This window comes from Curtobacterium sp. PhB172, from assembly GCF_003752545.1.
In the GTDB taxonomy this organism is placed as follows: domain Bacteria; phylum Actinomycetota; class Actinomycetes; order Actinomycetales; family Microbacteriaceae; genus Curtobacterium.
In genome coordinates this window covers 228351-286021 of record NZ_RKIF01000010.1, presented here as the reverse complement: position 1 = coordinate 286021, position 57671 = coordinate 228351, and the positions used below count along the sequence as shown (strand labels likewise).

General features: G+C 71.5%; 46 protein-coding genes and 2 tRNA genes (2 of these 48 cut by a window edge). 18 read left to right on the top strand and 30 right to left on the bottom strand.

Translation table 11 applies throughout. The features are described from left to right. The 8 genes from EDF42_RS15470 to mnmA form a co-directional block, all read right to left on the bottom strand. On the bottom strand, positions 1–84 hold the 5' end (the start) of the coding sequence (locus EDF42_RS15470) for a type III polyketide synthase (protein WP_123673162.1). 996 nt of this gene lie to the left of the window's left edge; the window shows 84 of its 1080 coding nt (coding positions 1–84); it begins with the start codon at positions 82–84; its stop codon lies beyond the left edge, outside the window. 123 nt (positions 85–207) lie between these two features. Further along, positions 208–1713 carry an Asp-tRNA(Asn)/Glu-tRNA(Gln) amidotransferase subunit GatB gene (gatB, locus tag EDF42_RS15465; RefSeq protein ID WP_123340738.1) on the bottom strand — a complete coding sequence of 502 codons (1506 nt, stop codon included), beginning with the start codon at positions 1711–1713 and terminating at the stop codon, positions 208–210. Then, positions 1713–3257 (bottom strand): Asp-tRNA(Asn)/Glu-tRNA(Gln) amidotransferase subunit GatA, encoded by a 1545-nt coding sequence (gene gatA, locus EDF42_RS15460; RefSeq protein ID WP_111085022.1) that lies wholly within the window; start codon positions 3255–3257, stop codon positions 1713–1715. The genes gatB and gatA overlap by 1 nt, the downstream gene beginning before the upstream one ends. Beyond that, on the bottom strand, positions 3254–3553 hold the full coding sequence (gene gatC, locus EDF42_RS15455) for an Asp-tRNA(Asn)/Glu-tRNA(Gln) amidotransferase subunit GatC (protein ID WP_111085021.1): 300 nt from the start codon (positions 3551–3553) through the stop codon (positions 3254–3256). Before gatC ends, gatA begins: the two co-directional genes overlap by 4 nt. 145 nt (positions 3554–3698) lie before the next feature. Next, positions 3699–6023, bottom strand: a complete 2325-nt coding sequence (locus tag EDF42_RS15450; RefSeq protein WP_123673160.1) for a transglycosylase domain-containing protein — start codon at positions 6021–6023, stop codon at positions 3699–3701. 201 nt (positions 6024–6224) lie between these two features. Continuing rightward, positions 6225–7592 (bottom strand): alpha/beta hydrolase, encoded by a 1368-nt coding sequence (locus tag EDF42_RS15445; protein WP_123673158.1) that lies wholly within the window; start codon positions 7590–7592, stop codon positions 6225–6227. Between the two features lie 182 nt (positions 7593–7774). Beyond that, a complete protein-coding gene (gene ligA / locus EDF42_RS15440; protein ID WP_123673274.1) occupies positions 7775–10051 on the bottom strand; it encodes an NAD-dependent DNA ligase LigA in 2277 nt (758 codons plus the stop codon). A gap of 213 nt (positions 10052–10264) precedes the next feature. Continuing rightward, complete coding sequence (gene mnmA / locus EDF42_RS15435; protein ID WP_123673156.1) at positions 10265–11371, bottom strand: tRNA 2-thiouridine(34) synthase MnmA; 1107 nt, start codon at positions 11369–11371, stop codon at positions 10265–10267. Positions 11372–11427: 56 nt separating this feature from the next. On the opposite strand from mnmA, the gene EDF42_RS15430 reads away from it, so the two are divergent. From EDF42_RS15430 to EDF42_RS15420, 3 genes are all read left to right on the top strand, one after another. Continuing rightward, positions 11428–12720, top strand: a complete 1293-nt coding sequence (locus EDF42_RS15430; protein WP_123673154.1) for an MFS transporter — start codon at positions 11428–11430, stop codon at positions 12718–12720. Positions 12721–13353: 633 nt separating this feature from the next. Next, a tRNA-Leu gene (locus tag EDF42_RS15425) sits at positions 13354–13434 on the top strand. Between the two features lie 118 nt (positions 13435–13552). Continuing rightward, positions 13553–14254, top strand: a complete 702-nt coding sequence (locus EDF42_RS15420) for a DedA family protein (protein WP_123294071.1) — start codon at positions 13553–13555, stop codon at positions 14252–14254. Positions 14255–14325: 71 nt separating this feature from the next. Here the strand turns inward: EDF42_RS15420 and rdgB are convergent, their stop codons facing one another. The 3 genes from rdgB to murI all read right to left on the bottom strand — a co-directional run bounded on the left by rdgB (position 14326) and on the right by murI (position 16558). Further along, the gene (rdgB, locus tag EDF42_RS15415) at positions 14326–14916 is read right to left on the bottom strand and encodes an RdgB/HAM1 family non-canonical purine NTP pyrophosphatase (RefSeq protein ID WP_123340733.1); all 591 of its coding nucleotides are present in this window, start codon (positions 14914–14916) and stop codon (positions 14326–14328) included. Next, positions 14913–15644 (bottom strand): ribonuclease PH, encoded by a 732-nt coding sequence (gene rph, locus EDF42_RS15410; protein ID WP_111085013.1) that lies wholly within the window; start codon positions 15642–15644, stop codon positions 14913–14915. Before rph ends, rdgB begins: the two co-directional genes overlap by 4 nt. Positions 15645–15718: 74 nt before the next feature. Next, a complete protein-coding gene (murI, locus tag EDF42_RS15405) occupies positions 15719–16558 on the bottom strand; it encodes a glutamate racemase (RefSeq protein WP_123340801.1) in 840 nt (279 codons plus the stop codon). Here murI and EDF42_RS15400 point away from each other — a divergent pair. Next, a complete protein-coding gene (locus EDF42_RS15400; RefSeq protein WP_123673273.1) occupies positions 16550–17887 on the top strand; it encodes a nicotinate phosphoribosyltransferase in 1338 nt (445 codons plus the stop codon). The genes murI and EDF42_RS15400 overlap by 9 nt on opposite strands. A gap of 88 nt (positions 17888–17975) precedes the next feature. Here the strand turns inward: EDF42_RS15400 and EDF42_RS15395 are convergent, their stop codons facing one another. The 3 genes from EDF42_RS15395 to EDF42_RS15385 all read right to left on the bottom strand — a co-directional run bounded on the left by EDF42_RS15395 (position 17976) and on the right by EDF42_RS15385 (position 21214). After that, complete coding sequence (locus tag EDF42_RS15395; protein ID WP_111033217.1) at positions 17976–18236, bottom strand: DUF3039 domain-containing protein; 261 nt, start codon at positions 18234–18236, stop codon at positions 17976–17978. Positions 18237–18311: 75 nt separating this feature from the next. After that, positions 18312–19883, bottom strand: a complete 1572-nt coding sequence (locus tag EDF42_RS15390) for an ABC transporter permease (RefSeq protein ID WP_123673152.1) — start codon at positions 19881–19883, stop codon at positions 18312–18314. Further along, positions 19859–21214 (bottom strand): ABC transporter ATP-binding protein, encoded by a 1356-nt coding sequence (locus EDF42_RS15385; protein ID WP_260235528.1) that lies wholly within the window; start codon positions 21212–21214, stop codon positions 19859–19861. The genes EDF42_RS15390 and EDF42_RS15385 overlap by 25 nt, the downstream gene beginning before the upstream one ends. A 298-nt stretch (positions 21215–21512) precedes the next feature. On the opposite strand from EDF42_RS15385, the gene EDF42_RS15380 reads away from it, so the two are divergent. From EDF42_RS15380 to EDF42_RS15365, 4 genes are all read left to right on the top strand, one after another. Continuing rightward, a complete protein-coding gene (locus tag EDF42_RS15380) occupies positions 21513–22208 on the top strand; it encodes an NTP transferase domain-containing protein (protein WP_111085011.1) in 696 nt (231 codons plus the stop codon). A 44-nt stretch (positions 22209–22252) separates the two neighbouring features. Then, complete coding sequence (locus EDF42_RS15375) at positions 22253–23077, top strand: ABC transporter permease (protein ID WP_395865686.1); 825 nt, start codon at positions 22253–22255, stop codon at positions 23075–23077. Next, the gene (locus EDF42_RS15370) at positions 23077–23847 is read left to right on the top strand and encodes an ABC transporter ATP-binding protein (RefSeq protein ID WP_123673150.1); all 771 of its coding nucleotides are present in this window, start codon (positions 23077–23079) and stop codon (positions 23845–23847) included. The genes EDF42_RS15375 and EDF42_RS15370 overlap by 1 nt, the downstream gene beginning before the upstream one ends. Positions 23848–23963: 116 nt before the next feature. Next, on the top strand, positions 23964–24266 hold the full coding sequence (locus EDF42_RS15365) for a hypothetical protein (RefSeq protein WP_111085009.1): 303 nt from the start codon (positions 23964–23966) through the stop codon (positions 24264–24266). 17 nt (positions 24267–24283) lie between these two features. Here the strand turns inward: EDF42_RS15365 and EDF42_RS15360 are convergent, their stop codons facing one another. The 5 genes from EDF42_RS15360 to EDF42_RS19055 form a co-directional block, all read right to left on the bottom strand. Further along, a complete protein-coding gene (locus EDF42_RS15360) occupies positions 24284–25516 on the bottom strand; it encodes a CDP-glycerol glycerophosphotransferase family protein (protein WP_123673148.1) in 1233 nt (410 codons plus the stop codon). A 42-nt stretch (positions 25517–25558) separates the two neighbouring features. After that, positions 25559–26467: a glycosyltransferase family 2 protein gene (locus EDF42_RS15355; RefSeq protein ID WP_123673268.1), complete on the bottom strand. Its 909-nt coding sequence runs from the start codon at positions 26465–26467 to the stop codon at positions 25559–25561. Positions 26468–26523: 56 nt separating this feature from the next. Further along, the gene (locus EDF42_RS15350; RefSeq protein WP_123673146.1) at positions 26524–27345 is read right to left on the bottom strand and encodes a CDP-alcohol phosphatidyltransferase family protein; all 822 of its coding nucleotides are present in this window, start codon (positions 27343–27345) and stop codon (positions 26524–26526) included. A 4-nt stretch (positions 27346–27349) separates the two neighbouring features. After that, positions 27350–28393 carry a glycosyltransferase family 2 protein gene (locus EDF42_RS15345; RefSeq protein WP_123673144.1) on the bottom strand — a complete coding sequence of 348 codons (1044 nt, stop codon included), beginning with the start codon at positions 28391–28393 and terminating at the stop codon, positions 27350–27352. Positions 28394–28576: 183 nt separating this feature from the next. Beyond that, a complete protein-coding gene (locus tag EDF42_RS19055) occupies positions 28577–30673 on the bottom strand; it encodes a S1C family serine protease (protein ID WP_260235527.1) in 2097 nt (698 codons plus the stop codon). 191 nt (positions 30674–30864) lie between these two features. Here EDF42_RS19055 and EDF42_RS15335 point away from each other — a divergent pair, with 191 nt between their 5' ends. After that, positions 30865–32067 (top strand): aminotransferase class I/II-fold pyridoxal phosphate-dependent enzyme, encoded by a 1203-nt coding sequence (locus EDF42_RS15335; protein WP_123340726.1) that lies wholly within the window; start codon positions 30865–30867, stop codon positions 32065–32067. A gap of 54 nt (positions 32068–32121) precedes the next feature. Here EDF42_RS15335 and EDF42_RS15330 read toward each other — a convergent pair whose 3' ends face one another. The 4 genes from EDF42_RS15330 to EDF42_RS15315 form a co-directional block, all read right to left on the bottom strand. Continuing rightward, positions 32122–32991, bottom strand: a complete 870-nt coding sequence (locus EDF42_RS15330; RefSeq protein ID WP_123673142.1) for a carbon-nitrogen hydrolase family protein — start codon at positions 32989–32991, stop codon at positions 32122–32124. A 123-nt stretch (positions 32992–33114) separates the two neighbouring features. Next, positions 33115–33191, bottom strand: a tRNA-Met gene (locus tag EDF42_RS15325). 63 nt (positions 33192–33254) lie between these two features. Next, complete coding sequence (locus tag EDF42_RS15320) at positions 33255–36221, bottom strand: UPF0182 family protein (RefSeq protein WP_185040984.1); 2967 nt, start codon at positions 36219–36221, stop codon at positions 33255–33257. Between the two features lie 165 nt (positions 36222–36386). Further along, positions 36387–37496, bottom strand: a complete 1110-nt coding sequence (locus tag EDF42_RS15315) for a PDZ domain-containing protein (RefSeq protein ID WP_260213508.1) — start codon at positions 37494–37496, stop codon at positions 36387–36389. Between the two features lie 152 nt (positions 37497–37648). Between EDF42_RS15315 and EDF42_RS15310 the strand changes: the two genes are divergently transcribed. Both EDF42_RS15310 and EDF42_RS18690 read left to right on the top strand, forming a co-directional pair. Beyond that, positions 37649–39130 carry a zinc-dependent metalloprotease gene (locus EDF42_RS15310; RefSeq protein WP_260235526.1) on the top strand — a complete coding sequence of 494 codons (1482 nt, stop codon included), beginning with the start codon at positions 37649–37651 and terminating at the stop codon, positions 39128–39130. 75 nt (positions 39131–39205) lie between these two features. Beyond that, positions 39206–40063, top strand: a complete 858-nt coding sequence (locus EDF42_RS18690; protein WP_148067805.1) for a hypothetical protein — start codon at positions 39206–39208, stop codon at positions 40061–40063. Here EDF42_RS18690 and EDF42_RS15300 read toward each other — a convergent pair. Together EDF42_RS15300 and nudC are read right to left on the bottom strand one after the other, a co-directional pair. Next, positions 39954–41786: an ATP-dependent helicase gene (locus EDF42_RS15300; RefSeq protein ID WP_260235525.1), complete on the bottom strand. Its 1833-nt coding sequence runs from the start codon at positions 41784–41786 to the stop codon at positions 39954–39956. The genes EDF42_RS18690 and EDF42_RS15300 overlap by 110 nt on opposite strands. Next, positions 41783–42718 (bottom strand): NAD(+) diphosphatase, encoded by a 936-nt coding sequence (gene nudC / locus EDF42_RS15295; RefSeq protein WP_123673138.1) that lies wholly within the window; start codon positions 42716–42718, stop codon positions 41783–41785. Before nudC ends, EDF42_RS15300 begins: the two co-directional genes overlap by 4 nt. Before the next feature lie 128 nt (positions 42719–42846). Here nudC and EDF42_RS15290 point away from each other — a divergent pair, with 128 nt between their 5' ends. After that, positions 42847–43845: a phosphotransferase gene (locus EDF42_RS15290; RefSeq protein WP_123294087.1), complete on the top strand. Its 999-nt coding sequence runs from the start codon at positions 42847–42849 to the stop codon at positions 43843–43845. Positions 43846–44062: 217 nt separating this feature from the next. Here EDF42_RS15290 and EDF42_RS15285 read toward each other — a convergent pair whose 3' ends face one another. Continuing rightward, positions 44063–47329 carry an ATP-dependent DNA helicase gene (locus EDF42_RS15285; protein ID WP_123673136.1) on the bottom strand — a complete coding sequence of 1089 codons (3267 nt, stop codon included), beginning with the start codon at positions 47327–47329 and terminating at the stop codon, positions 44063–44065. Then, complete coding sequence (locus tag EDF42_RS15280) at positions 47326–50481, bottom strand: UrvD/REP family ATP-dependent DNA helicase (protein WP_185040981.1); 3156 nt, start codon at positions 50479–50481, stop codon at positions 47326–47328. The genes EDF42_RS15285 and EDF42_RS15280 overlap by 4 nt, the downstream gene beginning before the upstream one ends. Positions 50482–50608: 127 nt before the next feature. On the opposite strand from EDF42_RS15280, the gene EDF42_RS15275 reads away from it, so the two are divergent. Both EDF42_RS15275 and EDF42_RS15270 read left to right on the top strand, forming a co-directional pair. After that, positions 50609–50833, top strand: coding sequence for a DUF3107 domain-containing protein (locus tag EDF42_RS15275; protein WP_111084998.1), 225 nt, complete (start codon positions 50609–50611; stop codon positions 50831–50833). Between the two features lie 4 nt (positions 50834–50837). Continuing rightward, positions 50838–51134: a hypothetical protein gene (locus EDF42_RS15270; protein WP_123294090.1), complete on the top strand. Its 297-nt coding sequence runs from the start codon at positions 50838–50840 to the stop codon at positions 51132–51134. Between the two features lie 22 nt (positions 51135–51156). On the opposite strand, the gene EDF42_RS15265 is transcribed toward EDF42_RS15270, so the two are convergent. Continuing rightward, positions 51157–51873, bottom strand: a complete 717-nt coding sequence (locus EDF42_RS15265) for a ferritin-like domain-containing protein (protein ID WP_260213504.1) — start codon at positions 51871–51873, stop codon at positions 51157–51159. Between the two features lie 90 nt (positions 51874–51963). On the opposite strand from EDF42_RS15265, the gene EDF42_RS15260 reads away from it, so the two are divergent. Then, positions 51964–53466, top strand: a complete 1503-nt coding sequence (locus tag EDF42_RS15260) for a DEAD/DEAH box helicase (protein ID WP_123340719.1) — start codon at positions 51964–51966, stop codon at positions 53464–53466. 177 nt (positions 53467–53643) lie between these two features. Here the strand turns inward: EDF42_RS15260 and EDF42_RS15255 are convergent, their stop codons facing one another. Beyond that, positions 53644–54516: a PHP domain-containing protein gene (locus EDF42_RS15255; RefSeq protein ID WP_123673133.1), complete on the bottom strand. Its 873-nt coding sequence runs from the start codon at positions 54514–54516 to the stop codon at positions 53644–53646. Positions 54517–54585: 69 nt separating this feature from the next. Between EDF42_RS15255 and EDF42_RS15250 the strand changes: the two genes are divergently transcribed. Together EDF42_RS15250 and EDF42_RS15245 are read left to right on the top strand one after the other, a co-directional pair. Next, positions 54586–56070 (top strand): aminopeptidase P family protein, encoded by a 1485-nt coding sequence (locus EDF42_RS15250; RefSeq protein ID WP_123673131.1) that lies wholly within the window; start codon positions 54586–54588, stop codon positions 56068–56070. Positions 56071–56079: 9 nt separating this feature from the next. Then, positions 56080–56568, top strand: coding sequence for a GNAT family N-acetyltransferase (locus EDF42_RS15245; protein ID WP_123340716.1), 489 nt, complete (start codon positions 56080–56082; stop codon positions 56566–56568). A gap of 31 nt (positions 56569–56599) precedes the next feature. Here EDF42_RS15245 and EDF42_RS15240 read toward each other — a convergent pair whose 3' ends face one another. Then, positions 56600–57535, bottom strand: a complete 936-nt coding sequence (locus tag EDF42_RS15240; protein ID WP_123673129.1) for a general stress protein — start codon at positions 57533–57535, stop codon at positions 56600–56602. An 83-nt stretch (positions 57536–57618) separates the two neighbouring features. Here EDF42_RS15240 and EDF42_RS15235 point away from each other — a divergent pair, with 83 nt between their 5' ends. Continuing rightward, a protein-coding gene (locus EDF42_RS15235; RefSeq protein WP_111084991.1) for a magnesium transporter MgtE N-terminal domain-containing protein crosses the window boundary here: on the top strand, positions 57619–57671 show its start. It continues 1267 nt past the right edge of the window; 53 of the gene's 1320 nt are visible here — the first part of the coding sequence; the start codon lies at positions 57619–57621; its stop codon lies off the right edge, out of view.

Here is a 57671-nt window from a genome sequence, read left to right as displayed (position 1 = left end):
CGCAGCGAAGAGGTCTCGCACGGCAGCCTGCTCGAGCGTCGTCTCCGGGACGGCGGTTCCGATGGCGCGGATCGTTGCGGACACGACTCATCCTGTCACCGGGTCGCTGACGCGTCCCCAGATTCGACGATCTCGAACGCGACCACGGACGGACGGGAGGCGCGGTGCCAGCTGGCACCGCGCCTCCCGTCCGTCGCCGGAACTCGTCTACGCCTGCTGCGCGCGCTCCAGCACCAGCTCGCGGACGCGGGCGGCGTCCGCCTGGCCCTTCATGGCCTTCATGACGGCACCGATGATGGCGCCGGCGGCCTGGACCTTGCCGTCCTTGATCTTCGCGAGCACGTCCGGTTGGCCGGCGAGAGCCTCGTCGACCGCGGCGGTGAGCGCCGAGTCGTCGGACACGACCTTGAGCCCACGGGCCTCGACGACCTGGGCCGGCGAGCCCTCGCCGGCGATGACGCCCTCGAGCACCTGGCGGGCCAGGCGGTCGGTCAGGTCACCGGACTCGACGAGGGCGATGACCTCGGCGACGTGCTGCGGCGACACGAGGTCGCCGGGCTCGGCGTCCTGCGCGTTCGCGACACGGCTGATCTCGCCGGTCCACCACTTGCGGGCTGCCTGCGGCGCGGCTCCGGCGGCGACGGTGCCCTCGACCTGGTCGAGCAGCCCACCGTTCACGACGTCCTGGAACTCCAGGTCGGCGAAGCCCCAGTCGCCCTTGAGGCGACGGCGGCGAGCCACCGGGGCCTCGGGCAGGGACGCACGGAGCTCCTCGACGACCGCGGGGTCCGGCACGACCGGCAGCAGGTCGGGCTCGGGGAAGTAGCGGTAGTCGTCGGCATCCGACTTCGGACGGCCAGCCGAGGTGCGGCCGGTGTCCTCGTGCCAGTGGCGGGTCTCCTGCGTGATCGAGCCGCCGTCGGCCAGGATCGCGGCCTGGCGCTGGATCTCGTAGCGGATCGCACGCTCGACGGCACGGAACGAGTTGACGTTCTTCGTCTCGGTGCGGGTGCCGAGCTTCTCCTGGCCGCGGGGGCGCAGCGAGATGTTGGCGTCGCAGCGCAGGTTGCCGCGCTCCATGCGGGCCTCGGAGACACCGAGTGCGCGCACGAGGTCGCGGATGACCTGCACGTACGCGGCACCGAGCTCGGGGGCACGGTGCTCGGCACCGAAGATCGGCTTCGTGACGATCTCGACGAGCGGCACACCGGCGCGGTTGTAGTCGACGAGCGAGTACTCGGCACCCTGGATGCGGCCGGTGGCACCACCGACGTGCGTCAGCTTGCCGGCGTCCTCTTCCATGTGGGCGCGCTCGATCGGGATGTTGAAGATCGTGCCGTCGGCGAGTTCGACCTCGACCTCGCCCTCGAACGCGATGGGCTCGTCGAACTGCGAGACCTGGTAGTTCTTGGGGTTGTCCGGGTAGAAGTAGTTCTTCCGGGCGAACCGCGACGACTCGGCGATCGAGCAGCCGAGCGCGAGCCCGAGCTGGATCGAGTACCGGACGGCCTGCGCGTTGACGACGGGCAGCGACCCGGGCAGCCCGAGGTCGACCGGCGTCACGTTCGTGTTCGGCTCGCCACCGAAGAAGTTCGGCGCGTCCGAGAACATCTTGGTCTTCGTCGCGAGTTCGACGTGCACCTCGAAGCCGAGCACCGGCTCGTAGCGCTCCAGTGCCTCGTCGAAGTCCATGAGCGCGTCCTTCTGCGCCATCAGATCACACCTTCCTGCGCAGCCGACTGCTGACTCTGGTCGAGGTCCGGGATCCGGTCGATGAGCGGGGCTCCCCACTGCTGTTCGAGCAGACGCTCGAGGGCCGCACCGTAGCGGTACAGGCGGGCGTCCTCGCGCTGCGGGGCCATCAGCTGGACGCCGACGGGCAAGCCGTCCTCGGGTGCGAGGCCGTTCGGGATGCTCATGCCGGGCACGCCCGCCAGGTTCGCCGGGATCGTGGTGAGGTCGTTGAGGTACATCGCGAGCGGGTCGTCGATGCGCTCACCGATCGGGAACGCGGTCGTCGGGGCCGACGGGCTGATGAGCAGGTCGACCTGGTCGAACGCGGCCTGGAAGTCGCGCTGCACGAGCGTGCGGACCTTCTGCGCCGAGCCGTAGTACGCGTCGTAGTACCCGGCGCTCAGGGCGTAGGTGCCGAGGATGATGCGACGCTTCACCTCGGGACCGAACCCGGCTTCGCGCGTGGCGGCCATGACGTCCTCGACCGTCGCACCGTTCTCCGGCGTGACGCGCAGGCCGAAGCGCACCGAGTCGAACTTCGCCAGGTTCGACGAGGCCTCGGCCGGCAGGATCAGGTAGTAGGCGCTGATCGCGTAGGCGAACGACGGGGCGTCGATCTCGACGACGACCGCACCGGCCGACTCGAGCAGCGCGACGGTCTCCTGGAAGCGCTGGGTGACCCCGGCCTGGAAGCCGTCGCCACCGGCGAGCTCCTTCACCACGCCGACGCGCAGCCCGCGCAGCGTGTCCGCCTGCAGGCCTTCGCGGGCGGCGGCGGCCATCGAGGGCCAGGCGTCGGGGATCGAGGTGGAGTCGCGCGGGTCGTGCCCGCCGATGACGTCGTGCAGGAGCGCGGCGTCGAGGACGGTGCGGGCGACCGGGCCGATCTGGTCGAGGCTGGACGCCAGGGCGATCGCGCCGTAGCGGCTGACCCCGCCGTAGGTCGGCTTCACACCGACGGTGCCGGTGACGGCGCCGGGCTGACGGATCGAGCCACCGGTGTCGGAGCCGAGGGCGATGGGTGCCTCGTGCGCGGCGACGGCAGCGGCCGAGCCACCGCCGGACCCGCCGGGGATGCGGTCGAGGTCCCACGGGTTGTGGGTCGGTCCGTACGCCGAGAACTCGGTGGTCGAGCCCATCGCGAACTCGTCCATGTTGGTCTTGCCGAGCGGCACGAGGCCGGCGGCGCGGAGCTTCGCGACCGGGGTGGCGTCGTACGGCGGCATCCACCCTTCGAGGATCTTCGAGCCCGAGGTGGTCGGCATGTCCTGCGTGCACAGGACGTCCTTGATCGCGATCGGGACACCGGCGAGGGGCCCGAGGTCGTCGCCGGCCGAGCGACGCGAGTCGATCGACTTCGCGACGGCGATGGCGTTCTGGTTGACGTGCAGGAAGGCGTGCACGTCGCCGTCGACGGCGGCGATGCGGTCGAGGTGGGCCTGCGTGGCCTCGACGCTCGAGACGTCGCGCGCCACCAGGGCGTCGGCGAGCGCCGCGGCGCTCATCCGCGTGATGTCGGTCACTGTTCTTCTCCCAGGATGGCGGTCACTCGGAACCGTTCGCCGTCGGAGTCCGGCGCTCCGGAGAGCGCCTGCTCCTGCGTCAGCGTCTGGCCGACGACGTCGGGTCGGGTGACGTTGCCGAGCGGCACGGGGTGGCTCGTCAGCGGGACGTCGTCGGTCGCGACCTCGGCGACCTTGGCGACGCTCTCGACGATGTGCGACAGCTCCCCGGTCAGCTTCTCGATCTCGTCGGGCGTGAGTGCGATACGTGCGAGGTTCGCCAGGTGCGCGACCTGCTCGCTCGTGATGTCAGGCATGGTGCTCCGTCGATCGGTTCGTGGACGTCCGACAGTCTATTGGCTGCGGTCGATCACGCAGGCGCGGCCGTGGACGGCTGCCCGGAGGCCCGTCACCGGTCCGCCGGACCGGTGACGGGCCTCCCGGCGGCGTGGACCCGAGCGGTCACTTCCCGTTCTGGTCACCCGCTGCCGGAGCCGCCGTGGCGGCGGGTGCCGCCGGTGCAGCCGGCGCCGCAGGAGCGGCTGGCGCAGCGGGGGCCGCCGTCTGCGTCGGCGTGGTCGGCGTCGACTGGTCGGCCTGCGACGCGCCGGACCCCGACGACGTCGAGGACTGCGACGACTGCGACGAGTGGCTCGCCTGCCCGATCATCGCCTGGCTCGGCGTGGGCAGGGCATCCCCGCCGACCGTCTGGTCCAGGTACGCCATCATCGACTTCCCGACCCCGAACTTCGCGCTGTACCCGGTGGTGCCCTGCAGGAACGGCCAGTTCGCCAGGCTCACGCTCCCCTGCACGTTCCCGATCCAGGTGGCGTTCGTGTACTTCGTCGACGACGCGACGAGCCAGTTCTGCACGTCGCCGTCGGTGGTGCCGGTCTTCGCGAACTTCGGCACGCTGTCGCCGGGGTTCGCACTGGCGGCGGTGCCGGAGCCCGACAGCACGCCCTGCAGCGCGTAGTCGACGGTGCCGGCGACGTCCGCCGAGACCCCCTGCGTGCAGGACGACGGCGTCGGGGTGATCTTCGTGCCGTCCGCCTCGGTGACCGAGTCGATCGCGGTCGGCGTGCAGACGACGCCGCCGTTCGCGAAGCCGGCGTACGCCTCGGCCAGGTCGATCGGCGACAGTTCGTTGACGCCGAGGATCGACGAGGGGGTCTGCCCGAGGGCACCGCCGTCGGCGCGGTGGATGCCCATCGACTGCGCGAGCTGCGCGATCTTGCAGAGGTCGAGCTGCTTCCCCATCGCGCCGAAGGCGGTGTTGATCGACTCGACGGTGGCGGCCTGCACGGTCATCGACGCCGGCACCGACTCGGCGTTCGCGACCGGCCACGTCCCACCGCTGACGTTCTGGCACGAGTTCGTGAACTCCGAGTTCTGGAACGTGTGCTCGGTGGTCGACACCGACTCGGAGAGCGTGTGGCCGGTCGCGAGCCACTCGGCCAGGGTGAAGACCTTGTAGGTGGAGCCGGTCTGGAACCCGCCGGAGTTGCCGTAGCCGGAGTCCGCGCTGTAGTCCACCGCGGTCGACCCCGCTGCGGCGTTGTCGCCCTGCGTGTACGACGTGTTCTGCACCATCGACATGATGCGTCCGGTGCCGGGCTCGACGGTGACGTTGGAGCCGCCGACGTCGACGCCGGCCATCGTGGCGGGCACGTAGGTCGACAGTGCGGTCTGCGCCTGGCCCTGCAGGTCGAGGTCGAGCGAGGTGTGGATCTGCAGGCCCTTGGTGTCGAGCGTCGCGATGCGCGCCGCGGCGGTCTTGCCGAACGCCGGGTCCTGCAGCACCTGGTCGCGGACGTAGTCGCAGAAGTAGCCGGCGTCGTAGTTCGTCGCCGCGGTCGAGCAGCCGTTCGCGGTCTCGGTGATCTTCGGCGTGACCGGGGTCGCGATGGCCTTCGTCATCTCGGCCTTCGTGATCGACCCGTGCGCCTGCATGCGGCGGAGGACGTAGTCGCGTCGCTCCTTGGTGAGCGCGTAGCCGTTCGCCTGCCCGTTCGCCTTGTCACCGGGCACGTCGATGCGCAGGTTCGAGGGGTTGTTGAGGATCGCCACGAGCGTGGCCGACTGCACCAGCGACAGGTCCTTCGCGTGCACGCCGAAGTAGTACTCCGCACCGGCCTCGGCGCCGTACACCCGACCGCCGAGCCCGACGATGTTCAGGTACCCGGTCAGGACGTCGTCCTTCGAGTACTTCTTGTTCACGGCGATCGCGTACCGCATCTCCTGCAGCTTCCGCTGCGGCGTGACGCCGGCCGCGTCCTCGTAGCAGGCCTCCACCTTCTTCGCCGTGGCGGCCTGGTCCTTGCCGGTGAGCTCCTCGCACTGCTGCACCAGGACGTTCTTGACGTACTGCTGCGTGATGCTCGATCCGCCTTGGACGTCGCCGCCGACGACCGTCGCGGCCACTCCGCGCAGCGTGCCGAGGACGTCGATGCCGCCCTCGTCGTAGTAGCGGGGGTCCTCGGTGTCGATGGCGGCCTGCTTGAGCGTGTCCGCCATCTGGTCGGCCGTGACGTTCGTCCGGTTCTCGGCGTAGAACGACGCGATCTTGACCTGCTTGCCGCCCTTCGTCGCGTACACCGACGAGACCTGCTGCGGCGTCTGCACGTCGAGGTAGCTCGGCAGGTCCTCGAAGAACGCGACCGCACCCGAGGTGCCCTCACCCGCGACGGCGACCGCGGGCGTCACCGCGACGGCGACGAGCATGCCGGCGAGCACGGACATCACCACGAACATCAGGAGAGCACCAGGCCATCGCACCACACGCATGCCCCGAACCGTAGGGAGGCGGGCTGTACTGGTTCTGCCGTGGAACCGACTGAGGCTGCGCCGTCGCTCAGGTTGCCGCTCAGGCAACACCTGTCGCGGGTCGCGATCCGCGCGGGGTCGCGGATCCGGCCGGGAGGCCCGGTGCGGCCCCGGCACGTCGGCCGCCGGTCACGATCCGGTCACGCCCAGGGCCTCGCCCCGTCAGTCGCGCGGCTGCAGGTCCTGCGGACGGACCAGGTACATGTCGACCGACGCGCCGACGACGCCGTCGTCACCGGTGCTGCCGCGTCGGATCTGCTCGCGGACGAGGTCACCACGGCCGATCCCGATCAGGGCGACGTCGTGCAGCGATGCGGTGCCCGGCTTGAGGTAGTCGTTGTGCCCGACCGGACGGCGGAACAGCTCCCCGGCGGCCAGTGCGTCGGCACCGCCGGCCAGGTTCATCACGGTGGCGCCGAACGACGAACCGCCCGGGTCCGTGCCGTAGTACCCGGACCCCGCGATCGGGTCGCTGTGCGCGACACCGACGAACACCTCGTCCGAGGCGACGTCCAGGTCCGCCGCCGACCGGACGTCGCTGCCCGGTGACCCGAGCACGGTGAGGGTGTCGGCGCTCATCCGTCCGGAGGCGAGCGCCATGAGCGCCGTCGTCGACCCGTACGAGTGCGCCACGATGTTCAGCCGGGGCTGGTCGCCGTCGCGGATCTGCCGCAGGCCGTCGACGGTGCGCTCGAGTCGCTGCGCCCCGGAGTCGGCGAGGCTGAGCGACATGATGTTCGACAGGTCGGGCGTGCGGTAGCCCATCCACGCCACGACGGCGACGCCCGTCCCGTCGCCGGAGCCACCGGCGGCCAGCGGCGCGAGGGTCGCCTGTTCGCTCGCCAGGTCGTTGGCGGTGTTCGTGAAGTCGGCCATCTGCCCGGTCACGGTGAAGAACATCCCGGGGACGATGACGGTGACGTCCGCCGCGGTGTCGAGGTCACCGATGCTGATCGCCGCTCGGCCCGCCGCCCGGGTGTCGAGCGTGATGAGGAACCGCTGCGGGTCACCGGGTTCGCGCCGCAACGAGTCCCGCACCTGTCCGAGCATCGCGGCGTGCGCGGCGCCGGTGTCGGGGTCGGCGAGTCCGGTGGTCAGGGTCGACCGGTTCGCGCGGTCGCGGACGGCGTACGGCACGCCCTCGAGGTTGCCGATGATCGACGGCACGTGGATCAGGAGCGTGCCCTGTTCGTCGGCGCCGAGTCCCGCCCACCACTGCGCGACGACGGCCGCCGCGGGCGGGTCGTCCTGCGCGGTGGCCACGACACGACGGTCGTCGGCGGCGCGGCGCAGGTCACCGGCGCCGAGGACACCGAGGTCGTCGAGGAACGCCCGACCGTGCGCGTCGGCGACGGTGTCGACGTCGATCTGTCCCCCGGTCATGACCGGCAGGGGCACCGGGTGCTGCTCGGAGACGAGCGCGACCGTCACGGTGGCCGGGGCGGCATGGGTCGGAGGCGCGACGGGGGCCTCGACCACTCCGAGCGAGTGCATCGAGGCGGTGAGCAGAGCCGCGGCGATGAGCAGCAATCGGGTCTCCCCCTGGAAGGCCGTCCCGCCGTCTCCCTGCAGACGACGGGTGATGCTCTGTCGAGTGTAAGGAGAATGCCCGAGGATCGGTCATGCGCGATGCAACTTGTCCCCCGAACTGGGTGCGTCCGACGGCGCGCCGCAGTGTGCGGCCGCGTCGCGGTCGTGCTCGTCGCCCCGGCTCAGCCCTCGGGCGCGGGCACCTTTGACTCGGGGAGCGCGCTCGGCCCCTCGGTCACGAGCAGGTGGAACTGCTCGGCGTCGATGATCCGGAGCCCCAGCTGCTCGGCCTTCGTGAGCTTCGACCCGGCCCCGGGACCCGCGGCCACGAAGTCGGTCTTCTTGCTGACGCTCGACGCCGCCTTGCCGCCGGCGGTGATGATCGCCTCGAGCGCGCCCTCGCGCGTGTACCCCTCGAGGGACCCGGTCGCCACGACCGTGACGCCGCTCAGGACACCGCCCTCGATCGCCGCGCCCCCGGGGCCGGGGTGGTCCGGCGTGGTGAACTGCACGCCCGCCGTCGTCCAGCGGTCGATGATCTCGCGGTGCCAGTCGACCTCGAACCACGCGAGCAGGGCGTCGGCGATGATCCCGCCGACCCCGTCGACCGCCGCGAGTTCCTCGCGCGAGGCGCTGCGGATCCGGTCGAGCGACCCGAAGTGGTTCGCGAGCGCCCGCGCCGCGACCGGCCCGACGTGGCGGATGCTCAGCCCCACCATGATGCGCCAGAGTGGTTTCGTCTTCGCCGCGTCGATGTTCGCGAGCATCTCGAACGCGTTCTTCGACGGGAAGCGGCTCGGCTCGCCGGTGTAGTCCGCACCGCGGGCGTCGGCGTCGAAGGGCGGGTCGGTCTTCTTGCGCGCGCGGCTGAACGGGGTCACGCGCTTCGGGTCACCGGCGTCGTCGACCTTCTCCATGCCGGTCTCGGCGTCGCGGACGATCACCTCGATCGGGACGATGTCCTGCATCGTCAGGTCGAACAGCCCGGCCTCGGTCACGAGCGGCGGGGTCTCCGGGTGCAGCGGCTGCGTGAGCGCTGCGGCTGCGACCTCGCCGAGGCCCTCGATGTCGAGGGAACCGCGCGATGCGATGTGCTCGACACGACCGCGGACCTGCGCGGGGCAGCTCTTCGCGTTCGGGCAGCGGAGGTCGATGTCGCCTTCCTTCGCGGGGGCGAGCTCGGTACCGCACTCCGGGCAGTGCGTCGGCATCACGAACTCGCGCTCCGTGCCGTCGCGGAGCTCGACGACCGGACCCAGTACCTCGGGGATGACGTCGCCGGCCTTCCGCAGCACGACGGTGTCGCCGATCAGGACGCCCTTCGCCTTGACCACCTGCTGGTTGTGCAGGGTGGCCTGGCGGACGACCGACCCGGCGACCTCGGCCGGGGCCATCACTGCGAACGGGGTCGCACGACCCGTGCGGCCGACGCTCACCACGATGTCGGTGAGCGTCGTGTGGACTTCTTCCGGCGGGTACTTGTACGCGATCGCCCACCGGGGCGCACGAGACGTCGAGCCGAGTTCTTCGTGCAGGGCGAGGTCGTCGACCTTGATGACGACGCCGTCGATCTGGTGCTCGACCGAGGCACGGCGGTCGCCCGTGGAGCGGACGAAGGCGTTCACCTCGTCGATGGTGTCGAAGACCCGGTAGTGGCTGCTCGTCGGCAGCCCCCACGTCTCGAGCAGCTCGTACACCTCGGACTGCGAGCGGACGTCGGTCTCCTGCTCGAGTTCGCGCACGGGCCACGCGCCGATGCCGTGCACCAGCATCCGCAAGCGCCGGAGCCGGTCGACCATGAGTGCGCGCTTCGCCTCGGACTTGCCCTCTTCCTTCTGGCGGAGGGACCCGGCGGCGGCGTTGCGCGGGTTGGCGAAGACGCGCTCCCCCGCCTCGCGCTGGTTCGCGTTGAGCTCGTCGAACTCGGCGACCGGGAAGAAGATCTCGCCGCGGACCTCGACCAGGGGCGGGTGGCCGGTCCCCGACAGCCGGTCCGGGATCGTGCCCATCGTCCGGACGTTGCCGGTGACGTCCTCGCCCACGACACCGTCACCACGGGTCGCCGCCGACACCAACCGGCCGTGCTCGTAGCGCAGGTTGATCGCGAGGCCGTCGATCTTCAGCTCGGTCAGGAACCGGACACGCTCGGCACCGGCGTCGCGCTGCACCTTGACGGCCCACTCGGTGAGCTCGTCCGGGCTGAACACGTTGTCGAGCGAGAGCATCCGCTCGGCGTGCTCGACCGGTGCGAACTGCGTGGTCTGCGCCTGCCCGCCGACGGTCTGGGTCGGGCTGTCTGATCTCTTTAGATCAGGATGCGCGTTCTCGAGCATCGTCAGGATACGCAAGACATCGTCGTATTTGTTGTCTGGGACGACGCTATCGTCGCGGTCGTAGTACTCGCGTCGAAGTCCGGTGAGGGCTTCGCGAGCTAGGAGTGCTTCGTCTTCGCTCTCCATCTGGCTCAGGGCGTCGATCGAAAGCGAGCGTTGAGCGTCGAACCAACGCACAGCCTCGCGTAACATCCGCGCATCGTTTCGCCGTTGGAGTTCCTCCAGCATCGCTCTTGCCGGGATCTGCGAAAGATCGCGCTCGGGCATCACCATGTACTCAGTTCTACCGCGAACCACTGTCGTTGGACGCAGCGAGCCCACTCCCCGGGAGCGGCGGTCTCAGGAGTCGATGGGGACGGCGCTGACGGTGCTGTCGATCGTGCACTGTCCGAGCACCCGGGTGCCGACGTAGACCACGGCCGTCTGGCCTGGGGCGACCCCGTGCAGCGGCTCGTCGACGTCGATCACGAGCACGTCGTCCTGCACCCGCGCGGTCGCCGGCACCGGGTCGGCGTGCGCCCGGATCTGGACGTCGCACGCGAACGGCGTCTGCGGGTCGGCCGGTGCGGTGCCGGCCCAGGTGAAGCGGGAGCCCGACATCGACGACACGGCCAGGGCCTCCTTCGGACCGACCACGACGGTGTTGTCCTTCGGGCGGATCTCGAGCACGAACCGGGGCTTGCCGTCGGCGGCGGGGCGCCCGAGCGACAGTCCGCGGCGCTGCCCGACCGTGTAGCCGTGCGCGCCGTCGTGGGAACCGACCACGGTGCCGTCGCGCTCGACGACGTCGCCGGTCTCGCTGCCGACACGGTCGGCGAGCCAGCCGCGGGTGTCGCCGTCCGGGATGAAGCAGATGTCGTAGGAGTCGGGCTTCTGCGCGACCGTCAGCCCACGCTCGGCGGCCTCGGCCCGGACCTCGTCCTTCGACGGGGTCGCCCCGAGCGGGAACATCGCGTGCTGCAGCTGCTCGGCGGTCAGGACCCCGAGCACGTAGGACTGGTCCTTCGCCCACGCGGCCGAACGGTGGAGTTCGCGGGAGCCGTCCGGGCCGGTGACGATCGAGGCGTAGTGCCCGGTCGCGACGGCGTCGAAGCCCAGGGCCAGCGCCTTCTCGAGCAGCGCCGCGAACTTGATCCGCTCGTTGCACCGCATGCAGGGGTTCGGGGTGCGACCGGCCTGGTACTCGGCGACGAAGTCGTCGACGACGTCCTCCTTGAACCGGGCCGAGAAGTCCCACACGTAGTAGGGGATGCCGAGGGCGGACGCGGCGCGCTGGGCGTCCATCGAGTCCTCGATCGTGCAGCACCCGCGGCTGCCGGTCCGGAGCGTGCCCGGCATCCGGCTCAACGCCAGGTGCACACCGACCACGTCGTGCCCGGCGTCGACCGCCCGGGCAGCAGCCACCGCCGAGTCGACCCCACCGCTCATCGCCGCCAGAACACGCATGCCTCCAGGGTAACCCGCCGACGAACCCGTACCGCTGGCGTACCGTTGTCCCTGCGATGGCCACGACGGGGAACGACTCATTCGACTTCCGGTCCGTCCTGTTGTCCGGGTTCCTGCCCGCGGCGCTGTTCGCCATCGGCGAGGGCGCGATCATCCCGATCATCCCGATCGCCGCGGACTCCCTCGGCGCGACCCTGGCGTTCGCGGGCTTCGTCGCGTCGCTCATCCTGGTCGGCGAACTCATCGGCGACGTGCCGTCGGGCATCGTCGTCGCGCGGATCGGCGAGCGGAACGCGATGATCGGCGCCGCCCTGGTGTCGGTCGGCGGCCTCGTCGTCTGCACGACCGCGGCGAACGCGTGGGTGCTGGCCCTCGGGGTGTTCCTGGTCGGCGTCTCGACCGCGGTGTTCGCCCTGGCACGGCACGCGTACATGACCACGGCGATCCCGGTCCGCATCCGTGCCCGGGCGCTGTCGAGCCTGGGCGGGGTCTTCCGCTTCGGGTACTTCGTCGGGCCCTTCCTCGCCGCCGGTGTGATCCACCTGACCGGCACCACCGCGAGCGCGTTCTGGATCCACGTCGTGTGCTGCCTGGCGGCGGCGACCGTGCTCCTGGTGCTGCGCGACCCGGCGACGGGCGCACGCGGTCTGCGGATGCCGCCACGGGCCTCCCGGTCGGGGTCGGACGCGACCGGCGTGACCGAGCCGTCCACCGACACCGGCGCGGTCTTCGTCGGCAAGGAGGCGCACGGCCTCTTCCGCACCCTGCGCACGAACCGGGCCGTGCTGCTGCGGCTCGGCAGCGGCGCCGCGCTCATCGGCGCGATGCGTGCCGGACGCCAGGTGATCCTGCCGCTGTGGGCGGTCAGTGTCGGGTTGAACGACTCGACGGCTGCGTTGATCATCGGCATCGCCGGTGCCGTCGACTTCGCGCTGTTCTACACGAGCGGCCAGATCATGGACCGCTGGGGACGGTTGGCGAGCGCACTCCCCTGCATGCTCGGGCTGAGCATCAGCTACTTCCTGCTCGCCTGGAGCGGGCACCTCGACGCGCGGGTCGGCTGGTTCGTCGGGATCGCGATGGGGATGTCGCTCGCCAACGGCGTCGGCTCCGGCATCCTCATGACGCTCGGCGCCGACCTGGCTCCGCGCGACGACCCGGCGCCGTTCCTCGGAGCCTGGCGCTTCACCGGCGACTTCGGGTCGGCAGCGGCACCGCTCGTGATCTCCGGGGTGACGGCCGTCGCGACGATCGCGGTCGCGAGCGGCGTGATGGGCGTGCTCGGCCTGATCGGTGCCGGAGTGCTGCTGCGGTACGTGCCGCGGTACCTGCCGCGCCAGCTCCGCTGACGCGCGCGCTGCGCGGCCGGCGCACGGGGCGCTGCGTGCTGCGTTCTGCGTGCTGCGTGCTGCGTGCTGCGCGCTGCGCGGCCGGCGCACGGTGCGCGTCCCGCCGCTTCGTGCGAGGTTCCCCGCTCCGTGCGCACCTGCTGCGGCGCACGGAGCTGCCAAACCCGCACCACGTGACGTCCGGCGCACCGTGCGCACGGGCGCACCACCACCGCCCGGGAGGCCCGGCGCACCCCCGCCACGAACACCGCACCGTGTCGACACGGTCACCCACAACGCCGCTGGCCGCTCCGTGCGCACCTGCTGCGGCGCACGAAGCAGCCAAACCCGCACCAGGTGACGTCCGGCGCACCGTGCGCACGTGCGCGCCACCACCGCCCGGGAGGCCCGGCGCACCCCCGCCACGAACACCGCACCGTGTCGACACGGTCACCCACAACGCCGCTGGCCGCTCCGCGCGCACCTGCTGCGGCGCACGAAGCGGCCAAACCCGCACCAGGTGACGTCCGGCGCACCGTGCGCACGCACCCACGTCCGCCGACGTCCGCCGACGTCCGCCGACGCCGGCCGACGTCCACCGACCAGCGACCAGCGACCAGCGACCAGCGACCGCTCGGTAGACTGCCGCTGCTCGCGGGAGTGGTGGAATCGGTAGACACGCAGGATTTAGGTTCCTGTGCCCCAGGCGTGAGGGTTCGAGTCCCTCCTTCCGCACCGACCGTTGCGTGCTCGCGCATCTCATACCACCGAGGGACGTTCCGGTCACGCGCGGACGGTACCCTCGTCGTGCGGGTGACCCTCCCGTCACCGCATCTGCACGACCGGAAGAGACATGCACTCCGTCGCACTCGCCCTGATCCCATGGCTGGATCCGCAGTACATCCTCGACCACTTCGGGGCGGTCGCCGTGCTCGTCGTCTGTGCGATCGTCTTCGCCGAGACCGGTCTGCTGATCGGCTTCATCTTCCCGGGCGACAGCCTGCTCGTCATCACCGGCCTGTTCGCGTTCGACCGCGGCGGCGAGATCGGCGGCATCCCGATCTGGGTCGCGGCCCTGATGATCGGCGCGGCGGCGTTCCTCGGTGGGGAGCTCGGCTACTACATCGGCAAGAAGGCCGGTCCGCCGATCTTCGAGCGCAAGGAGAGCGGTCTGTTCTCCAAGGCGAACGTCGAGCGGACCAACGCGTTCTTCCACCGCTTCGGCCCGCTCGCGGTCATCCTGGCGCGCTTCGTGCCGGTCGTCCGCACCTTCGCGCCGATCGCCGCCGGCGTCGGCCGCATGGACTACAAGAAGTACTCGCTCTACAACGCGATCGGCGCCGTCGTCTGGGGTGTCGGTGTGACGTTCCTCGGGTACTTCATCGGGCACATCCCGTTCGTCGCCCACATCGTGCGCGAGTACATCGACATCATCCTGCTCGCCGCCGTCCTGGTCACCGTCGTGCCGATGGCGCTGACGTACATCCGGAACGCCCGCAAGGCGAAGAAGCGCGAGCACCAGGCCGAGTCGACGGCCGTCGACCCGCAGCTGTAGCGGTACGCCGGACCGGACACGACAGGCCCACACCGTTCGGTGTGGGCCTGTCGTCGTCGCAGGTGGGCAGTTCAGAGCCCGAAGTGCTCCCGCACGACCGGCGCGATGCCCCGGAACGCCTTGCTGCGGTGCGACAGGGCGTTCTTCTCGTCGCGGGTGAGCTCGGCCGACGAGCGGTCGGCGTCGTCCGGCCGGAACACCGGGTCGTAGCCGTGTCCGCCGTCGCCGACCGGCGCGGTCAGCACCTCGCCGTTCCACACCGCCTCGACCACGTGCTCGAACCCGTCGGGCGTGACGAACGCGGCCGCGCACACGAAGGCGGCCGTCCGCTCCACGACGCCGTCGAGGTTCTGCAGCAGCAGCGCGATGTTGTCGGCGTCCGACCGGGTGCCCGCGTACCGCGCCGAGTGGATGCCCGGGGCACCGTCGAGCGCGTCGACCGCGATGCCGGAGTCGTCGGCGAGCGCCGGCAGCCCGGTGTGCGCGACCGCGGCACGGGCCTTGATCAGGGCGTTCGCGGCGTAGGTGTCGCCGTCCTCGACCGGCTCGGGACCGTCGTACCCGACGAGCTCGACACCCTCGCCCAGCGCCGACCCGAGGATCTCGCGCAGTTCCACGACCTTGCCCTGGTTGTGGGTGGCCAGGACGACGGTGCCGGTCACGCCAGCCCCAGCACGGTCTTCTGGATCGCCGCGAGCGACTGGTTGCCGGCCAGGCCCAGGTCGAGCAGGACGTTCAGCTCGTCGCGGTCGAACGGCGCGTGCTCGGCGGTCCCCTGCACCTCGATGAACTTGCCCGACCCGGTCGTGACGATGTTCATGTCGGTGTCGGCGGCGGAGTCCTCGGTGTACGCCAGGTCGAGCATCGGCTCGCCCGTGACGATGCCGACCGAGATCGCCTGCACGCTGTCGGTGAGCGGGGTGGCCTTCTTGCCGATGAAGCCCTTGCCGCGGCCCCACTCGATCGCGTCGACCATCGCCACGTAGGCGCCGGTGATCGACGCCGTGCGGGTGCCGCCGTCGGCCTGCAGCACGTCGCAGTCGATGACCAGGGTGTTCTCCCCGAGGGCCTTCGTGTCGACCACGGCGCGGAGCGAACGCCCGATCAGCCGGGAGATCTCGTGGGTGCGGCCGCCGACCTTGCCCTTGATCGACTCGCGCTGCATGCGCTCGTTCGTCGACCGCGGCAGCATCGAGTACTCGGCGGTGACCCAGCCGGTGCCCTTGCCGGCGAGCCAACGGGGCACGCCGTTCGTGAACGAGGCGGTGCAGAGCACCTTGGTGTTGCCGAACGAGATGAGCGCGCTGCCCTCGGCCTGCGTGCTCCACCCCCGCTCGATGGTGACGGGACGGTGTTCCTCGGCCTGGCGGCCGTCGATGCGGGTGGTCATGGTGTCCTTTCGGTCCGGCCTGGAGGCGCGGTGCGGGTCATCGGGGCGGGCGGCGGCTGGCGGCTGGTCGCCGCTCAGGCCCGCCCACGGGGCAGCGTGATGGCGCCGGTCTCGAGGTGGCCGACGCGGACGATCTCGGGGCCGAGGAACCGGCGGGCGAGCCGCAGGAACCCGTCCTCGTCGTCGCCGGTCGACTCGAACGAGTACGTCGGGGCGGTGGTGGAGGTGCGTTCGAGGCCGTGCTCGACGAGCCGGCGGTACACGTCACTGGCGGTCTCCTCGGCACTCGACACCAGGGTGACGTCCGGGCCCATCACGTACTGGATGGCAGCGGACATCAGCGGGTAGTGGGTGCAGCCGAGCACGAGGGTGTCCACGTCGGCGGCGCGGATCGGGTCGAGGTACCCGGCGGCGACCTCGCGCAGCTCCGGCGACGAGGTGTCCCCCGCCTCGACGAACTCGACGAAGCGCGGGCACGCCGCCAGGGTCAGGCTGACGTCCGAGGCCACGGCGAAGGCGTCCTCGTAGGCGCGCGAGGTGATGGTGCCGACCGTGCCGATGACGCCGATGCGCCCGGTCCTGGTCTGCTTCACGGCGGCGCGGGCGGCGGGCTGGATGACCTCGACCACCGGGATGCCGTACGCCTGCTCGTACCGTTCGCGGGCATCGCGGAGCACGGCCGACGACGCGGTGTTGCAGGCGATGACGAGTGCCTTGACGCCGAGTTCCACCAGGTCGTCCATGACCTCGAGCGCGTAGCGGCGGACGTCCGCGATGGGCTTCGGGCCGTACGGCGAGTGCACGGTGTCGCCGACGTACCGGATGCTCTCGCGCGGCAGTTGGTCGATGATCGCGCGGGCCACCGTGAGCCCGCCGACCCCGCTGTCGAAGACTCCGATCGGTGCATCCGTCACGGTGACCAGCGTACCGACGCTCGCAGTAGTGTCGGGGAGGTGACCAGCGCGCTCCTGACGGACCAGTACGAACTCACCATGGTCGACGCGGCCCTGAAGGACGGCACCGCCCACCGGCGCTGCGTCTTCGAGGTGTTCGCCCGGCGGCTGCCCGACGGTCGTCGCTACGGCGTCGCGGCCGGTCTCGGCCGGTTCCTGACCGCCCTCGGCGACTTCCGCTTCGGCGACGACGAGATCGGGTTCCTGCGCGACCGCGGGGTCATCGACGAGGGCACCGCAGCCTTCCTCGCCGACTACCGGTTCACCGGGGACGTCCGGGCGTACCGCGAGGGCGAGGTCTACTTCCCCAACTCCCCGATCCTGCAGATCGAGGGCACGTTCGCCGAGGCCGTCGTGCTCGAGACGCTCGCCCTGTCGGTCTTCAACGCCGACTCCGCCATCGCCTCGGCCGCCGCGCGCATGGTGTCCGCCGCCGACGGGCGTCCGCTCGCCGAGATGGGCTCGCGCCGCACCGGCGAGTGGAACGCCGTCGCCGCAGCACGGGCCGCGTACATCGCCGGGTTCGGCGCGACGAGCAACCTCGAGGCCGGCCGCACCTGGGGCATCCCGACGATGGGCACCGCGGCGCACGCGTTCACCCTGCTGCACGACTCCGAGGAAGAGGCGTTCCGGTCGCAGCTCGACGCCCTCGGCAACGGCACGACGCTGCTCGTCGACACCTACGACATCGAGCAGGCCGTCGAGACCGCCGTCCGGCTGACCGACGGCAAGCTCGGCGGTGTCCGCATCGACAGCGGCGACCTGCCCTCGGTCGTCGCGGCCGTCCGGGCGCAGCTCGACCGGCTCGGCGCGACCGACACGAAGATCACGGTCACGAACGACCTGGACGAGTACACGATCGCGGCGCTCCGTGCGGCCCCCGTCGACTCGTACGGCGTCGGCACCTCGGTCGTCTCCGGCTCCGGACACCCCGCGGCCGGCATGGTCTTCAAGCTCGTGGCGCACCAGTCCCCCGACGGCGACGACTGGGTCGCCGTTGCCAAGAAGTCGGCGGACAAGGCCTCGATCGGTGGCCGCAAGGAAGCCGGCCGACGCCTGCGCAACGGTGTCGCCACGGCCGAGGTCGTGCTCACCGCCGGACAGGTCGGCCCCGACGAGCGCCCGCTGCTCGTGCCCGTCGTCACCGGCGGCGAGGTCGATCCGGCGTTCCTCGGAGCACAGGGCGTCGAGGCCGCGCGAGCGCACCACAAGCAGGCGAAGGCCGAGCTGCCGGCGGACGCCGCGCGCATCGGTCGCGGCGACCCCGCGATCCCCACCCTGGTGATCTAGCGCGCCGCTGCGCATCGCTTGGTGAGCAGAAATGGTCGGGTCCCCGAAGGCGACCCGACCATTTCTGCTCACGATGCGCGGGCTACGTCTACTCGGACTTCATCTTCTCGTAGATGGCCTTGCAGTCCGGGCACACCGGGAACTTCTCCGGGTCGCGGCCCGGGATCCACTTCTTGCCGCACAGCGCCTTGACCGGCTTGCCGGACAGGGCGGACTGCAGGATCTTGTCCTTCTTGACGTAGTGCGAGAACCGCTCGTGGTCGCCGGGTTCGATCGCTTCGTCTTCGAGGAGCTTCTCGAGCTCCCGGTCCATCACGTCGAGGCCGCCGCCTGGTTCCGTCATGCTCATGGGTCCAGGGTACGACGGTCTGCGCACGTTGGTCTGCGCACGTTGGTCTGCGCACCTCGCGCTCGTTCCGGAACGCTAGTTGCGCTGCGCCGCGGCCAGCAGGTCCGGGCCGCGCCGGTCGAACAGCCGCCCGCCCGCGAAGATCCCGATGACGAGCACGACCACGCCGATCCCGATGCCCACCGCGAGCGTCAGCATCGACCACGGCTCGGCGCCGCGGACGAAGGCCAGCACCGCGAGCCACGCCGCCGGGACGGTGCAGAGCACGATGCCGATCACCATCATCGACTGCGCGACCGTCGCCGTCACTCCCGCGGCCTGTGGCTGCTGGAACGGGTGGTCACCCGGCCGCACGGTCGGGTAGGGCAGCAGGACGGACACGACGCTCGACAGCCCGAGTCCGGACAGCAGGGCACTGGCGCTCACGCCGATCAGCAGCGGGAACACCGTCCAGTCGTCGAACAACCAGGCGGACACCGCCGAGCCGGCCACGATCGCCGGCGCACCGACGACGAGCACCGGGACGACACGGCCGAGACGGTCGCTCCACCCGGGAGCCCCGGAGGCGACGTGCAGCCACACCGCGGTGTTGTCGTACGAGACGTCGTTGTGCGGCAGGAACCCGGCGATCAGCGCCATGAGCGGCAACGGCACGAGCGCGGTCCAGTGCCACGGCACCCCGGCGACCCCGAGCGGGATGACGACGAGCGGGACGAACAGGATGATCAGGTACGAGGTGCGGTACCGCGGGTCGCGCACCCAGTAGGTCAGGGCGCGGGCGGCGACGGCGGCGACCGGCGTCGAGCCGAGCCGGTCGAACCAGCCGAGCCCCTGGTAGCGCCGGGTCCGGGTGCGACCGTCGACGGTGTCGAGCGCCCGACCGACGAGTGCCCACCACGCCCAGGTCAGCAGGGCGACGACGGCGATCGCGACGAGCAGCTTGAGGAACCCGGTGCCGACGTGGCCGCTGGCGACCTCGGCGGGCACGGCCCAGGCGGCGCCCCACGGCGTCCACCCCGCGACGTCCGCGACGCGTTGCATCTCGGTGCCCTCGGGGTCGAGCCAATGGACGCGGAGCAGCAGCGAGACCGCCGGGATCGCGAGCACGATGATCACGAGCGCGACGAGCCACCCGGCGTCGCGGGACCGGTGCGGACCGATCAGCCGCGAGCCGACGGTGCAGCACACGCGGACCAGGAGCGCGCAGGTGGCGATCGCGAGCAGGCCGCCGATCACCGCGAGCACACCGGTGCCGGCGTCACGCGCCCAGGCGATCGACTGGGCGACGGCCACGACGACGACCCCGATCACCGGGACGCCGATCAGGCCTGCGACGACGAGGCCGATCGCGAGCCCGCGACGGCCGATGCCGAACACCGCGAAGCGCCGCGGGTCGAGCTGGTCACTCCGTCCGACGACGAGCGGGACGACGGTGAACGCGAACGCGATGAGCGTGCCGACCGGCACGGTGACCGCGCGGGCCGTGTCGGGGTCGGCGGAGCGCAGCGCGACCGTCTGCGTCGCGACGAACACGGCGGCGAGGAGCCCGACGAGGCTGCCGAGCACGACGAACACGGACCGGCGGGCGCTGCCGCGGACCTCGCCCGCGAGCAGGTCGGCCCTCAGCCGGAGAAGCTGTGCAACCATTCCATGCTCTCTGCCACGACGCGGCCGCCCGCGAGTTCGACGAACTTGTCCTCGAGGCTCTTGCGACCGCGCACCTGGGCCATGGTCCCCGAGGCGAGGACCTTGCCGCCGACGATGATGGCGACGGAGTCGCAGGTGCGCTGCACGAGCTCCATGGAGTGGCTGGAGAGCACGACGGTGCCACCCCCGCGCGTGTAGCGGCGCAGGATGTCGGTGATGGTCGCAGCGCTCACGGGGTCGACCGACTCGAACGGTTCGTCGAGCACGAGGACCCGCGGCGAGTGGATGAGCGTGGCGGCCAGGGCGATCTTCTTCGCCATGCCCACCGAGTAGTCGGCGACCTGGCGACCGAGCGCCTCGCCGAGCCCGAACGCCTCGGCCAGGTCGGTGCTGCGCTCACGGGCCGTGGCACCGTCGAGGCCGCGCAGGGTGGCCGAGTAGTAGAGCAGCTGCGCACCGGTGAGGCGGTCGAACAGCCGCAGGCGGTCCGGCAACACGCCGAGGCTGCGCTTGGCGGCCGTGGGGTCGGCCCAGACGTCGTGGTCGAGGACCGTCACGGATCCGGCGTCGGGACGCAGCAGACCGGTGATCATCGACAGGGTGGTCGTCTTGCCGGCGCCGTTGGGGCCGACCACGCCGAAGATCGAGCCCTGGCGGATCTCGAGGTCGACCTCGTCGACGGCGAGGGTCTGTCCGTACCGCTTGACGAGGCCGTCGGCGGCGAGCACGACGGGCTGCAGCTTCTGCGGGGCCTTGGGCGCCGTGGCCCGGGGGGCACGCTGCTTCGCGGCGGGGCTCGACGCGGTGTCGGTCTCCGGTGCGTCCGCCTCCGGTGCGCCCTGGGCCGTGTGCGCGGTCGCGTCCGTCGCGGACGTCGCGTCGCTCGCCGTGGGGCCGGGAGGCACGGTGCCGGACGTGCCGGCAGCCTTCGCCGGTCGCTTGGTGCGTTGCTTCGTGGTGCGCGCCTTGGCGGGTCGGGCGCCGGTGGTCGTCGTCGGGGCCGCTGCCGCGGCACGTGCCGCGGGACCGGGCGCTGCGGTACCGGGCGCTGCGGTACCGGGCGCTGCGTCCGACTGCGGCTCGGTGACCGGATCGGTGTCGGCGGCCGTGGTGTCGGCGGCCGTGGTGTCGTCGGTCATCTCGTCATCAACGGAGGCGTCGCGCGCATCCGGTTCCCCCATGTCGTCGTCGTCGGCGTCGTCCCCCGCCGCGGCGTCCACCCGGTCGGCGGCACGCTCGTCGGCGTCCTGCTCGTCGGTGTCACTCGCTTCGGTCATCCAGGCAGCGTCGGTCGTGGCGTACACGTCCTCGTTCTCTGCTCTGGCGGCCATCGCCCAACCGTACCAACGGTCTCCGGACAGCGGGGAACCGCCCGCTCCAGTGTCACGAAATGAGTACGAAGCGCGGCAGACCTACCCCTTGAGCGGGTGTTTCCGTATCATTCACCAGGGCACGAAGGAGTGTTCACCACTTGGAAACCTGCTCCGGCGGGCTCTCCGACACCGCGCAGCAGCCGGCCCCCGTGGCCAGCGGCGTCCGGTTCTCGGCGAACTCGGACGTTCCGCGAGCAGACTCGACGAGGCCCGCCCGTGCCCCAGGGCGCGCGGGCGGACACCAGAAGGGACCAGCATGACCACGCAGATCGTGATCCTCGCAGCGGGGATGGGCAGCCGGCTCGGCCGCAGCCTGCCGAAGCCACTCACGGAGCTCAGTGACGGCCGCACCATCATGCAGCAGCAGTTCGACAACATCCGCGCCGCGTTCGGTTCGAGCGCCCGCGTGACGATCGTCGTCGGCTACAAGTCGGAGCACATCGTCGAGGCCTTCCCCGACGCGTCCTTCGTCTACAACGAGTCCTACGACTCCACCAACACCTCGAAGAGCCTGCTGCGCGCCCTCAAGGCGACCGGCAAGAGCGGTGTCCTCTGGATGAACGGCGACGTGGTCTTCGACCCGATGGCGCTCGTCCGTGCGGCCGACATGATCGACGAGGACCACTCGTTCGTCAGCGTCAACACCGACAAGGTCTCCGACGAAGAGGTCAAGTACACCGTCGACGCCGAGGGCTTCATCCACAAGCTCTCCAAGCAGGTCGTCGGCGGGCTCGGCGAAGCCGTCGGCATCAACTACGTGTCGGCGAACGACAAGCAGGCCCTCATCCGCCAGCTCGGTCGCGTCGACGACCAGGAGTACTTCGAGGGCGGCATCGAGGCTGCCATCGCCGAGGACGGGCTACGCTGGTCCCCGATCGACATCTCCGACCTGTACGCGGTCGAGATCGACTTCGCCGAGGACCTCGAGCGCGCGAACAACCTGTTCGCCTGAACCTCCGTCAGGACCCCTTCGGCGGTTCCGCCCGAAGGGAAACCGTGACCACAGCGAGCGCGCCGACCGTGCCCGCGGCTGCCGCACCAGCGGCGACCCGGAGCGCCGGTCGGCGCTATCGTCATGCCCTCTGGCTGCTGACCGTCCGTGACCTCCGGGTCCGGTACTCGACGTCGGCGCTCGGGTACGTCTGGTCGATCCTCGACCCGCTCGTGATGTCGGCGATCTACTGGTTCGTCTTCACCCAGGTGTTCCACCGCGGCTCGGTCGGTGAAGACCCGTACATCGTCTTCCTGCTCTCCGCGCTGCTGCCGTGGATGTGGTTCACCGGGGGCGTCTCGGACTCCACCCGGGCGTTCCTCAAGGAGTCGAAGCTCATCCGCTCGACGACGATCCCCCGCACCATCTGGGTCGCGCGGATCGACGCGTCGAAGGGCATCGAGTTCCTGCTGAGCCTGCCGGTGCTGGCGGCCTTCGCGATCGCGACGGGTGCGCACCTGCACTGGCAGGTCGTCTTCTTCCCGCTGGCGATCGTGCTGCAGTGCGCGCTGGTGTACGGCCTCGGCCTGATCGTCGCGCCGCTCGTCGTCTTCTTCCGCGACCTCGAGCGGGCGACCAAGCTCGTCCTGCGCTTCCTGTTCTACGCATCGCCGATCATCTACGGCACGCACGCGCTGCCCGACGCCCTGCGCCCCATCGCCGCGGTCAACCCGCTCACCGGCATCTTCGGGATGTACCGCGCCGCGTTCTTCCCGAGCCAGCTCGACTGGCTCGAGGTCGGGGCGTCGGTGGTCATCACGGGCATCGTCCTGGTCATCGGCTTCGCGGTGTTCCGACGCAGTGAGCACCGCGTGCTGAAGGAGCTGTGATGACCGCCACCGACCAGACCCGACGCACCGAGACCGTCGCGCCGGTGATCTCCGTGCGCGACGCCGGCATCTGCTTCAAGCGCAACCGACGGGCGAGCCGCAACTTCAAGGACCTCTTCGCCGGACGCGGCCGCCGCAAGCGTGCCGACGAGTTCTGGGCGCTCCGCAACGTGTCGTTCGACGTCCGTCCGGGCGAGGCGATCGGCGTCGTCGGTCGGAACGGTCAGGGCAAGTCCACGCTCCTGAAGCTCGTGGCGCAGGTGATGCTGCCGGACGAGGGCCGGATCGACGTCGGGGCCGGCGTCGCGCCGCTCATCGAGATCACCGGTGGGTTCGTCGGCGACCTGTCCGTCCGCGACAACGTCTACCTGACCGCCGGCCTGCACGGCATGTCGCGCGCCGAGATCCGTGGCGCCTTCGACGAGATCATCGACTTCGCCGAGATCGCGGACTTCGTCGACACCCCGTACAAGCACCTGTCGAGCGGCATGAAGGTGCGCATCGCGTTCGCGGTGATCTCGCGGCTCGACGAGCCCGTCATCCTGGTGGACGAGGTCCTCGCCGTCGGCGACAAGGCCTTCCGCGAGAAGTGCTACAAGCGGATCGAGGAGCTCCTGGCCGGCGGTCGGACGCTCTTCTTCGTGTCCCACAGCGACAAGGACCTGCGCCGGTTCTGCGACCGTGGTCTGTACCTCGACAAGGGCCGGCTGCAGCTCGACGGCACCATCGAGGAAGCGCTGGCGCAGTACTCCGCCGACTACGGCGTCTGACCGGTCGGGTACTCCCCCTCCACAACCAGGGCACCACGGTGCCCCCTCCACAGCAACGGGTTCCCGGGTGCTGCGCCGGGGCCCCACCGTCGGACCCTCCCCCTAACGTTCCCCCCATGCACCACCCAGCACCCGCGTACGCCGTCCCGTTCACCATCGACCGCTCGCAGGCCCCGCGCCGGTACGACCTCGTCAACACCGGGGACGAACCGGTCGACGGCCTGACCCTCACCCACCTCGGCAACGGCTACAGCCCGCCGCTGGCGGTGCACCGGCTCGAACCGGGTCGACGTCTGTCCGTCGCCGTGTTCGGCGCGGATCCGCAGGACACCGGCGTCGTGATCGTCCGCTGGCGCCGTCCGGACCGCTCCGAGTACGTGTGGCGGATGTCACTGGTCGGTCAGGGGCTGCACCCGTGACCGACTCCGGACGCGGCTCAGCGTTCGCCGCGCTCGGCAGCGACGGTGCGCCAACGCTCCAGCAGCCACTCGACGGCAGCGTGGAACCTGGCCGTCGCGGCACCGGGCGTGGTGTCGCCGAAGTAGCGCGCCACCCACTGCTGCAGCTTGGCGAGCTCGGCTGCGTCCCCCACGGCGGCGTCGATCCGCGCGAGCACCGACGGCGCATCGGCCGCGGTCAGCCAGTTGGCATCGCTCAGGTAGCCGCGTTCGTCCACGTCGGCCTCCGGCGACACCGGGCGGGTCACGATCAGGGGCTTCCCGACCGCCAGGCGGTCGTAGATCATCGCGCTGATGTCGGTGATCGCCACGTCTGCGTCGGCCAGCTGCCAGCCGAGCTCGCCGCCCTCGTCGTGGACGTGGTGCGCGGCGGGGTCGGCCGCGTTCGCCGCCGTGATCGCCGCGACGATCCGCTCGTGCGCCGTTCGGTACGCCGGGTCGAGCACACCGCTCCGCGGGTGCGGGCGGTACACCAGGCGGTGGTGGGGCGACGCGAGCACCTGCTCGGCGATGGTGGTGCCGTGGGACGCGATCGAGCCGTACGCCGCGGCGCCGCGGTCGCCCTCCCACGTCGGTGCGTACAGCACGACGGTCCGGTCGTCGGCGGGGTACGGTGCCGCGCCGGCGAAGTGGTCGGCCTGCGGGCGGCCGATCGCGATGGTCCTGGCGTCGAGGTCGTAGTCCCACAGCGCCTCGGCGAGCCGGCCACGCGCGGCGTCCCCGGCGATCAACGCGTAGTCGTACGCCTTGAACTGGTTCGTCGTCATGTACATCTTGTCGCTCTCGCCGTGGTTGACGAAGACGTGCCACATACGCCCGTACCGCATCATCTGGAAGTTGCGGGCGTTCTGGTTGACGTAGAGCACCACCTTCGGCGCCTGGGTCTCGACGAACTGCTCCAGGTCGACGACCTGACGGGCGTACACGGCGGGGACGGGCGACTCGTCGATGAGCGTGGTCATCGTGCCCGGGCTGCGCGCGATGATCGCGACCGGGTGCGTCTTCGCCAGTTCAGCGAGCGGCGCGTACCACTGGCGCACCTGGTACATGTTCACGGGGCCGTCGGCGAAGTACACCGCGATCTCGATCGTGCCGGGCGCCGGCACCGCGACCGAGGGCAGGCGACGGGCGAGCGCCCGGCGGCTCCGGCGCGAGGCGAGCAGGCGCTGGGCCAGGCGCACGGCGGTCCGCACGTCACTGGTGATCGGCATGGACTGTCTCCCGTTCTGCGGTGGCGGTGGGGTTCGGGGTGGTCAGACGACGGGCGGGCGCCCAGCGAGCGTCATCCGGGCGACGGTCAGCCAGCTCATCGGTCGGGCCGGTCCGCAGTCGGTGGTCCATCCTTCGCGGATGCCGGCGAACCACGTCGTCAGGCGCCGCGGGTGTCGCCACCAGCGCGCGGTCTGGATCGCGGCCCACGAGCCGACGTAGAGCGGCCGGAGCGGTGCTGGCAGGTTCCGTCGGGCCAGCCACACCCGGTTGCGGGCGTTCAGGCGGTAGTACTCGGTGTGCCGCGCCGGGTCGATGGCCGGGTGGTGGGCGACCAGGTCGCCGGCGTACCAGGCACGTCGACCGGCGTCCCACACGCGCCACGCGAGTTCGATGCCCTCGTGCGCGTAGAAGTACTCCGCGCCCCAGCCCCCGACCACCCGGTACACGTCCATCGGCAGCACGGCGGCGCCCTCCCACACCGAGAACACCGGCGACGAGTGGTCCGGCTCGCCCTTGCGGATGCGCGGTACCCAGCGCCGTGGGTTCGCGGCGCCGGTCGGGTCGACCACGCGGGGCTGGACCAGGCCGAGCGACGGGTCGCGTTCGAAGCGGCCGACGGCGTCCTGCAGGAACGTCACCGAGGGGATCGAGGCGTCGTCGTCCAGGAAGAACACGTAGTCCCCGTCGACGACCTCGGCACCGGCGTTGCGGCCGGCCGGGATCCCGAGGTTCTCCGGCAGCGCCAGCGTCCGCACTCCGTCGGGCAGGCCGGTCGGCTCCCAGCCGTTGCCGACGCAGACCACGTCGAGTTCGACGCCCTGCTGCGCGAGCACGCTGTCGAGCCCACGGCGCAGGTCGTCGGGCCGGGTGCCCTGCGACAGGCTCACGACGGCGACTCGGGGTCGCTTCGGGTGCGCGACCGCGTGGCGGCGGACGGTGCTCGGGGTCACGGTGCCATCGGTCACCGTGTCGTCGGCCACCGCGTCGTCGGTCACCGCGTCGTCGGTCACGCCTTGACCCGCTTGGACGCGATGATCGCCAGGAAGTGTCCGACGGCCGCCAGCACGGCCAGCGGCAGCAGCGCCCCGACCAGGATCCGGCTGGCGAGCGTGTCGCCGATCACCAGTCCGATGAGCGCGAACAGGAACGCGAGCATGCTCAGCTCGACCGAGTGGTACAGGCGGTGGAACGGCAGGAAGCGGGCCAGGCGGCGGAGCGAGGCGAGCTTCCGGCCGGACGGCGCGGTCGAGGCGTCGCGTCGGTCGACGAGCTTGTCGAGCCCCGCGTTCGCCCGGGCGACGTGCACCATGTCGTTGAGGGCCTTGTTCAGCACGATGACCAGGCCGAGTGCGCAGCCGATCGTGGTCCACATCCAGTCGGCACCGTGGATCGGCCATGTGGCGGCCCGGATGCCCAGCGCGACCGGGATCAGTCCCTCGGTCGTGTAGTGCCCGACCTTGTCCAGGAACACCCCGGCGGGCGAGCGGGTGCCACGCCACCGTGCGACCTCGCCGTCGCAGCAGTCCACGAGCATCTGCAGCTGTCCGAGCACCAGGGCGAGCGCTGCGCCCCAGATGCCGGGGATGAGCAGGGCCGCGGCGATGCTCCACCCGACCAGGATCATCAGGCCGGTCACCTGGTTGGCGCTGACGCGGGTCTTCAGCAGCACCCAGGTCAGGTACGGCGAGACGTCGCGCAGGTACAACGACGCCGTCCAGTGCTCGGCATTGGCGCGGGCGCGGACCTCGTCCGGCTGGGCGACGGCCCGCAGCTCGGCGATCGACGTCGGGCGTGCAGATCCGCGGCCGTGGGTGGCGTGGTCGGTCATGGGGTCACCGTCCGGTGTGGGTGGTCAGCTCAGAGGTACGGGTGAGGAACCCGATGATGAAACCGAGCCCCCATCCCACGTGGATGCAGGGCAGCACCACGAGCAACCAGAGGAAGGTCGCCACCCCGGACCGGCGCGCGACGGCGACCGACCCGAGGACGACGAAGAGCAGGTACACGGCGGGCACGGCGAACCCGAGGAGCGCCCAGGCGACCGGGCTGCCGAGGGCTGCGCCGACGACACCGACGACGCCGGCGAGGATCCCGACGGCCATGGCGGCGACCATCGCCGGCGGCACGAAGTACCGCAGGCCGTTGTTCGCGGGGAACCGACGGGCGAGCTCGCCCCGCCACAATCCGGTGGCGACGAACTGCCGCACCAGGCGCTTCAGGCTCGGTCGCGGGCGGTACGTGACGACCAGCTCGGGCGTGAACCACACGGTGCCGCCGGTCTGGCGCAGGCGTCGGTTGAGCTCCCAGTCCTGGCCGCGCTTGATGCCCTCGTCGAACAGGCCGACCTCGAACAGGCGGTCGCGGCGGAAGACGCCGAGGTACGCGGTCTCGGCGGGGCCGGCGGTCCCACCGACGTGGTGCGGGGTGCCGCCGAGTCCGACGCGGCTGCCGTACGCCAGCGCGACGGCCCGCTCGAACGGGCTGCGGCCCTCGGCGCGCATGATGCCACCGACGTTGTCCGCACCGGACTCGAGCAGGGTCCGGACGGCGATGCGCGTGTAGTCCGGGGGCAGCACCGAGTGCGCGTCGACGCGGACCACGACGGGGTGCACCGACGCCGTGATCGCGACGTTCAGTCCGGCCGGCGTGGACCCGGCCGGGTTGTCGATCGCCCGGATGCGGGGATCGGCGGCGCTCATCTCGGCGACGAGCTCGTTCGTGCCGTCGATCGACGGCCCGAGCGCGAGGATGACCTCGAACACGCCGGCGTAGTCCTGATCGAGCAGGCTGGCGACCGCAGCGCGGACCTCGGTGACCTCGTTGAGCACGGGCATCACGTACGAGACGCCCGGCAGGGGCTGTCCGTCTGTCTGCATGCGTACCTCGGGGTGCTGGCTGGGTGCACGGGACGCACCGGGGCGGTGCCGCCCCGCAGAGCGACCATGAGCCTATCAAGACCCGAACCCGGAACCTGCGGGGCGCCCGCGACGCGACCCGCAGACGGACGGGAGGCCCGGCGCACGTCGTGCACCGGGCCTCCCGTCTTGTCCGTGGTGGCGTCAGCCCTTGCTGTCGTACGTGCCCAGGGTCACGTCCGCCTCGCGGGACTGCCCGTTCCGGAGGTAGCTGATCGTCGTCGACGCGCCGCCCGCGAAGTACCGGACCTGTGCCGTCAGGTCGGTGGCGTCCGAGACGGTCGCCGAACCGATCTTCGTGACGACGTCACCCTTCTGCAGACCGGCCTTCGCCGCCGCACCGCCGGACGAGACCGACTTGATGAGCGCACCCATCTGGGTCGCGCTCGCGTTCTCCGAGGCGTCGCCGACGGTGGCACCGAGCAGGCCGTGCGTGGCCGAGCCCTTGTCCTTGATCTCGTTCGCGACGCGCTTCACCAGGTTCGACGGGATCGAGAAGCCCACGCCGATGCTGCCGGCCGCCGAGTCCGACGACGACGAGCTGCCGGCCGAGGCGATGGCCACGTTGATGCCGATCAGCTTGCCCTTCGCGTCGAGCAGGGCGCCACCGGAGTTGCCCGGGTTGATCGATGCGTCGGTCTGGATGACGGGCAGCGAGACCGTGGTGTTCGCGGACGAACTGCTGCCGTTGTCGCCGTTGCCCCAGAAGTCGAACGGGCCGCTGCCGCCGTTGCCGCCCTCGTTCGAGTCGCCGCCCTCGCTGGGAGCGCTCGACGTGACCTGGATGCTGCGGTTCAGGGTCGAGACGATGCCGTCCGTGACCGTGTTCGACAGGCCCAGGGGCGCACCGATCGCGACCGCGGTGTCACCGACGTTGAGCTTCGTGGAGTCGGCGAACTCCATCGGCTTGAGGTCGGTCGCGTCGATCTTGATGACCGCGAGGTCCACCGTCGGGTCGGTGCCGATGAGCTTGCCCTCGTAGATCTTGCCGTTCGAGGTCGTCACGGTGATCGAACCGTTCGAGCTGTCGCCGTCGAGCGTCACCACGTGGGTGTTCGTGACGATGTAGCCGTCCTTGCTCATCACGACGCCCGAACCGGTGCCGGCCTCGTTGCTGGACGAGACGTTGATCGTCACGACCGACGGCGTCGCCTGAGCAGCGACCGCGGTGACGACGGTCGCGGAGTCGTAGTCGTTGACCGTGAGGTTGCCGCCCTGCGACGAACCGGACGACGACGTGACGGTGCCGCCCTGCGACGACCCGGCGAGCCACCCGGCGCCGCCGCCGACCAGACCCGCGACGACCAGTCCGGCGATGATCGGCAGGACGAGCTTGCTGCGCCCGGAGCGGGTGGTGGTCGTGGTGGCCGCTGCACCCGCCGTTCCGTCGGCGAAGTAGTGGCCGTTGCGCTGGTTCGCGCCGTCCACGTCGCCGAAGGCGCTCGTGGCGGACTGCGGCGCCTGCGCCGACGCCGTCGCGTACTCCGACGAGGACGCGGGGGCAGCGGCGGAGGCCGGCTGGGCGTACTCGCCGTACCGCGGCTGGCCCGCGGTCGGCTGCTGGCCGTACTGCGGCTGCTGGGCCTGGCCGTACTGGCTCTGCTGGCCGTACTGGCCCTGCTGGCCGTACTGCGACTGCTGACCGTACTGGGACTGCTGGTTCTGGCCGTACTGGGGCTGCTGGCCGTACGGGCTCTGCTGGGCCTGCCCGTACTGCGGCTGCTGGGCCTGCCCGTACTGGCTCGCCTGGGCCTGCCCGTACTGGCTCGTCTGGTCGGCGGCGGGCTGCTGGCCGGACTGGGACGCCTGCCCGTACGGGGAGGTCTGCTGGCCGTACCCGGCCGGCTGCTGGCCGGCATCGCGCTGCTGGCCGGCATCGCGCTGCTGGCCGGCATCGCGCTGCTGGCCGGCATCGCGCTGCTGGCCGGCATCGCGCTGCTGGTCGCCCGAGAGCGTCGGGTACGGGGCCGTGTAGCGGTCCGTGGGGTGGTCGGTCGCCGACGGGATCACGTCGGTGTGGTCGGCGCTCGTGGCGTCGTCGGACGGAGCCGCGTGCTGCGCGGAGTCGGCGGACCGCTCGGCGTTGTCGGGCTGCTCGGCGTCGTTGAACTGCTCGGAGTCGTTCGGCATCGACGTGGTCCCCTTCGTGGCCGCTGCGGCGGCGTCCTCACTGGCGGCAGGCGATGCCGCATCGTCCGGACGGCGGTCGTCGCCCTGCCCGTTGGGCGTGGTGTCGGTCATGCTGGACGTGCTCCTTTCAAGCTCGTGCAGTCTGTCGCAACCACCTGAGCGGTGCTTCTGGCGACGCTGGAAGCATCCTCTGCCGATCTTATGCGTGGGCTGTGGGTCCGTCCCCGGATCGCCGCCGGACGGCCAGCTAAGTTGGGGTCCTTTCAGCGCGACACGTCGTCGCCGTCACCGGAGGGAACCACATGCGGCACGCAGGACCCTGGTTGCGAGCAGCCGAGGGAGCGATGCTCCTGGGACCCGACGGCGTCCCCGCGCCCACCGTCTTCGCCGAGATGAGCGCCCTCGCCGCGAGCACCGGCGCGATCAACCTCGGGCAGGGCTTCCCCGACCAGGACGGCCCGGCCGAGGTGCTCGAGGCCGCGGTCCGCGCCGTCCAGGACGGCGTCAACCAGTACCCGCCCGGACGCGGGACGGCCGACCTCCGCACCGCCGTGGCCGAACACCAGCAGCGGTGGTACGGCCTCGAGGTCGATCCCGACCGGCAGGTCCTGGTCACCGCCGGCGCCACCGAAGCCCTCGCCGCGACGCTCCTCGCCCTGGTCGAACCGGGCGACGAGGTCATCACGTTCGAACCGTTCTACGACGCCTACGGTGCACTCGTCCGGCTCGCCGGCGGCACCCACGTCACCGTGCCCCTCACCGCTCCGGACTTCCTGCCGGACGAGGACACCCTGCGCGCGGCGTTCACCGACCGCACCCGCGTCGTGCTCGTCAACACGCCGCACAACCCGACCGGCCGGGTCCTGCCCGACGAGGTCCTGCGCACGATCGTGGAACTCGCGACGCGGTACGACGCCCTCATCGTCACCGACGAGGTCTACGAGCACCTGACGTTCACCGTCCCGCACACGCCGATCGCGACACTGCCCGGAGCCGCCGAGCGGACGGTGTCGATCTCGAGCGCGGGCAAGACCTTCAGCACCACCGGCTGGAAGATCGGCTGGCTCACCGCTCCCCCGACGCTCGTCGACGCGATCACGACGGTGAAGCAGTACCTGACCTTCGTCAACGGCGCACCGTTCCAGCCGGCCGTCGCCGTCGGACTGCGGTTGCCCGACGCCGTCTTCGCCGGGATCGCCGCCGAACTCGCCGCCAAGCACGAACTGCTCGCCTCAGGGCTTCGGTCAGCGGGCTTCGACGTCATGCGCCCGGACGGCGGGTACTTCGTCATCGCCGACACCGCGCCGCTCGGGTACGACGACGCCCGGGCCTTCTGCCTCGAACTGCCCGCCCTGGCCGGGGTCGTCGGCGTGCCGGTGTCGGCCTTCGTCCGGCCGGACCACGCCGCGGGCTACCGGTCCCTCGTGCGCTTCGCGTTCTGCAAGCGGCGTTCCGTCCTCGAGGACGCCGCGGGCCGCCTGGCACGCCTCCACGCGCCGTCCTGAGCCCGGTCCCGCCACCGGCGCAGTCGCGACCACGGATCGGACGGGAGCTGCCGGTCAGTGGCGAGCCGCGCCTCCAGGCCGGGCGCGCAGCGCGACGTCGTACCGGCGGAGTGCCAGCGACGGGTTGACCTGCCGGACCGCCTCGGTCACGGCGGTGTCGACGGTCGCGACGAGCGTGCCAGGCGCGGAGCCGGCTGACGCCACGGCGACACCGGAGGGGTCGAGCACCACCGAGGCGCCGATGCCGATCGGCGGCGTCTGGCCGACACCGACGACCCAAACGGTGTTCTCGATCGCCCGCGCGGTGAGCAGGGTCCGCCAGTGGTGCTCCTTGCCGGGGCCGCGCACCCACTCGGCCGGCAGCACGACGACGTCGGCCGCACCGTGCTCGGGTGCCGCCAGCCGCCGGGTGACCTCGGGGAAGCGCAGGTCGTAACAGGTCTCGAGCCCGATCCGGAGGCCTTCGAACTCGAAGACCGGCAGCTGCTCCGGGTCGCCGGACTCGATGCGGTCGGACTCTCGCGAGCCGAAGGCGTCGTAGAGGTGCACCTTCCGGTAGATCGCCGCGAGCTCGCCGGTGGGGAGCACCGCCACCAGGGTGTTGCGGAAGCGCGTGGGGCCTGCCGGGGTCGCCGCGTCGGTCGTCTCGGCGTCGGTCGTCTCGGCGATCCCGATGATCAGTGCGACACCGGTGTCGCGGGCGATGTCGCGGAGCCCGGAAACGAACGGGCCGTCCAGCGATTGCGCTGCGGCGACGAACCGGTCGTCGATGTCGGCGCTGAAGTACGACGAGTACTCCGGCGTGACGAGCAGGGCCGCTCCCCGCGCCGCGGCGTCGGCTGCCGCGGTCCGGACGGTCTCGAGGTTGGCTGCAGGGTCGTCCACGGGAGCGAACTGCGCGGCGGCGATCGTGAGGGTGCCCATCCGCCGAGCGTACTCGGCGGGATCCGACGCCCTTGGGCGCACTCCGGCATGCACGAGTCCAGGGATGCGTCCACGAACGAGGAAAGCCCCGGTCCTTTCGGACCGGGGCTTTCGTGTGACGCTTGGTTGCGGGGGCAGGATTTGAACCTACGACCTCTGGGTTATGAGCCCAGCGAGCTACCGAACTGCTCCACCCCGCGGCACATTGAATAGCCTACACACGGTCGTGGCGGGGCACAAATCGTGTGCCCCGCCACGGCGTGTCAGCTGCCGTCTTCGGCCGCGGTCGCGGCCTCGATCGCGTCCTGCAGGCGCTTGTCGGCCTCGGCTGCGGCCACCAGATCGTTGTCGGCGTAGGCGTCCTGACGGTCCTGCAGTGCGGCCTTCGCGTCGGACAGCGCCTTCTGGAGCGCGTCGTTGTCGACGGTGCCCGAGCCGGTCGAGCCACCGGTCGAACCGGAACCCGAGTCGGAGCCGGAGCCGGCGTCGGACGAGCCCGAACCGGAGTCGCTCCCCGAACCACTGGCATCGGAGTCTCCGGCAGCAGCACCCGAGTCACCGCCGAACAGCGAGTTGAGCGCCTCGTCGAGGGTGTCCTCGAACGCGATCTTGTCGCCGAACGCGACGAGCACCTTCTGCAGGAGCGGGTACGAACCGCTCGACGTCGACTGGACGTACACGGGCTGCACGTAGAGGAAGCCGCCGCCGACCGGCAGGGTGAGCAGGTTGCCCTGCTTTACCGTCGAGTTGCCGCGCTTCAGGATGTTCAGCTCCTGCGACACCGTGGTGTCCGAGTTGAACAGGTTCTGCACCTGCGCCGGGCCCGGGATGTTGTCGGTCTTCGGCATCGTCAACAACGTGAGCTTGCCGTAGCCCGACGCCTTCTTGCCCTTGCCCGCACCTCCCGCGTCGGAGTCGGCGGCCAGGTACCCGGTCAGCACGTTGCGGTTGTTCGCCCCGGCGGACTGCTGGGGGATGTAGGTCGTGTACAGGTTGTACGCGGTCTCCTGCCCCGGCACCTTCATCGTCAGGTAGTACGGATCCTGCAGGTTCGCCTTGCTCGCGGTGGTCGTCGTCTGCGCGCCCAGGGCGTTCGTGGTCGTCGACGTGTCCGCGGCGCTCGCATCCGTGTCGGTCGACCCAGTGGTTGTGGGCTCCTGTGGCGTGTTCCACGCGTCGTCACCCGAGTAGAACGAGTTCGCGTTCGTCACGTGGTACGTGCCGAGGATCGACCGCTGCACCTTGAACAGGTCCGTCGGGTACCGGACGTGGTCCAGCAGCTCGGCGCTCATGCTCGACACCGACTTCACCGACGTCGGGAAGATCTTCTCCCACGTCTTCAGCACCGGGTCCTTGGTGTCCCACGCGTAGAGGGTCACCTTGCCCGTGTAGGCGTCGACCGTGGCCTTCACCGAGTTGCGGATGTAGTTGACCTGGTCGGTGCGGTACGCCGAGGACTCCGAACCGGCGATGCTGTCCGACAGGCTCTGGCTCTGCGAGTACGGGTAGGCGTCGCTCGTCGTGTAGCCGTCGACGACCCACTGGATGCGGTGGTCGACGATCGCCGGGTAGGCGTCGCTGTCGACCGTCAGGTACGGAGCGACCTTCTGAACGCGCGTGATCGGGTCGCGGTCGTAGAGGATCTGCGAGTCCTTGTTGACCGCGTCCGACAGCAGGACCTGCTCCGACTGGAACTTCGCCGCGTAGACGAGTCGGTTGAAGAAGTTGCCCAAACTCGGTCCGCCGTCGCCGGAGTACGTCGTGGTGGCGTTGCCGCCGTTGTCGTCGTCGGAGCCGGACGGGTAGTCGAGCTCGACGTCCTTCGACCCCTTCGGCGCGCCGACGATCGAGTACGCCGGCGAGGTCTCGCCGAAGTACACGCGCTGCTGGAAGTCACCCAGCGCACCGTTCGAGGGGATGCCCGACTCGAGGAAGACCGGCTTGCCGTCGCTCGCGCGCTGGTTGCCGAAGGCCGCGGTCACGCCGTAGCCGTGGGTGTACACGAACGCCCGGTTGTACTGGGTGTTCGCAGCCGAGCTCAAGCCGTCGAGGTCGATGTCGCGCACCGCGATGACGGTGTCCTCGGTCTCGCCCTTGACGTCGTACCGGTCGACGTCGAGCTCGTCCGGGAACTGGTAGTACTGCCGGTACTGCTGGAGCTGGCTGAAGGTGTCGGAGACGATCTTCGGGTCGATGAGGCGGATGTTCGCCGTCGTCTGGGCGTCCTGCGCGAGGGCGCCGGAGCTGGCCTCGGTCGTGGCGTCGTAGTTCTGTTCCTTGACGTCGGAGACACCGTAGGCGTCACGCGTGGCCTTGATGTTCCGCTCGATGTACGCGGACTCGTACGTACGCTCCGAGGGCTTGACCTGCAGGCGCTGGACGATCCAGGGGTAGATGCCACCGATGACGATCGCGGCGACGAGCAGCAGGCCGGTGCCGACGATCGAGATGCGCCAGCGGCCGATCACCGCGGTGACGATGAACAGGATCGCGACGATCGCCGCGATGCCCGCCATGATCTCGCGACCCGGGATGACCGCGTTGACCTCGGTGTACTGGGCACCGGTGATGAGCGAGTTCGACTTGGTGAGCGCCGCGTACTGGTCGAGCCACAGGCTCACGGCCTGCAGCGCGATGTAGAGCGCGGCAGTGACGGCGAGCTGGATGCGCGCTGCTCGGGAGATCCGGACTTCACGTCCCCCGAAGCGCAGCGCGCCGTACAGGTAGCAGGCAGCGAGGGCGGCGAGCCCCGCGATCAGCACCACGGCCGACGAGTACGCCACGATCGAGCGCCAGAACGGCAGCTCGAAGACGTAGAAGCCGATGTCCAGGCCGAACTGCGGGTCCGTCTTGCCGAACGGGGTCCGGTTGAAGTACTCGAGCACCATGCTCCAGCGCCCCGAGGTCGACAGCCCGGCGAAGATGCCGAGCACCACCGGGATGCCGATCATGACGGCGCGGCGCAGTGGTTCGATGACCTGCTGGTACCGGTCCAGCTGCGAGTTGAGCTTCGCGTAGACCGGGCGGTACCGGAAGGCCAGTCCGATGCTCAGGAAGACCGGGATCGCCATTCCCAGGAAGCCCGCGAGGAACATCAGGGTCCCCGCGATCCACCGCGTCGTGAGGACCTGCTGGAACCCGAGCTGCGCGAACCACGCGTAGTCGGTGTACAGGCTGGCGAAGATGAAGAAGCCGATCACCAGTGCGGCCAGCACGATGATCGTGACCACGATCGGGACCCGCGGCGAACGCCGCCCCGAGGTGGACGAGGTTGTCGTCACTTGATGTGCTCCAGACGTGTCGGACCGGCGGGCCCGGCTCGCGGCGGGCCGTCAGTGCACTGATCCTATTGGACCGGGCGGACTGTGAAACTGTGCGAGGACTCAGGAACCCGGTCAGGAACCGCAGCGGGCGAGCTTCGCGGTGCTCTTCCCGTCGGCGATGGTCTGCAGGTCGGTGACGGCCTGGTCGAGCGTCGACACCTTGTAGACGTCGAGCCCGTCCGGCACGTGCCCGACGACCTCGCCGCAGTTGTCTGCCGGGGCGAGGAACACCGTCGCTCCCGCTTCCCGCGCCCCGTAGAGCTTCTGCCGGATGCCGCCGATGGCTCCGACCTCGCCGTCGGCGGTGATCGTGCCCGTGCCCGCGACGTGCTTGCCACCGTTCAGCTTGCCTGGTGTGATCTCGTCGATGATCCCGAGCGCGAACATCATGCCGGCCGAGGGGCCGCCGACGTCCTGCAGCTTGATCGAGACGTCGAACGGGAAGTCGTACTTCTCCGTGACGCCGACGCCCAGGAGCGCGGTGCCCTGCTCGTCGCGCGGGGTCACCCGGACGTCCTTCGTCGCACCGTCGCGCTCGATGGTGACGGTGGCCGGGGTCGAGGTGCCGTGCTTCGCGACGAGCTCCCGCAGCGAGGTGGCGTCGGCGTTCGTCGTGAGCGAGGTGCCGTCGAAGGCCGTGATGACGTCGCCCTTCTCGATCGGGCCGTCAGCAGCCGAACCCTTCTGCACGGTGCCGACCTCGAGCTCCGTCGGCAGGTCGTTGCCCTGCTGGATGAGTGCTGCGGCCACGGCGGACTGCTGCGACGCCTGCATGTCGGCGGAGTCCTGCTGGTTGACCTGCTCGGTGGTGGTGCCGGTCGGGTAGATCGCCTCGACCGGGATCACGGCCTCGGACTTCGTGAAGATCGCCCGGACGACGCTGGTCCACGACGGACGGTTCGTCGCGTCGCCCTGGATGCCGACCGTCAGCATGTCGAGCGCCCCGGCGGTGGGGTAGGTCTCGTGTCCGGAGACCTGGATCAGCTTGACGTCCTTCGCGTCCTTGCCCGTGCCCTGCTTCTGCGTCCCGATGGTGTTGTAGACCGGTCCGGGGACCTCGATCAGGTACGGGCTCGGCAACACGCTCGCCAGGATCCCCAGCACGACGGCGCCGATCACGAACGCCCACCCGACGGTCCTGGCACGCGAGCGACGACGGGGCGCGGGGGTGAAGAGGGTCACGCGGGGTCCTTCCAGGGGCGGTCGCCGGGCCTGACGGCGGGGCGGTCGTCCGCGCCGTGTGGCGGGACTGTTCGCCCTCGGCGCAGCGGTTCGGGCGTTCCCACGGGGGCATCCCAGGTGCGGCCCCGTGAGCAGCGATTAGCGTAGTCGGCATGCCTGATGAACCACAGCCGGGGCCGGACGACGACTTCCAGGAGATGCTGCGCAAGCTGCTCTCGGGCGAGGGCCAGATCGACCCGTCGCAGCTCGCCGGTGCAGCCGGCCTGCCGAACGACCCGGCCTTCGTCGCGAACCTGATGAGCCAGCTGCAGCGGGCCGCGCAGTCCGGCGGCGACGGCATCGACTTCTCCGCGACCGCCGAGCGCGCCACCGCGATCGCCCGCGAGGGTGGGCACGCCGTCGACCCGGTGGCCTCGCAGGCGGCCGACCAGGCGTTCCAGGTCGCCGCGCTGTGGCTGGACGAGGTCACCACCGTGGCCGAGCTCACCGCCACGCCGAGCCTGTACACGCGCGAGCAGTGGGCGAAGGCGACGGTGCCGGTGTGGACCCAGATCGCCGAGCCCGTCGCGTTCAGCATCGCCGATGCGCTGACCGAGGCCATCGACCAGCGTGCTCCGGAAGAACTCAAGGCGATGCTCGGCGACGTCTCGAAGGCGATGCGCGGCGTCGGCGGGGCCCTCTTCGCCATCCAGCTCGGCCAGGTGGTCGGCCAGCTGTCGAAGGAGGTCGTGTCCGGCGGCGACGTCGGTGTCCCGCTGCTGGACGAGCAGGTGGCCGCACTCCTGCCGCAGAACGTGGCCGAGTTCGCCGAGGGGCTCGACGTCTCCGAGGACGAGGTCCGCATCTACCTGGCGGTCCGCGAACTCGCCCACGCACGGCTCTTCCGTTCGGCCCGGTGGCTGCGACTGCACATCATCTCGTCGATCACCGACTACGCGCGGGGCATCCACATCCCCTTCGACCGCGTCGAGGAGCTCGCCGCGGACATCGACCCGACCAACCAGGAGCAGCTGCGGGACGCGCTCGCCTCGGGTGCGCTCATCCCGCCGCGCACGCCCGAGCAGGACGCTGCGCTGGCACGTCTCGAGACCATGCTCGCGCTCGTCGAGGGCTGGGTCGACACGGTGACCGCCGCCGCAACCGTCCGGCTGCCGAAGAGCGGTGCCATCGCCGAGATGGTCCGCCGTCGCCGGGCAGCCGGAGGACCCGCCGAGTCCGCGTTCGCGACGCTCGTCGGCCTCGAACTGCGACCCCGCCGTCTGCGCGAGGCCGCCGCGATGTGGCAGCGGGTGACGGACGAGCTCGGTGCCGAGCAGCGTGACGCGCTCTGGTCGCACTTCGACCTGGTCCCCACGTCCGACGACGTCGACGCGCCGGACGCCCTGGTCGCCCGACTGCGGAACCCCGCGCAGACGGAGGAGGACGACGCGTTCGACAAGGCGCTCGAGGACCTGCTCAACGACGCCACCGGCGCCCGTCCGCACGAGGACGAGTCCGGCCGGATCGACGACGGCGCCCCGGGCACCGACGGAACGGGCACCGGCGAGAGCGGCCCCGACGGAACGGGCACCGGCGAGAGCGGCTCCGACGGAACAGGCACCGACGAGGACCGCCCCGGCGGCCAGCCCAGCTGAGTCCGGCCCCGCCGAGTTCTCCACAGATCCACCACCCGGCCCCACGCGTGCCCCCGACTCGGGCACCGTGGGGTCATGGGCATCCGCATCGATCCGACACTCGAGTTCGTCTGGCGCGACCCCACGACGGTGCAGCTCGGGGTCGATCCGCCTCGTGCCGTCGTCGACGTCCCGACCGCGGGCGAGGAACGGTTCCTCAGTGCCCTGCGGCGTGAGACGGGGCGCGAGGCGCTGAGCGGCCTCGCCGTCAGCTCGGGCTGCCCACCGGACGTCGCCGCGCGCGTGCTCGGGGCGGCGTCCCCCGCGGTGATCGACGTCCTGCCTGAACCGCTCGAACGGGTCGAGGTGCACGGGGCCGGCGGGTTGGCGGACACGATCGCGGCGCACCTGTCCGGCGAGGGCGTGACCGTCGCTCGGACCTCGTCCCCGCGGGGCGGCCCCGTCGACCTGCCGGAGCACGAACCCCGGCTCGCCGTGGTGGTCGCCGACCACGTCGTCGACCCCGCGCTCCGCGCCGCCTGGACCCGCAGGGGCGTGCCGCACCTGGCGGTCGTGGTGGGCGACGGACGCATCCGCCTCGGGCCGTTCGTGGTCCCGGGGGCCGGCCCGTGCCTCCAGTGCGCGGAGCTCGCACGCGTGGACGACGACCCGGCGTGGCCCGCGATCGCGTCGCAGCTGTGGGGACGACCACCGGCGCCACTGTCACCGTGGCGGTCCGCCGCGGTGGCCGCGGCCACCACCCGGCTGCTCGTGCAGCGCCTGCCGCTCCGGTCGCAACGTGCCGACCCGGACCAGGTGGTGTTCGACCGCGACGACCTGGCCGTCAGCCGCTGGTCGGTGCCGTTCCATCCGCGGTGCGCGTGCCGAGCGCTGCCAGGAACCGACTCGGAGCACGGGCTCCCCCACGCGTGGAACCCTGTCTCGACCACGTGATCGTCACGGTCCGCCGGGCACGGGTCAGGCCGACGTAGAACAGGCGCCGTTCTTCGTCAACCTCGGCGTCCGTCGTGGCGTGCGAGATCGGCAGGAGCCCCTCGGCGGCGCCGGCGATGACCACGTTCGGCCACTCGAGGCCCTTGGACGAGTGCAGGGTCGCCAGGGTGACGGCGTCGACCTCGGGCTCGTGGTGGGTCGCGGCACGGTCCACCAGGTCCTGTGTGAACTGCTGCATGGTCGTCCCGGCGGGGGCGTCCTCGGCCAGGCCCATGATCGCCTGCAGCGCTTCCCACTGCTCGCGGACGGCGCCGGTGCCCTCGGGGGCGGTCGACGTCCACCCGCTGACCTGCAGCACGAGGCGGACACGGCGGGTCAGTTCGTCGTCGGTCTGCCGGATCGCCTCGCCGCGCATGTGGTGCACCGCGAGCTTCACCTCGGGCCGGTTGAAGAAGCGCGTGCCGCCCTGCACCCGGTAGGGGATGCCGTTGCGGCCGAGCGCGGACTCGAGGGCCGCGGACTGGGCGCCGACGCGGAACAGCACCGCACAGTCGCCGTACGACGCTCCGCCGGCGACGAGTTCCGCGATGCGTCGGGCGATGGTCTGCGCCTCGTCGCCGTCGTGCACGCACGGCACCACGACGGGGTCGGGACCGGACTCGTCCGTCTGGGCGACCAGGTCGAGCGCGCCCGGTTGCCCGCGCATCAGGGCGTTGGCGGCGTGCACGACCTCGCGGGTGGAGCGGTAGTTCCGCTCGAGTCGCACGACCGATCCGCGGGGGAACTCCGAGCCGAAGCCGAGCAGGTAGTCGCTCGACGCACCGGCGAACGAGTAGATCGTCTGGCTGGCGTCGCCGACGACGCACAGGTCGTCGCGGCCGCCGAGCCAGGCCCGCAGCAGGTCGTGCTGCACGGGCGAGACGTCCTGGTACTCGTCGACGACGAAGAACCGGTACTGCTGCCGCACGTAGGACGCCACCCGCGGCTCCGACTCGACCATGCCGAGCGTGGCGAGCAGGACGTCCTCGAAGTCGAGCTGTCGGCGGTCGTCCTTCAGGCGCTCGTAGGCCTTCATCAGGTCGATCACCCGGCGCGGTGAGGTGTCGCGCGGCATCACGCGCCCGGCGGCAGCGGCCTCGTACTCCTCGAGCGAGAGCATCTGCACCTTGCGCCACTCGACCTCGGCGGCCAGGTCGCGCAGCACCGGGGTGTCGACCGACATCCCGACGGTGTCCGCGGCGTGCGCGATCATCCGGCCCTTGGACTCGACGATCTTCGGTGCGTGCCCGCCGACGGTGTCCGGCCAGAAGTAGCTGAGCTGCGCCATCGCCGCGGCGTGGAAGGTCCGAGCCTGCACCGTGCCGGCGCCGAGCGAGCGGAGCCGCGACCGCAGTTCCCCGGCGGCGCGGGTGGTGAACGTCAGCGCGAGGACGTGGTTCGGCGCGTAGGTGCCGGTCGCGACCCCGTAGGCGATGCGGTGGGTGATCGCACGGGTCTTGCCGGTGCCGGCGCCCGCCAGGACCGCGACGGGGCCGAGCAGGGTCCGGGCGACGGTTCGTTGCTCGGTGTCGAGAGCGGCGAGGAGTTCATCGGGCGACGGCGGACGGACCTCGGCCGAACCGGCCGAACCGGCCGACCCGGTCGAACCGGTCGAACCGGTCGAACCGGCCGACCCGGCCGACCCGGCGCCAGCTGGCACCGGCCCACGACCAGCGCTGCTCACGGCAGGTCCAGCGGCCCGCCGTACCACTCCTCGATGATGGCGCGGGCGATCGAGGTCCGACCGGGCAGCAGCAGGGTCTCCCCCGCACGCTCCCGGATGTCCTCGCGCGAGAACCAGCGCACGTCGAGGATCTCGACGCCGTCGGGCCGGGCAGTGGACGGGTCGCCGTCCACCGCGCGGGCACGGAAGCCGACCATCAGCGACGCGGGGAACGGCCACGGCTGCGAGCCGAGGTACTCGGGCTCCTCGACGTGCACGCCGGACTCCTCGAAGACCTCGCGGCGGACGGCGTCCTCGAGCGACTCCCCCGGTTCGACGAACCCGGCGAGCAGCGAGTAGCGGTTGGCGTCCCACGCGGCGTTCGAGCCGAGCAGGATGCGGTCGTCGGCGTCGACGACACCGACGATGATCGCGGCGTCGGTGCGCGGGAAGTGCTCGTGTCCTTCGGGGTCGCGGCGGACCCAGCCGCCGGTGACGACGTCGGTCGCGGACCCGGTGCGGGGCGAGAAGCCGTGGACGGCGTGCCAGTTCGCCATCGCCACGGCCTCGACAGCCAGGCCCTGGTCGCGCGGGGACAGCTCGGTGCCGAACATGCGCAGGCTCTCCCACGCGTCGTCGGACGGTTCGATGGCCGACGCGGTGGCGTCGTCGACGAAGGCCGCGACGAAGCGGGTGCCGGCGGGGGCGTCGGCAGCGTCGGACACGGCGCGGCCGAGGTACAGCGTCACGGTGCCGTCGGGCACGTCGGCCGCGGTCACGAACCGCAGGGTGCCGTCGGCGTTCCGGAGCATCTCCGAGCCGTGCACCGGCAGGTACCGGGTCGCGGAGTCCTCGCGCAGGACCCGGTCGAGGTCCGGCGTCGTGCGGAACTCGGCGTCGCGGTCGAGTTCGTTGCGGGACAGCGGGAGCCGGGAGGCGAACTCGACGGTCACGGCAGAGGGCTCCTCGGTTCGGGTGCAGGCGAGGCCTGCGGGCGGGGCGTGCGGCAAGGCGTACTGGGAAGGCTTCGGGAACAGCGTGGCGTGCACCGGTGCAGGCGTCACGCACCTACCCTGAGGGCATGGCGGGATCCCAGTTCACTCTAGCCGCGTTGGCGACGACGGCCGTGCCCGGCCTCGTCGTCACGGGCACGCGCACGCTCGGCTCGGCCGCGGCCGGCGACTACGAGTCGGCTCTCCTCCGCGACGCCGACGGCGCCCTGACGGTCATCCGACGTCCCCGGAACCAGCGGGCTGAAGCCCGGCAGTCGGCCGACCTCGTCGCGATCCGTGCGCTGAGCGCCGGGATCCGCACGCGCCTCCCGTTCGGTGTGGCCGAGTACCGCGGTCAGGCGCCGATCGGATCGACCCGCGCCATCGTCACCACCCGGCTGCCGGGCGCGCACCCGACGCTCGCGTCGTTCGCCGAGCGCCCCGAGCTCGCCACGAGCGTCGGCCGCGCCCTCGCCGCGATCCACCAGCTGCCGACGAGCTTCGTCTCGGACGCCGGCCTGCCGTCGCTCACCCCGTTCGAGGTGCTGCGCTCCGCCGTGTCCGTGATGGACCGCGCCGTCGCCACCAAGCTCGTGCCCGCCGCCCTGGTCGAACGGTGGGAGGGTGCCGCGCGCGACCAGCAGCTGTGGCAGTTCACCCCGACCGTCGTGCACGGATCGATCGGCACCGGCGTGCTGCTCGTCGACGGCGACGCCGTCAGCGGGATCCTCGACTGGGGCGAGCTCCGACTCGGCGACCCGGCGAAGGACCTCGCCTGGGTGCTCGCCGGCCGACGCGACGCCTTCGACACCGTCCTGAGCGCCTACGAGGCGAACGGGGGCGGACGCGACCGCCAGCTCGCGCAGCGCGCCCGCGTGCACCACGAACTCGAGACGGCGCACTGGCTGCTGCACGGCGTCCAGGCGAAGAGCACCGAGGTCGTCGACGACGCGGTCGCCATGATGCACCGGCTGGTCGACGCCGTGCACGCGCCGAGCGCGGAGCCGCTGCAGTCGGTGTCCCCCGAGACGATGGAGATCGGCGAGGTCGAGCAGCTGCTGTCGTCGACCGAACGCCGACACGGCTGACCCCACGCGTCGGCCGGGCGGCCGACGACGGTCGCACGGGACGCGGTGTCCGCGACCGCCTGGAGGCCCGGTGCCGGTCCGGCGGGCCGGCACCGGGCCTCCAGTGCGTTGCCGGACGGGCGCGGGGCGCTCCGCCGAGCGGTCACGTCTGCCGGGCGGTCACGTCGTCGATCAGCCGGGACCCGGCGACCCAGCAGCGCGGTGTCCCGAGTGCCCGTCAGCCGATCGCGGCCGTCCAGGCGCGCTCGAGTCCGGCACGGTCCAGCAGCTCGGTCGGACGCACCTCGAGGTCGTCCGCGACGAAGTAGAAGACGGCGTCGACCTGGTCGAGCGGTCGACCGGTGAACTCGGCGTAGGCCACCCGGTACAGGGCGAGCTGCAGCGTCCGTCGGGCCAGGTCGTCGGCACCGGACGGTGCCTTGCCCGTCTTCCAGTCGACGACCTCGGCACGCCCGTCGATCTCGTAGACGGCGTCGAGCTTGCAGACGACGCTGTGCCCGAGGAACGGGATGTGGATCTCCCGCTCGACCTCGACCGGCGTGCGGCCGGCCCACCGTGAGCGGGCGAAGGTGGCCTGGAAGTCGGCCAGTCGTCGGGCGTCGTCGTCCGTGACCACGGCGTCCGGCGAGGCGTCGACCAGGTCATCGGCGTCGAGGTCGAGCTCGTCGCCCCACACGTCGAGGGTCTCGAGCGACCCGCCCGTCCGGGCACGCTGCTCCACCCACTGGTGGAAGAGCGTGCCGAGCCGGGTCGCTCGGTACGGACGCTCCGGCATCGGCCGCCGCAGGCGTTCGGCCACCGTGTCCGGCTCGGTCAGGTAGTCCTTGAAGCCGGAGGCCGGCACGCGGTGCGGGACCACGACCGCGTGCTTCGCGTTCCGGGTCGCGCGTCGTTCGGCGAGCAGCAGGTCGATGTCGGCCGCGTACCGGCCGGAGGCACCGGGGTTGGCGTTCCGCACCCGCTCGGCCGCCGCCAGCACCCGGGGCGCACGCTGCCCGAACGGCACGTGCGGCCAGAGCTGCTGCGCGCCGTCCTCGCCGAGGGGGTTCTCGTCGTACACGGTGGTCTCCGGGACCGCGGTGCCGTCGACGACCCCGGCGTCGACCAGGTCGTGCAGGTACCGGCTCGGCTCGGTGGGGCGCACGCCGCCGGCCCAGAACGAACCGGACACGAGCAGGTCGTGGCGGGCACGGGTCAGCGCGACGTACGTGAGTCGGCGTTCCTCGTCCTCGTTGCGGGCCTTCACCTGCTCCTTGAAGGCGTCGATCGCGGTCGTGACGTCCTTCTGGGTCTCCTGCCCGCGCCACGCCAGGCTCGGCAGCTCGGCGCCGTCCCCCCGGAACTCGTACGGCAGACGGCCGAAGCCGAGCCACCCGGACGAACCCTCCTGCGGCCGCGCGGGCAGGCCACCCTCGACCATGCGCGGCACCGCGACCGCGTCCCACTCGAGGCCCTTCGAACCGTGGATCGTCAGGATCTGGACCGTGCCGGCTTCGGGTTCCTCGGAGCGCGGGCCCATGTCGTCACGGCGGGCGGCGGCGTCGATCCACCCCAGGAAGGAGCCGAGGTCGGCACGGTCGTCGGTGGACACGAACCCGGCGAGCTCGTCGATGAAGGCATCGAGGTACGCCCCGCTGCCCTGCTCGTGCGCCGCGACCTCGATGTCGAGCCGCATCTCCTGCACCACGAGCGTCACGAAGTCGACCAGGTCGCTGCCGGCCCGCGACCGCAGCATCGCGAGCTGCGTGCCGAGCGCCCGCATCCGGCTGCGGCCGGCGGGCGTGATGCCGTCGAGCGCGCCGTGCTCGTCCGGTGCGGTCGCCACGAAGTCCAGGGCGTCGACGATCGAACCGTGCTCCCCCGCGGCCACCGAGGCGCGGAACGCCGCCGTCAGCTCGTCGTCGAGCCGCTGCTGGGTGTGGTCGCGCTGGAACAGCCACCGCGCGAGGTGGTGCAGGGCGACGACGTCCGCCGCGCCCACCCGCCACCGGGCACCCGCGAGCAACCGGATGAGGTCGTTGCCGGCAGCCGGGTCGTGCAGCACCCGCAGGCACGCGACCAGGTCCACGATCTCGGGGCGCTGGAGCAGGCCGCCGGTGCCGAGCACGTGGAAGGGCACCGCGCGCGCTCCGAGCGCCGCGGTGAACGACGCCAGGTCCTTGCGGGCACGGAGCAGCAGGGCCATCGACCCGGTCGGGTTCCGCTTCCGGTGGCCCTGGAACCACGCGGCGACCTCGTCGGCCTCTTCCGGCAGGGTCTCCGGGAACACCGCCCGGACCGTCCCGGCGTCCGCACCGGGTCGCGGTGACAGGCGCTCGACGTCGACCTCGGATGCCTCGGACAGCGGCGCCACGATCGCGTTCGCCCCCGCGAGGACGTCGACCGGGTTCCGCCAGCTCGTCGACAGCGCGAACGTCACCGGCCGGACCGCATCCGGCTCGGTGCCGCCGAAGTCGTGCGGGAAGCGTGCGAGGTTCGCGGCGCTCGCACCGCGGAACCCGTAGATCGACTGGTGCGGGTCGCCCACGGCCATCACCGAGTGCCCGCGGAACAGCCGGGCGAGGAACCGGGTCTGCACCACCGAGGTGTCCTGGTACTCGTCGAGCAGCACGACGCCGAACCGCTGCCGCAGGTCCGTGACCACCCGCGGCGCGGACTCGGCCGCGGCGAGCGCCAGCGCGATCTGGTCGGAGAACTCGACGAAGCCGCGGTCGACCTTCTGCCGCCGGAACTCCGCGACCAGGTCGGCCAGGGGCTCCAGCGCACCGATCGCCGCGACGGCGTCGGTGATCGCCTTGTACGGCTTGCCACGGTTGCCGGGCAGTTCGAGCAGGTCGGAGAACTCGACGGCGAACCGGCGGAGGTCCTCGGGTTCGACGAGGTGCTCGGACGTGGCCCCGGCGAGCGCCACGACGGCCGCGGTGAGGGTGTCGACGTCGCGGTCGAGGGCGGCCAGACGGTCGTCACGCGCGGCCACCACGACGCGGCGGGCCAGCTGCCAGGCGGACGGTTCGGTCAGGACCTGGGACTCGCCGTCGCGGCCGACGAGCAGGGCGTTCTCGCGGAAGACGGCGTTCGCGAAGGCGTTGTAGGTCGACACCGTGGGCGCTTCGAAGGCGTCGCCCGGGGTGATCAGACCGACGTCCTCGAGCGCACGGATGCGGTCGTTGATGCGCACCGAGAGCTCGCCGGCGGCCTTGCGGGTGAAGGTCAGGCCGAGGACCTCGTCGGGGCGGACCATCCCGTTCGCGAGCAGCCAGACCACGCGCGACGCCATCGTCTCGGTCTTGCCGCTGCCGGCTCCGGCGACGACCAGGGCGGGGGTGAGCGGGGACTCGATGACGGCGCGCTGCTGAGCGGTCGGGCGCGGGCGGCCGAGGGCGTCGGCGATGGCGTCGGCGCCGTGCTGGACCACAGGCGCAACGAGGACGTCCGTCGCGTCGGTCGCGTCGGTCGTGTCGGTCGTGTCGGTCGTGTCGGTCACCAGGTCACCTCCGAGACCACGTGGATGCGGCACTCGACGCCGGTCCGGGCCTTCTCGCAGTGGTCGTCCACGTTCGCCAGGAAGGTCCGTCCGGCCATGCCGCGCGCGACCCCGTGCAGGCGCTCCCGGTACGCGTCGCGCGCCTCGGCGTCGAACGCGTGCTGGGTGCGCTCCGAGTAGGCCTGCCCGCCGCGGGGGTTCTGCACGAACACGAGTCGGGCGTCCGTCATGGGCGAGCCGGCCGGAACGCCCTCGACCGCGCCGTCCTCGATCGCCAGCTGGTACGCGCCGAGCTGCGGGTGCTCCGGCATGTCGTTCTTCTCGCTCGGCATCGAGCGTCCGGTCTTGAGGTCCACGACGCTGACGCGGCCCTCGGGGTCGACCTCGATGCGGTCGATGCTGCCGCGCATCCGGGCGGGGCCGGTGACCAAGGCGAACGAGGTCTCGGCGCCGAGCAACCGGCGGCCGGCGCCCGCGAAGGTTCGCAAGTAGTCGCTGAGCCCCTCGATCATGCGGCGGGTGCGCGCGCGTTCCCGATCGGCCACCCACGGCGACTCGAAGGTCAGTTCGTCCCACCGGGCCTCGACCCGCTCCCACAGCGACTCGACGTCGATCTCGGTCGCGTGCTCCATCGCCTCGTGCACGATCGTGCCGATCCCCATCGCCGGACTCGGCGCACCGCCCCCGAAGGTCTGCACGAACCAGTGCACCGGGCACTCCTCGAACGTGCCGATGCGCGACGGTGAGACGGACACGGTCGGCGCGACGGGTTCGCCGCCCTCGACCTCGGGGGCCGGGTCGGCGTCGAGGTCGACCAGCGGCTCGTCGGTGGTGGGCTCGGCGAGGCCGTACCAGTCGTCCGGTGCGGCCCCGGGGACCTCGGCCTCGGCCAACCGGGCCAACGCCGAGGCGGCCTCGTGGTCGCCGGACAGGACGACCCGACGTCGCAGGGACCCGGCCAGTCCGCGCAGGGACAGCGGGTGCACGGTCGGCTGCCGGTCCGGCGGTACCGGCACCAGGCGGACGAACGGTGACGGGGACTCGTCGTCGTTGGCGACGGTGCCGATCACGACCTGCGTGGTCGCTCGGGAGACGGCGCGGGCGAACAAGCGGAGTTCGTCGGCGACCACCGCGGCGCGGTCGTCGATCGGCGAACGCTCGGCCCCCGACGCCGCACGGACCAGGCCGTCCGGGTCGAGCAGACTGCCGCGCACCCGGGTGTTCGGCCACACGCCGTCCTGCAGCCCGAGCACCACGACGACGTCGCACTCGAGTCCGATGGTCGCCGAGGGGGTGAGCACCCGGACCCGGCCGGCGGTGCGGTCGGGGCCGATGGAGTCCTCGGGCAGGTCGGCGCCGAGCAGGTCGTCGACGAACACCCGGGCCGGGGCGTCCGGGGTGCGTTCGACGAACCGCTTGGCGGCGGTGAACAGGCCGACGACGGCGTCGAGGTGCCGGTCCGCCTCGCCCGCTCCGACCCCGCCGGCTGCGGACTGCCCGCCCCACGACTTCGCGAGGCCGCTGCGTTCCCACAGGCCCCAGAGGATCTCCTCGATGCTCGATCCGGCCTCGGCGTCGGCGTGTGCCTGCACCAGACTGCGTGCGAGTCGGGTCGCCCGTCTGGCGAAGCCGGCGTCGACCGTGGCCAGACGCTCCGGGGCACCGAGCGCGTCGATCAGGAGTTCGTCGGCCGTGCGGGTGCCGTCGCCGGCGAGCTCTTCGCGCCGCAGGGCGAGCCGCAGTCGGCGCATCGCCAGGGTGTCGAGTCCGCCGAGCGGCCCGGTGGCGAACGCCGTGGCCAGGGCGGCGTCGAGGGGCAGGACCCCGAGGGCGACCGCCGCGGCGTCGAGCAGCGCCCGCGCCGCGGAGTCGTCACGGGGGCGGACGGGCGCGGCACCGGCGGTCGCGGGGACCTCGGCCACCGAGAGCGCACGCACGAGCTCGGGGATCGCGGCGCCGCTGCGGGTGACGACGGCCATCCGGTGCCACGGCACACCGTCGAGCAGGCGGTGCTCCCGGAGCCGTCGGGCGACGGCCACCAGCAGCGCCGACCGGCTCGCCGCCTCGAGGTGCACGACGGCGTCGGCTCGGGCGTCCTCGTCACTCGCCGCCGCCGCGCGCTGCCGACCGGCCGCCGCCGTGCCGATGCGCCCCGTGATCCCGGAGACCAATGACCGGATCGGCGCGGGGTACCGGTGCACGGTGCCGAGGAAGAGTTCGTCGACCCGGTCCACGCCGAGCCGCACGGCCAGGCGCCCGAGCACGTCCGGTTCGGCCCCGCGGAACGCCGAGGCGGCGATGTCCGGGTCGCCGAACGCGACGACCTGCACACCGGACCGGGCGAGCGCACCGAGCAGTGCCACCTCGCCCTCGACGAGTTCCTGGGTGTCGTCGACCACGATGAGTCCGAGGGCGGCGACGCTCGCGGGCAGCTCCCCCCGCAGCACGGCGGCGGTGGCGAACGCGACGAGCTCACCGGAGTCGAGGCTGGTCGCACGGAACGCGGTGACCGAGGCCCGGTACTCGTCGACGAAGTCACCGACGGCCCGCCACTCGGGTCGACCGCCCTCGTCGCCGAGCTCGCGCATGTCCTCGGGCTCGACGCCCGCCGCGACCGCACGCATCATGACGTCGCGCAGCGCGGTCCGGAACCCGGCGCGCTCGCGCACCACCGCGGTGATGGGTTCGGGCCAGTCCGGACCGGTGCCGTCGAGCTCGTGACCGGCGAGCAGGTCGGCGATGATGCGGTCCTGCTCGCCACCGGTCAGCAGCGTGGGCGCTTCCTGCCCCTGGACCGCGGCGGCGCGCGCGACGATCTGGAAGGCCAACGAGTTCACGGTCCGGGCGAGCGCTCCGGGCACCACGCGGTCGACGGCGGCGGCGAGGCGGTCACGCAGGGCGGTGGCAGCGGTCCGCGACGAGGTCAGCGCGAGCACGGTGGCGTGCCCGTCGGGGCTGATCGCGTGCGGTCCGCGCAACCGGTCGGCGACGAGCCGGGCGAGCGTGGTCGTCTTGCCCGTGCCGGGAGCGCCGATGACCGCCGCGTGTCGGCCGTCGGGCAGCGCGAGCACGGCGGCCTGGGACGGGTCGTCGACCAGAGCGCGTGCGACGCCGACGTCTGCGGGGGCTGGCGTCAGCGTGGTCTGCGGCACGCTCGTACGGTACCCACGACCGCCGACACCATCCGGCCCGACGCGGGCGCGGCGCGTACCCGGGCCGCCGAGTGCGCCCGCGGCGAACGTCCGATGTCCTCCGGGACCGCTCGGATACGCTGTGCTCGTGGACATCAAGATCGGCATCATCAACAGCCCGCGCGAGATCGCGTTCGAGACCGCCCAGACCGCCGACGAGATCGAGAAGGCCGTGTCTGAGGCCCTCGCGTCGAAGGCGACGCACCTGTCGCTCCAGGACGAGAAGGGCCGTCGCTTCATCGTTCCGGTCGCCGCCCTGGCGTACGTCGAGGTCGGCGCGGAAGAGGCACGCCGCATCGGCTTCGTCGCCTGACGACGTGGAACTGCTCTTCGCCGTCCTCGGCGGCCTGATCATCGGCGGGATCGCGCACGTGGTCCTGCCGTGGCGCGCCAGTCGTGGCGTCCTGATCGGGCCCGCCGTGGGCGGCATCGCCGCTGCCGTGCTGTGGGAGGCACTGACCTGGGCCGGCTGGCGGTACGACGCCACCTGGATCTGGGTCGTGGCCCTGGTCGGCGCGGGCGTCGTCGCCCTCGTCGTCGAGTGGCTGCTCGGGACGCGCCGCGACAAGAGCGACGTCGAGTACTACGAACGACTCAAGGCCCGCGGGGCCTGAGCCGAGCACGGGACCGCCGCGCCTAGGCCGTCAGGCCGAGTGCGTCCATCCGTCGGGTGTGCGCCGCGATCAGTTCGGTCCAGACCGGCTCGAGCCGCTCCTGGTCCTCGCGCGCGTGCGACGCCAACGCCGACCGCGCCACGAGCAGGGTGTCGCCGACCAGACGCCGACCCCACATCGCCAGGCGCGAGCCGACCTCGGGGTCGTCCTCGATGCGGGCGGTCAGTTCCTCGACGACCGCGGGTTCCTCACGCGCGTCGAACACGGAGCGCAACCGCTGCCGCACGTCGTTCGGCAGCGACCGCAGCAGGTTGCCGAACAGGTCGTTCAGGATGCCGGCCGTGACGTAGCCGGTCAGCATCGACTCGTACCAGTCCGCGCCGCTCGTGCGCTCGAGGAACCGGTCGATCGCCTCGCGGTGCGGCGCCATCAGTTCCGCCGGGTCCGAACCGCCCCGTTCGATCTCGGCGACGATCGTGCGGTGCCGGTCGAGCGCCGTCGTCGCGAGCACACCGGTCACCAGGCGACCGGACAGCGTCGGCGCCGAGGCACCGGCGCGACCCATCGTCTCGTAGACGGAGAGCTGCAGGTACGCCGCCTGGCCCAGGTAGACGTCGAGCTCGGGGGTGACGTCGTCGAGCGCCAGACGCTTGACCTGGCTTGCGTTGCGCGGGTTCCGCGACGCGAGCCACGCTGCTGCGAGCTGCGCCGCGCGCTTCCGGTTCCACCACGACACCACCCGGAGAGCATAGCGGGAACCGCCTCGCGCCCCGCTCCACCCGCCCATCGGTAGACTGGCCCGGACTTCCACCAGAACTAAGGTGATTCTTTGACTTTCGCAGACCTCTCCATCGAGCAGGACATCGTCGACGCGCTCGCGGGCAAGGGCATCCTCGAGCCCTTCCCGATCCAGCAGCAGACGATCCCGCTCGCCCTCACCGGCCAGGACATCATCGGCCAGGCCAAGACCGGTACCGGCAAGACCTTCGGGTTCGGCCTCCCCCTCATCCAGCGACTCGGCGCCGACCCGGCCCCCGGCGTCAAGGCCCTCGTCGTCGTCCCGACCCGCGAACTCGCGGTCCAGGTGACCGAGGACCTCGAGGTCGCCACCTCGAACCGCCCGACCACCGTCGCGGCGATCTACGGCGGCAAGGCGTACGAAGGCCAGATCGAGCAGCTCAAGGCCGGCGCCCAGATCGTCGTCGGCACGCCCGGGCGCCTCATCGACCTGCAGCGCCAGCGACTCCTCGACCTGTCCCACGTGCAGGAAGTCGTCCTCGACGAGGCCGACCGCATGCTCGACCTGGGCTTCCTGTCGGACATCGAGCGCATCTTCCAGGCCATCCCCGAGGTACGGCACACGATGCTGTTCTCGGCCACGATGCCCGCGCCGATCGTCGCCCTCGCCCGCCGGTTCATGAGCCGTCCGGTGCACATCCGGGCGACCGACCCGGACGAGGGCCTCATGCAGGCCAACATCAAGCACCTCATCTACCGCGCGCACTCCCTGGACAAGGACGAGGTCATCGCCCGCATCCTCCAGGCCGAGGGCCGCGGCAAGACCGTGATCTTCACCCGCACCAAGCGTGCGGCGGCGAAGCTGGTCGAGGAGCTCAAGGACCGCGGGTTCAACGCCGCAGCGGTGCACGGTGACCTCAACCAGGAGCAGCGCGAGCGCGCGATGGCCGCCTTCAAGGCCGGCAAGCGCGACGTGCTCATCGCCACCGACGTCGCCGCCCGCGGCATCGACGTGGACGACGTCACGCACGTCATCAACCACACGATCCCGGACGACCCGGACACCTACCTGCACCGCGCCGGTCGTACCGGCCGTGCCGGCAAGACCGGCATCGCGGTCACGTTCGTCGACTGGGACGACCTGCACAAGTGGACGCTGATCGACAAGGCCCTCGAGTTCGGCATCCCCGAGCCCGTCGAGACCTACTCGTCGTCGCCGCACCTGTTCGAGGAACTCGACATCCCGAAGGGCACCAAGGGCCGTCTGCCCGGTGCCTCGTCGCACGCCGCGTCGGCCGGTGCCCCCGCCGAGAAGCGCAGCAGCGACCGTCCGGCCTCCGGTCCGCGGGACGCGTCGCGTTCGCGTTCGCGCAGCCGCACCCGGCCAGGAGGCTCCGAGCAGCCCGCCTCGCAGGCTCCCGCCGCCGAGTCCGCGGCTCCGACCTCCGCGCCCACCGACGACACGTCGGCCACCGAGGGCGGGACCACCGACGGCGCCGCGAAGCGTCGCCGCCGTCGCCGCCGTCGCGGAGCCGGCACCGGCGATGCCTCGGCGACCGCCTCGGCACCGCAGGGTTCGTCGGACGGCGAGTAGCGCCTCCAGACCGAAGGGTCCGTCGCTGACGCGACGGGCCCTTCGTCGTCCCCACCCGCCGACTGCGTCCGCGAAAGCGACAGATCGCCGCGAACTGTCGGCGGGAATCTGTCGCTTTCGCGGAGAGGTCAGGCCGCGCCGAGCGACAACTGTCGCTTCGGTGAGACGAGCCTCGGGTCAGGACAGGCGCGAGCCGGGGCCGACCACGGGGGCGCTGCCGGTGGCCTCGGACAGGATGGCGTCGAACGCGACCCGAGCCGTCCGGTGCTCGCCGAGCCGGTTCGGCTTGCCCGTGCCGTGGTAATCGCTCGAACCGGTGACGAACAAGCCGTAGCGCGACGCCCAGTCGAGCAGGGTGCGTTTGCCGTGCGCCAGGTTCTCGCGGTGGTCCACCTCGAGCCCGCCGAGCCCGGCGTCGACGAGGTCGCGGAGCATCGGCTCGTCGATGACGATCCCCCGCGACGAGGCTGCCGGGTGCGCGATGACCGGCACACCGCCCGCCTGTCGGATGAGTTCGACGCCGCGCAGGGGCGACGGCGCCTCGTGCGGTTCGTAGTAGCCGGACGCCGGGTGCAGGATGCCGCGGAACGCCGCGCTCCGGTCGGACTCGAGGCCCCGCGCGACGAGCGCGTCGGCGATGTGCGGGCGGCCGATGGTGGCCCCGGGGCTCGCCTGGGCCAGGACGTCGGCCCAGGTGATCGGGTGGTCTTCGCCGATGCGGTCGACCATGCGGTGCGCGCGGGAGAGGCGGCCGGAGCGGATGCGGTCGGTCTCCTCGACGAGGCCCGGGTCGTGCGGATCGACCAGGTAGCCGAGGACGTGCACGCTGCGGAAGCCGATGCGCGTGCTGAGCTCGAGACCCGGCAGGAGCGTCAGCGGCAGCTCGCGTGCGGACTCGGACGCGTCGGCCCAACCGGCGGTCGTGTCGTGGTCGGTCAGCGCGACGGCGTCCAGGCCGGCGGCCGCGGCCGCTCGGACGAGCTCCGCGGGTCGCTCGGTGCCGTCGGAGACACTCGAGTGCGCGTGCAGGTCGATGAACGGGTCGGGCACGTCGACAATGCTATCCACAGGTGAGGGGCCGCACAGGACGCCGGTGCAGCGCGGTGCGATGATGGGGACATGGCCGACACGACTCCCCGCGCGACGAGCAACCGTTCCACGACCCCCGGGTCCTCGACCTTCAAGGACTTCATCGGGTCGCAGTGGGCCGACCGCGAGCAGACGATCCCTGAGCCCCGCGAACAGGCCGCCTTCGCCGCCGAGCGTCGGGCCCGCATCTCCGAGCTGCACCCGGGCCGCACGATCGTCGTCCCCGCCGGGCAGGCCAAGGTCCGCTCGAACGACTGCGACTACCCGTTCCGCCCGCACTCCACCTTCGCGCACCTGACCGGGTGGGGCACCGACACGGTCGTCGGTTCCGTCCTCGTGATGTCGCCGAACGGCTCCGGGCACGACGCCACGCTCTACTTCCGCGCCACGGCCGGTCGTGACTCCGAAGAGTTCTACGCCAACCCCGAGATCGGCGAGTTCTGGGTCGGCCCGCGTCCCTCGCTCGACGCCGTCGCCGCCGACCTCGGGCTGGCCACGGCCGACCTCGGTGCCTTCTCGGACGTCGCCGACGGACTCGACGCCTCGGCGCTGCTCGTGCGCGAGGCCGACGACGACCTGACCCGCACGCTCGACGCACGACTCGGCAGCGCCGTCGGCGGCGCACCGGAGACCGACGACGCACCGGCGACCGACGACGTCCTCGCCCGCGACCTGTCCGAGCAGCGCCTGGTGAAGGACGCGTACGAGGTGGGCGAGCTCCGCAAGGCCGTCGACGCGACGAAGCACGGCTTCGACGACGTGATCGCCGACTTCGACGCCGTCCTGGCACACCAGCGGGGCGAGCGCATCGTCGAGGGCACCTTCAACCGTCGGGCTCGCGCCGACGGCAACACGGTCGGCTACGACACGATCGCCGCCTCGGGCCACCACGCCTGCATCCTGCACTGGACCCGGAACGACGGCGCCGTGCAGCCGGGTGACCTGATCCTCATCGACGCCGGGGTCGAGGTCGACTCGTTCTACACGGCCGACATCACCCGCACGCTGCCGGTCAGCGGCACGTTCTCGCCCGTGCAGCGCATGGTCTACGACGCAGTGCTCGAGGCAGCAGACGCCGCGTTCGCCATCGTCAAGCCGGGCATCACGTTCCGCCAGGTGCACGCCACGGCGATGGAGGTCATCGCCCGCAAGACCGCCGAGTGGGGCTTCCTGCCCGTCTCGGCAGAAGAGTCGCTCGAACCGGACAACCAGTTCCACCGCCGCTACATGGTGCACGGCACGAGCCACCACCTCGGCCTCGACGTGCACGACTGCGCGAAGGCCCGTCGCGAGATGTACATCGACGGCGTCGTGCAGCCAGGCATGGTGTTCACGATCGAGCCCGGTCTGTACTTCCAGCAGGACGACCTGACCGTGCCCGAGGAGTTCCGCGGCATCGGCGTCCGGATCGAGGACGACATCCTGGTCACCGAGGACGGCGCCGAGAACCTGTCGATCGGCATCCCCCGGACCCCCTCGGAAGTGGAGGGGTGGATCGCCCGCTCCGGCCGCTAGCCTGAGCGGGTGACGACGCCCGACGCCTCCTCCGACGCCCGCACGCCGCAGTTCTCGATCGAGGTCGAGCACTTCGACTCCCCCGACGCGCAGCGACTCCGGGCCGCGCAGCGCCTGGAGATCGACCGTGCCTACGGTGGCGACACCGAACCCGGCGACAAGCCGACGGCAGACTCCATCGCGGTGTTCTTCCTGGCGCGCGACGAGGCCGGCACTCCGCTGGCGTGCGGCGGACTGCGGGTCGTCGACGACGGCATCACCGAGATCAAGCGCATGTACGTCCGGCCGGAGTCCCGCGGCTCGGGTGTGGCGGCCACGCTGCTGCGCCGGCTCGAAGAGGCCGCGCTGGACCTCGGGTCACCGGCGCTCGTGCTCGAGACGGGGAACGAGCAGAAGCGCGCCGTCGGGTTCTACGAGCGCGAGGGATTCACGCGCATCGCCAACTTCGGTCCGTACGTCGGCGCCCCGCTGTCGATCTGCTACTCGAAGGTGCTGTAGCCCGAGCACACCGGCCCCGAGCACGCAGGCGTCAGGCGCGCTCGTCGCCCTTCGGGGACGACGGCGATGACGGCGACGACGGGGTCGACGAAGACGACGGTGCCGGCGGCGTCGCACCGGGCACCCGCTCGCCGTACTGCGGCGGGTCCTGCGGACGACGCTCCGGGATCGCCGGCCCACCCGAGGTGGGTCGGTCGGCGGGAGCGGCAGCGGACGGGTCGGCGTTCTCGCCGTACCGGGGCCCGTCGTTCGTGCCGTACCGCGGCGCGCTCGACGCACCCGGCGCCGTGGGCGCATCCGTCTGACCGCCTGGGGCCGACGTGCCGGGCTGCTGCGGGCCTCCTGGCTGCTGGTGGGGTGTCGCGTGTCCGCCGTACGGCGACTGCTGCTGCGGCGGGGCGGGACGCCACGGCTGCTGTCCCTGCACCGGTGCGCCGGGGGCGCCCTGCTGGGGCTGCTCGTTCCAGTGCGTGGACGGCGTCGCGCCGTGCTCGCCGAGGATCCGCTGCGCCTGACCGGTCAGCTGCGGGTTGACGACGATCTGGTAGTTCGTGGCGAGCACCTGGTGGACGCTCGTGAAGTCGCGCTGTCGCTTGGTGATCGCGAACGAGACGATGCCGTAGAGCATGCCGAACGCGGCGCCGATGATCGCAGCGGCGAGGATCAGGCCGCCGGAGCTCGGCGAGAACAGGGTGAGCACGATGCCGAAGAAGATGCCGAGCCAGAGACCGGACAGTGCTCCGGCGATCGCCGCACGGCCGTAGGTCATCTTGCCGGTGACGCGCTCGACGGTCTTCAGGTCGTTGCCCACGATCGAGAGCTGGTTGACCGGGAAGTCGGCGTCGGCGAGCTTCGCCACGACGCGCTGCGCATCGGGGTAGCTGTCGTACGTGCCGAGGACGTCGCCCTTGGGCAGCGTCGGGAAGGCCTGGGCGGTCCTGCCGGCGAAGGGACTCTGATTGCTCACACAGCCATCATTCACCGCGCACCTTGCAATCGCACGTGCACCGCCGGGGAAGCGCCAGCACGCGACCGACTACGCTGGGTCGGGTGAGCGCCACGAAGGTCTTCGTCGCCCGCCTCGCCGGGTGCTCCGTCTTCGA

Excerpts from the sequence above, each read along its gene's own strand:
- gatB (WP_123340738.1), bottom strand. The coding sequence starts at position 1,713 with ATGGCGCAGAAGGACGCGCTCATGGACTTCGACGAGGCACTGGAGCGC.
- gatC (WP_111085021.1), bottom strand. The coding sequence starts at position 3,553 with ATGCCTGACATCACGAGCGAGCAGGTCGCGCACCTGGCGAACCTCGCA.
- EDF42_RS15450 (WP_123673160.1), bottom strand. The coding sequence starts at position 6,023 with ATGCGTGTGGTGCGATGGCCTGGTGCTCTCCTGATGTTCGTGGTGATG.
- ligA (WP_123673274.1), bottom strand. The coding sequence starts at position 10,051 with ATGGAGAGCGAAGACGAAGCACTCCTAGCTCGCGAAGCCCTCACCGGA.
- mnmA (WP_123673156.1), bottom strand. The coding sequence starts at position 11,371 with ATGCGTGTTCTGGCGGCGATGAGCGGTGGGGTCGACTCGGCGGTGGCT.
- EDF42_RS15430 (WP_123673154.1), top strand. The coding sequence starts at position 11,428 with ATGGCCACGACGGGGAACGACTCATTCGACTTCCGGTCCGTCCTGTTG.
- EDF42_RS15420 (WP_123294071.1), top strand. The coding sequence starts at position 13,553 with ATGCACTCCGTCGCACTCGCCCTGATCCCATGGCTGGATCCGCAGTAC.
- rph (WP_111085013.1), bottom strand. The coding sequence starts at position 15,644 with ATGACCACCCGCATCGACGGCCGCCAGGCCGAGGAACACCGTCCCGTC.
- EDF42_RS15395 (WP_111033217.1), bottom strand. The coding sequence starts at position 18,236 with ATGAGCATGACGGAACCAGGCGGCGGCCTCGACGTGATGGACCGGGAG.
- EDF42_RS15390 (WP_123673152.1), bottom strand. The coding sequence starts at position 19,883 with ATGGTTGCACAGCTTCTCCGGCTGAGGGCCGACCTGCTCGCGGGCGAG.
- EDF42_RS15385 (WP_260235528.1), bottom strand. The coding sequence starts at position 21,214 with ATGGCCGCCAGAGCAGAGAACGAGGACGTGTACGCCACGACCGACGCT.
- EDF42_RS15380 (WP_111085011.1), top strand. The coding sequence starts at position 21,513 with ATGACCACGCAGATCGTGATCCTCGCAGCGGGGATGGGCAGCCGGCTC.
- EDF42_RS15370 (WP_123673150.1), top strand. The coding sequence starts at position 23,077 with ATGACCGCCACCGACCAGACCCGACGCACCGAGACCGTCGCGCCGGTG.
- EDF42_RS15365 (WP_111085009.1), top strand. The coding sequence starts at position 23,964 with ATGCACCACCCAGCACCCGCGTACGCCGTCCCGTTCACCATCGACCGC.
- EDF42_RS15360 (WP_123673148.1), bottom strand. The coding sequence starts at position 25,516 with ATGCCGATCACCAGTGACGTGCGGACCGCCGTGCGCCTGGCCCAGCGC.
- EDF42_RS15350 (WP_123673146.1), bottom strand. The coding sequence starts at position 27,345 with ATGACCGACCACGCCACCCACGGCCGCGGATCTGCACGCCCGACGTCG.
- EDF42_RS15345 (WP_123673144.1), bottom strand. The coding sequence starts at position 28,393 with ATGCAGACAGACGGACAGCCCCTGCCGGGCGTCTCGTACGTGATGCCC.
- EDF42_RS19055 (WP_260235527.1), bottom strand. The coding sequence starts at position 30,673 with ATGACCGACACCACGCCCAACGGGCAGGGCGACGACCGCCGTCCGGAC.
- EDF42_RS15335 (WP_123340726.1), top strand. The coding sequence starts at position 30,865 with ATGCGGCACGCAGGACCCTGGTTGCGAGCAGCCGAGGGAGCGATGCTC.
- EDF42_RS15330 (WP_123673142.1), bottom strand. The coding sequence starts at position 32,991 with ATGGGCACCCTCACGATCGCCGCCGCGCAGTTCGCTCCCGTGGACGAC.
- EDF42_RS15310 (WP_260235526.1), top strand. The coding sequence starts at position 37,649 with ATGCCTGATGAACCACAGCCGGGGCCGGACGACGACTTCCAGGAGATG.
- EDF42_RS18690 (WP_148067805.1), top strand. The coding sequence starts at position 39,206 with ATGGGCATCCGCATCGATCCGACACTCGAGTTCGTCTGGCGCGACCCC.
- EDF42_RS15290 (WP_123294087.1), top strand. The coding sequence starts at position 42,847 with ATGGCGGGATCCCAGTTCACTCTAGCCGCGTTGGCGACGACGGCCGTG.
- EDF42_RS15250 (WP_123673131.1), top strand. The coding sequence starts at position 54,586 with ATGGCCGACACGACTCCCCGCGCGACGAGCAACCGTTCCACGACCCCC.